The sequence below is a fragment of the Streptomyces sp. NPDC019531 genome, assembly GCF_044903305.1.
GTDB lineage: Bacteria > Actinomycetota > Actinomycetes > Streptomycetales > Streptomycetaceae > Streptomyces.
Genome location: NZ_JBJDQL010000011.1, coordinates 167,196 through 213,127, shown reverse-complemented (window position 1 = coordinate 213,127; position 45,932 = coordinate 167,196). Strand labels below are relative to the sequence as shown.

Here is a 45,932-nt window from a genome sequence, read left to right as displayed (position 1 = left end):
AAACGCCCGGTTACATTCCGAACCCGGAAGCTAAGCCTTACAGCGCCGATGGTACTGCAGGGGGGACCCTGTGGGAGAGTAGGACACCGCCGAACTCCTTTTAGAGCTCTGGCTCTTGGGCAGGCAGCCCAAGAGCCAGAGCTTTTTTGCGTTGAGGTAGGGTCAGGGAGCATCGTTGGCACGTTTCCCACAGGAGGCCCCCGGGTGGAGGTCCAGGAGACCCGCGTCCAGACAGACCGGGTCCTCACCATCCCCAACATCCTCAGCATGGCGCGGCTCGTTGGCGTGCCGGTCTTCCTGTGGCTGATTCTCAGGCCTGAGTTCGGGGGCCCGAAGAGTGACACCTGGGCGTTGCTGGTGTTGGCTCTGAGCGGGATCAGTGACTACCTCGACGGCAAGCTCGCCCGACGGTGGAACCAGATCAGCAGTCTGGGCCGGCTGCTCGACCCCGCGGCCGACCGGCTCTACATTCTCTCGACTTTGGTCGGTCTCACCTGGCGCGAGATTCTGCCAATCTGGTTGACGGCTGCACTGCTCCTGCGAGAACTGGTTCTCCTGGTGATGGTGGGCATCCTCAGGCGACATGGATATCCGCCGCCGCAGGTGAACTTCCTCGGCAAGGCCGCCACGTTCAACCTGATGTACGCTTTCCCGCTGCTCCTGCTCAGTGACGGAACTGGATGGATCGCGTCACTCGCTGCTATTTTCGGATGGGCGTTCGCCGGATGGGGTACAACGCTGTACTGGTGGGCAGGAGTGCTCTACGTGGTACAAGTCCGTCGCCTGATCCGCGCGGACGCCATGGCCGACTGAACTCGCCCTTGGCACGGCCGTAGCGGCTCGTTGGCCCCCGGCGGAAAAGTGCGGGAGAATCTGGACGGGTGAGGTCGGCTAGACCGTCATCTCTAGAGGAGGACGCTTCCGACATGAAGGCCGTCGTGATGGCCGGAGGCGAAGGCACACGCCTTCGTCCAATGACCTCAAGCATGCCCAAGCCGCTCCTGCCGGTGGCAAACCGGCCGATCATGGAGCATGTGCTGAGGCTGCTCAAAAGGCATGGGCTCAACGAGACCGTCGTCACTGTGCAGTTCCTGGCCTCACTGGTCAAGAACTACTTCGGTGACGGTGAAGAGCTTGGAATGGAGCTCTCCTATGCCAACGAGGAGAAGCCACTCGGTACCGCCGGAAGCGTCAAGAACGCCGAAGAGGCGTTGAAGGACGATGCTTTCCTTGTCATCTCCGGTGATGCCCTGACCGACTTCGACCTCACCGAGCTCATCAACTTCCACAAGGAGAAGGGCGCACTGGTCACCGTCTGTCTGACCCGTGTACCCAATCCGCTCGAATTCGGCATCACCATCGTCGACGAGGAAGGCAAGGTCGAGCGCTTCCTGGAGAAGCCGACCTGGGGTCAGGTCTTCTCGGACACCGTGAACACGGGCATCTACGTGATGGAGCCCGAGGTCTTCGACTACGTCGAGCCCGACGTGCCCGTGGACTGGTCCGGCGATGTCTTTCCGCAGCTGATGAAGGAAGGCAAGCCGATCTACGGCTATGTCGCGGAGGGCTACTGGGAAGACGTAGGCACCCACGAGAGCTATGTGAAGGCGCAGGCCGACGTCCTTGAAGGCAAGGTCGACGTCGAGATCGACGGCTTCGAACTTTCCCCGGGCGTGTGGGTGGCAGAGGGGGCCGAAGTACATCCGGATGCTGTTCTCCGCGGTCCGCTGTACATCGGGGACTATGCGAAGGTCGAAGCCGGGGCCGAGATCCGTGAGCACACCGTCGTCGGCTCGAACGTGGTCGTGAAGAGCGGGGCCTTCCTGCACAAGGCCGTCGTGCACGACAACGTGTATGTCGGGCAGCAGAGCAATCTGCGCGGTTGTGTCGTCGGGAAGAACACCGACATCATGCGGGCGGCTCGTATCGAGGACGGTGCGGTCATCGGTGACGAGTGCCTTGTCGGCGAGGAATCGATTATTCAGGGGAATGTGCGGGTCTACCCGTTCAAGACCATCGAGGCCGGCGCCTTCGTCAACACCTCGGTGATCTGGGAGTCCAGGGGCCAGGCGCATCTCTTCGGCGCCCGAGGGGTGTCCGGCATCCTCAACGTCGAGATCACGCCAGAACTCGCGGTGCGGCTGGCCGGCGCCTACGCGACGACCCTCAAGAAGGGCTCGACCGTCACCACCGCTCGCGACCACTCCCGTGGCGCGCGGGCGCTCAAGCGGGCGGTCATCTCCGCTCTCCAGGCCAGTGCCATCGACGTACGCGACCTGGAGAACGTACCGCTGCCCGTGGCCCGTCAGCAGACCGCGCGGGGCAGCGCCGGTGGGATCATGATCCGGACCACGCCCGGGGTGCCGGACTCCGTGGACATCATGTTCTTCGACGGGCGGGGTGCGGACCTTTCCCAGGGCAGCCAGCGGAAGCTGGACCGGGTGTTCGCCCGGCAGGAGTACCGGCGCGCGTTCCCCGGTGAGATCGGGGACCTGTACTTCCCGGCGAGTGTCTTCGACTCGTACACCGGTTCGCTGCTGCGGAACGTCGACACGACAGGGATTTCCGAGTCCGGGCTCAAGGTCGTCGTAGACGCGTCGAACGGTAGTGCGGGGCTTGTCCTGCCCAGCCTGCTCGGAAAGCTCGGCGTGGATTCGCTGACCATCAATCCGGGGCTCGACGAGTCCAGGCCGACCGAGACGGCGGATGCGCGTAGGTCGGGGATGGTGCGGCTGGGAGAGATCGTGGCGTCCGCGCGGGCCGCCTTCGGTGTGCGGTTCGACCCGGTGGGCGAGCGGCTCTCCCTGGTGGACGAGAAGGGGCGGATCATCGAAGACGACCGCGCGCTGCTCGTCATGCTGGACCTGGTGGCCGCGGAGCGGCGCAGCGGACGTGTGGCGTTGCCGGTGACCACTACGCGGATCGCCGAGCAGGTGGCCGCCTACCACGGGACGCAGGTGGAGTGGACGACCACTTCGCCGGACGATCTCACCCGGGTCGGACGTGACGACTCGACGATCTTCGGCGGCGACGGCAAGGGTGCTTTCATCGTCCCGGAGTTCAGCAGTGTCTTCGACGGTGCGGCGGCGTTCGTACGGCTGATCGGGCTGGTGGCGCGGACGCAGCTCACGCTCAGCCAGATCGACGCACGGATTCCGCGGGCGCATGTTCTCAAGCGGGATCTCGCCACGCCGTGGGCCGTGAAGGGCCTGGTCATGCGGCGGGTCGTGGAGGCGGCGGGCGATCGCTTTGTCGACACAACGGATGGTGTCCGGGTCGTGGAGACCGACGGGCGGTGGGTGATGGTGTTGCCGGACCCGGCGGAGGCGGTCACCCACCTGTGGGCCGAGGGGCCTGACGACGCGTCCGCGCAGGCCTTGCTGGACGAGTGGTCGGCGGTCGTGGACAGCGCCGGCCGCTGAGCCGCGCACGCGCGCGTGCCGGACATGTGTCCCCAGGGGGGGCCTGTCCGGCACGCCGATGGGGCCATTCGGAGGTAGGGGCCGCGACGTGCGACGATGTGCGGCATGCCGCAGCAGCCCCCCGTTCGGAGCACCCCCACGCGCCCCTCGCGCCCGGACGCCTCCATGTCGCTGCTCACCAACGTCATGGACCACAGCCTCGACGACGGCTACGCCGAGGCGGCGGCCCGCAAGGAGGCCGCCAGCGGCAGCGGACTGCCCAAGACGCTGCGGGCGAAGCTCGGTCTGGCCGTCGGCCTGGTGCTCGCCGCTCTGGTGGTGACCGTAGGGGCGGCACAGGCGCGGGTGGCGGCCCCGGTCGTGGCCAAGGAGCGCGAAGAGCTCATCGACCGTATCGACCGTGAGAGCGACACGGCGGACAAGCTGGAGGAGAGCGTCGACAAGCTGCGTGACGACGTGAGCACGCGGCAACGTGAGGCGCTCAAACAGAGCGGGGACAGTGGTCAGGCCGATCTCGTGGGCATTTTGTCGGGCGCCGTGGAAGTGCATGGCCCCGGTGTGAAACTCGTCGTGAACGACGCCAAGGAAGCGAGCACGGGCGGCGACGGAAACCCGCGTGAGACGTCGGGGTTCTCCGACACCGGGCGGGTACGCGACCGCGACATGCAGCGGGTCGTCAACGGGTTGTGGGAGTCGGGCGCCGAAGCCGTCTCCGTCAACGGACAGCGGCTGACCGCGCTGTCGGCGATCAGGGCCGCGGGTGACGCCATACTGGTCGACAACAAGCCGCTGGTTCCGCCCTATACGGTGCTTGCGGTGGGGGACGGGCAGCGGCTGAGCACCAGGTTCCAGAACAGTGCCGACGGACTGTATCTGCACGCCCTGCAGGAGAACTACGGCATCAGGACCGCCATCTCCGTGGAGGACGACCTCCGGCTGCCGGCCGCACCGAGTGTGATCGTACGTACAGCAGAGCCGAGAACTGAGAAGGGCACATCGTGATCGCCGTACTGGGCCTCGTCGTGGGAGTCGTGGCCGGCCTGTTGGTCCGGCCTGAGGTTCCGGCCGTCGTCGAGCCTTATCTGCCGATCGCCGTGGTGGCGGCGCTCGACGCCGTCTTCGGTGGTCTGCGCGCCATGCTCGACGGCATCTTCGACGACAAGGTCTTCGTCGTGTCGTTCCTGTCCAATGTGGTCGTGGCCGCGCTGATCGTGTTCCTGGGTGACAAGTTGGGCGTGGGCGCCCAGTTGTCGACCGGTGTCGTCGTCGTGCTCGGGATCCGCATCTTCTCGAACGCCGCGGCGATCCGCCGGCACGTCTTCCGGGCGTGAGGCCGATGAACGAGCAGGAAGAGACACCCGGCAACAGGTTGCGCAAGGAGCTGCCCGAGGAACTCCCGGCAGCCCCTCCCGAGGAGACGGTGGCCCCGGAGCCCCAACCCGGGCTGACCGGCCGTCAGAGGCTGGTGGACGGGCTGTGGCCGCCGCGGATGACCCGGGCCCAACTCATCGTCGCGGTACTGCTGTTCGGCCTCGGATTCGGCCTCGCCGTTCAGGTGGCGTCGAACAGCGACAGTGACAGCGCGCTGCGCGGGGCGAGGCAGGAAGATCTCGTACGCATCCTTGATGAACTGGACGACCGTACTCAGCGTCTTGAAGACGAGAAGCAGGGTCTTGAGAAGCAGCGGGACGAACTGGAGAACAGCTCCGACCAGGCTGAAGAGGCCCGTAAGCAGACGGTGGAGAAGGAGCGGCAACTCGGCATCCTCGCGGGCACGGTGGCCGCGCAGGGCCCGGGCATCACGATGACGATCGAGGACACCAAGGGGACGGTCGAGGCGGACATGCTGCTCGACGCGATCCAGGAGCTGCGTGCCGCTGGTGCGGAGGCGATCCAGGTGAACGGCGTACGGGTCGTCGCCAACACCTATCTGTCGGACTCGGACAAGAGTGTGAGTGTCGACGGGAACAAGATCACCGCCCCGTTTCGTTTCAAGGTCATCGGCAATCCGCAGGACCTCGAACCGGCGCTCAACATTCCTGGAGGCGTGGTGCAGACTCTTGAGAAGGAGCAGGCCACCGTTACCGTCGGGCGGTCGAACAAGATCGTCGTGGACGCCTTGCGAGCGGCGAAGCGGCCTGACTACGCTCGGTCGTCCTCCCAGTGAACCGGGGGTGCATGGCGGGCGTCCGGCCAGGGCATGAGGTTGCGGGGGGTCGGCGCACCGAATGGGTGGTGCGTGGTGGAAACTGTCTGGTGGAAACGGACGTTGTGAGGATGTCCGGGTCGACCGGTGTGTTCAATCAGGGTTCGTCCTGCCCCACGGGCGGGTCTGTTTCGGTCAAGGGGAATCGCCCGTGAAGTTGTTTCAGAAGTTGTTCGGCAGGAGCGCGCGAGAGGGCAGCGAAAATGCCACCGCCCGCCATCGCGCACAGCCCGACGCCGAGGGTCAGCGCCCGCTGTTCCGCGACCAGGTCGGCGGTCCGGAGGGCGACATTTCCGGAGGTCAGGGCGCGCCGTCTGTTGACCCTGCCCAGTCCGGCGGCATAGGTTTCGGGCAGCCGTCAACCTCAAGTACGGGTGGAGGGTTTTCCCCTATGTCGGCCCTGGTGTGTACGAGGTGCGGTAACCGCAACGCGGAGAACAGCCGCTTCTGCTCCAACTGCGGCGCCCCGCTGCGGGCCGGTGCCGTGCCCGAGCGCCCCTCGGAGACGACCTCCACCATCTCCATCTCCGGACTCGAGGCCTACGACGCCGAGGTCACCGGTCAGACGCAGATGCCGGCACTGTCCCCGGAGGCGCAGGCGGCCGTCGACGCGCTCCCGCTGGGTTCCGCGCTCCTGGTCGTGCGCCGTGGGCCGAACTCGGGCAGCCGCTTTCTGCTGGACGGCGAGCTGACCACGGCCGGCCGTCACCCGCAGAGCGACATCTTCCTCGACGACGTCACCGTCTCCCGTCGGCATGTGGAGTTCCGTCGCGGCCAGGACGGCTCGTTCACGGTGTCCGACGTGGGCAGTCTCAATGGCACGTACGTCAACCGCGAGCGGATCGACTCGGTCGCTCTGAGCAACGGCGACGAGGTGCAGATCGGCAAGTACCGACTGGTGTTCTACGCGAGCCAGCGGGGCTACTGACCCTCCCAGGGAAGGTCCATGCTTCAAACACCGAGCGGCGGTGCCGGACACGGCACCGCCGCCACGGACAGTGGGCTGATGAGCATCGGCACGGTACTGAACGTGCTGCGCGACGAGTTCCCCGAAGTGACGATCTCCAAGATCCGTTTCCTGGAGTCCGAGGGGCTCATCGAGCCGCAGCGGACCCCCTCCGGCTATCGCAAGTTCAGTGAGCGGGACGTGGAGCGCCTCGGACATGTCCTGAGGATGCAGCGGGACCACTATCTGCCGCTCAAGGTGATCCGCGAGCATCTGGACGCCATGGAGCGGGGCGAGGCCGCCGCGCTGCCCACCGTGGGCCGCCAGCGGGACGGAGAAACGGTCCTGGAGGTGCCTGAGGGGCCCACCGCGGTGCGGATCGGGCGGGACGAGCTGCTCGCCGCCGCCGAGATCGGCGAGAAAGAGCTGGCGGAATGGGAGTCGTACGGGCTCGTCACCCCGCTCCCGGACGGGGCCTACGACGCCGAGGCCGTCACCGTGGCCGCGCTCGTCGTCGAGCTCGGACGGTTCGGGATCGAGCCTCGGCATCTGCGGGCGATGAAAGCCGCCGCCGACCGTGAGGCAGGGCTCGTGGACCAGGTGGTTGCCCCGCTGAAGCGCCACCGCAACCCGCAGACCCGCGCCCACGCGGAAGCTCGTACGAAGGAACTGGCGGGGCTCACGGTGAAGCTGCACGCGGCCCTTGTGCAGACCGCGCTCGGTGTACGGCTGCCCTGAGGGCGCCAGGTGCAGGAACTGTCACCCGTTTCCGGCCCGACTACCCAAACGTCCCGGGCACGGCCTAGGGTTGCTGTGTGAACGAGCTCGATGTCGTAGGTGTCCGGGTCGAAATGCCCTCCAACCAACCGATCGTGCTCCTGCGTGAAGTGGGAGGCGACCGCTACCTCCCCATCTGGATCGGGCCGGGGGAGGCGACTGCGATCGCCTTCGCGCAGCAGGGCATGGCCCCCGCACGACCTCTGACCCACGACCTGTTCAAGGACGTGCTGGAGGCGGTCGGCCAGGAGCTCACCGAAGTGCGCATCACGGATCTGCGTGAGGGCGTCTTCTACGCGGAGCTGGTGTTCGCCAGCGGGGTCGAGGTGAGCGCGCGGCCGTCCGACGCCATAGCGCTGGCCCTGCGCACCGGGACGCCGATCTACGGCAGCGACGGAGTGCTCGACGACGCCGGTATCGCGATTCCGGACGAGCAGGAGGACGAAGTGGAGAAGTTCCGCGAGTTCCTCGACCAGATCTCCCCCGAGGACTTTGGCACCAGCAGTCAGTGAGAAAGCTGCGGCCGATCCGGCGGATCAGTGGTCCGTGACGGGTCGGCCGTGTCCGGTCGTCACTGAAATGCTGGCATTTGCCACCGGCGACTGAGAGCGTCCTGCGGCCCGCTACGAGGGCATTCGGCTAGCCTTTCCCCGCGGTTGGGTACGGGAAACCACTCCTAGGGTGATTATCACTCGGCGTGCCGAGTGTGGCGATCGTTGACGCACCCCTGGTGACTGCCTACCGTCGAGAAGGCAGGTCAAGGACGGAGGTCGGCGTGAGAAGCAGCGGCGACGGTACGGCTGGGGGTGCCCCCGGACGGAGTCTCGGGGCTGGCGGTCCGTACCCGCTTCACGGCAGCCCGTTTCAGGGCAGCGCGGCCGATCACGCTCCGCAGCGACCGGCGGCCGTGCCGAGCAGCGGAGGGGCGACGTCCATGGCGTCCGAGCAGATCGGCTATCGCGGCCCTACGGCGTGCGCGGCGGCCGGCATCACCTACCGGCAACTCGACTACTGGGCGCGTACCGGCCTCGTCGAGCCGAGCGTGCGGCCCGCCTACGGGTCCGGATCGCAGCGGCTCTACAGCTTCCGGGACGTCGTCGTCCTGAAGATCGTCAAGAGGTTCCTCGACACCGGCGTGTCGCTTCAGAACATCCGCACCACGGTCCAGCACCTGCGGGAGCGGGGCTTCAAGGACCTGGAGCGGATGACGCTCATGAGCGACGGCGCCACGGTCTACGAGTGCACCTCGCCCGACGAGGTCCACGCACTGCTCCAGGGTGGCCAGGGGGTCTTCGGGATCGCTGTGGGTGTCGTGTGGCGGGACGTCGAGAGCGCACTCTCGCAGCTGCACGGGGAGCGCGTCGACACCGGGGAGACGCTCGTCGGGTCCAACCCCGCGGACGAACTGGCGCGGCGGCGCAACCGGGCGGTCTGAGACCTGCCCCGCTCTTCGGGGCGGGGGCATTGTCAGTGGCGTAGGGCAGCATCGGACATGTGAGAAACGCGCCCACGATCCTGCATCTCGACATGGATGCCTTCTTCGCCTCGGCGGAGCAGGCGTCCAAGCCGAGTCTGCGCGGGAAGGCCGTGGTCGTGGGAGGGCTGGGGCCGCGGGGTGTGGTGGCCACCGCGTCGTACGAAGCGCGGGTGTTCGGGGTGAATTCCGCGATGCCCATGGCCCAGGCGCGGCGGCTCGCGCCGAATGCCGCGTATCTCGTGCCGCGCTTCGGGTTCTACCGGTCGATCAGCGAACAGGTGATGGCGCTGCTGCGGGAGCTGTCGCCGCTGGTGGAGCCACTGAGCCTGGACGAGGCGTTCGTGGATCTGGAGGCCGGGGAAGCGGCCTGGGACGAGGTCTCCGCGCGGCTGGCGGGGGAGAAGCTGCGCGCCGACATACGGACCGTGACGGGGCTGACGGGATCCGTGGGGCTCGCCGCCTCCAAAATGCTCGCGAAGATCGCCTCCGAGCAGGCCAAGCCGGACGGGCTGGTGGTGATCGAGCCGGGGACCGAGCGGGCGCTGCTCGGGCCGATGTCGGTGCGGACGCTGCCGGGGGTGGGGCCGGCCACCGGGGACCATCTGCGGCGGGCGGGGATCCATACGGTCGACGAGATCGTCGAGGCGGGGGAGGACGAGCTCGTACGGCTGCTGGGGAAGGCGCACGGGCATGGGCTGTACGCCATGGCGCTGGCGAGGGACGAGCGGGCGGTGGTGGCGGAGCGGGAGACGAAGTCGGTGTCGGTGGAGGACACGTACGACGTGGACATCCATGACCGGGTTCGGGTGGGTCTTGAGGTGCAGCGGCTGGCGGACCGGTGTGTGCGGAGGTTGCGGGGGGCCGGGTTGTCGGGGCGGACCATCGTGCTGAAGGTGCGGCGGTACGACTTCTCGACCTTGACGCGGTCCGAGACCTTGCGGGGGCCCACGGATGATCCCGCGGTGGTGCGGGAGGCCGCGTTGCGGTTGCTGGACGGGGTGGACTCGACGGGGGGTGTGCGGCTGCTGGGGGTGGGGGTGAGCGGGCTTGCCGACTTCACTCAGGAGGACTTGTTCGCCCAGGCCATGGGGGAGGGGCTGGATCATGCCGTGCAGGAGGAGGCCGATGACGCTGGCGTCGACGAGCGGGAAGTGGCTGTCGAGCGGCGGTGGGTCACCGGGCACGATGTGCGGCATGCCGAGTACGGGCACGGGTGGGTGCAGGGGAGTGGGGTGGGGCGGGTGACTGTGCGGTTCGAGACGCCGGATTCCGGGCCGGGGCGGGTGCGGACGTTTCTTGTCGAGGACCCTGCGTTGGAGCCGGCTGAGCCGTTGCCGTTGGTTGAGGTTTTGGATTCCCGCCCGCACCACCCGTGATGGATTCGTTGCCGGGTGCGGGTGGCCCCTGTGAGGGCTGAGCGCTGTCGGCGGCCGACGGGTGACTGGGGGGGGGCCGGTCACCGGTGTCGTATCTGTTCTGTCAGGCCTCCGCTTCCTCCTCCGTGCCTGCCAGGTTGCCGAAGTCTCGGTCCGGGAGGAGTGGGGGTGGTGGGGCCGTGTCGAGGCCGTAGTGGTGGTAGAGCTGGATCTCCTGGTCGGGGGAGAGGTGGCGGCCCACGCCGAAGTCGGGGGCGTCCTTGATGAGGGCGCGGTCGAAGGGGACGTGCAGGGCGCCATCGAGCAGTTCGCTGGGCTCCAGGGGGACGAAGGCGTCCCGGGAGAAGAGTCCGGTACGTATGGCCGCCCACTCCGGCACGCCGGTCGCGTCGTCCAGGTAGATCTCGTCGATGGTGCCGATCTTGGTGCCGTTGCGGTCGAACGCCTTGCGGCCGATCAGGTTGCGCGGATCGAGGTCGGTCTGCACGGGCCCTCCACTTGCTCGCAACTCATCCGAAGCAGTCGTAACCCCTACGAAAGAGCACATTGGGGTGGGCGGCCACTCGAAGACTCGTGCGGCGACCTCGCTGGTAGGCTTGCAGGCGGCTGTTGATCCCGTGCGGGAGAGTCCTCCAGACAGCATCGGAGGCGCCGAAGGAGCAAATCCTCCCCAGAATCTCTCAGGCTCACGTACCGCACGGACGAGGTCACTCTGGAAAGCAGGGCGGGTGTCGACGGCTTCCGCTCTCACCGACGGTGAAAGCCGGCGGCCCTCGGGCTGCCTGGTGAAGCTCTCAGGTTGAGATGACAGAGGGGGAGGCCGTCGGGATACCCGCGCCGGGGTATCCCTCGAAGGTCGTGTCAGACCAGGAGGCCTCCGCAATGACCGCCCATCGCATTCCGCTTTCCGAGCTCGAACAGGGAATCCCCTTCGAGCAGCGTCATATCGGTCCTGACCACGAGGCTCGGGCCAAGATGCTCGCCCAGGTCGGGTACGGCTCGCTGGACGAGCTGACAGCCGCCGCGGTGCCGGATGTGATCAAGAACGCCGATGCGCTGGAGCTGCCCGGTGCGCGCACCGAGGCCGAGGTGCTGGCCGAGCTGCGGTCGCTGGCCGACCGGAACCAGGTGCTCGATTCCATGATCGGGCTCGGTTACCACGGGACTTTCACGCCGCCCGTCATCCTGCGCAATGTGATGGAGAACCCGGCCTGGTACACGGCATACACGCCGTATCAGCCGGAGATCTCACAGGGGCGGCTGGAGGCTCTGCTCAACTTCCAGACCATGGTCGCCGAGCTCACCGGGTTGCCCACCTCCGGTGCTTCGCTGCTCGATGAGGGGACCGCTGCGGCCGAGGCCGTGGCCCTGTCCCGGCGTATGGGGAAGAACAAGAAGGGGATCTTCCTCGTCGACGCGGACGCGCTGCCGCAGACCATCGCCGTGATCGAGACGCGTGCCGAGCCGGCCGGCGTCGAGGTCGTGGTCGCCGACCTCAGCGACGGCATCCCGGCCGAGATCGCCGAGCGGGAGATCAACGGCGTGCTCGTCCAGTATCCCGGCGCCTCCGGGGCCGTACGCGACATCAAGGCCGTCGTCGACCGGGCTCATGAGCTCGGCGCGCTCGTGACCGTCGCCGCCGACCTGCTCGCGCTGGCGCTGCTGAAGTCGCCGGGTGAGCTCGGGGCGGATATCGCGGTCGGGACCACCCAGCGGTTCGGGGTGCCCATGGGGTTCGGTGGGCCGCACGCCGGATACATGGCCGTGCACGAGAAGTTCGCGAGGAGCCTGCCCGGGCGGCTCGTGGGTGTGTCCGTGGACGCCGACGGGAACAGGGCGTACCGGCTCGCGCTGCAGACACGTGAGCAGCACATCCGCCGGGAGAAGGCGACCAGCAACATCTGCACCGCCCAGGTGCTGCTCGCGGTCATGGCCGGGATGTACGCCGTCTACCACGGGCCCGAGGGGCTCAAGGGCATCGCCCGGCGGACGCACCGGTACGCCACCATCCTTGCGGCGGGGCTCCGGGCCGGTGGGGCCGATGTCGTGCACGGTTCGTATTTCGACACGCTCACCGTGCGCGTGCCCGCCAAGGCCGCCGAGGTCGTCTCCGCGGCACGGCAGAACGGCGTGAACCTGCATCTCGTCGACGCCGACCACGTCTCCATCGCCTGTGACGAGACCACCGGGCGGGCCCAGCTCGTCGCCGTGTGGAACGCGTTCGGAGTGGAGGCCGACATCGAGACGCTGGACGCCGCCACCGAGGAGGCGCTGCCGGACGCTCTGCTGCGCGACGACGACTTCCTCGCCCACCCCGTCTTCCACCAGTACCGCTCCGAGACCGCGATGCTGCGTTACCTGCGCAGGCTGGCCGACCGCGACTACGCGCTCGACCGCGGCATGATCCCGCTGGGCTCCTGCACCATGAAGCTCAACGCGACCACGGAGATGGAGCCGGTCACCTGGCCGGAGTTCGGGCAGCTGCATCCCTTCGCGCCCGCCGAGCAGGCGCAGGGCTATCTGACGCTGATCCGGGAGCTGGAGGAGCAGCTCGCCGAGGTCACCGGGTACGACAATGTGTCGCTGCAGCCGAACGCCGGTTCGCAGGGCGAGCTGGCCGGGCTGCTCGCCGTACGCGGATATCACCGGGCCAACGGTGACGAGCAGCGGACCGTGTGTCTGATCCCGTCGTCCGCGCACGGGACGAACGCCGCGAGTGCGGTCATGGCCGGGATGAAGGTCGTCGTCGTGAAGACCGCAGACGACGGGGAGATCGACATCGAGGACCTGCGGGCGAAGATCGAGCAGTACCGTGACGAGCTGTCCGTGCTGATGATCACGTACCCCTCGACACACGGGGTGTTCGAGGAGCACGTCGCCGACATCTGTGCGCAGGTGCACGAGGCCGGCGGGCAGGTGTATGTCGACGGGGCCAACCTCAACGCGCTGGTGGGGCTGGCCAAGCCGGGGCACTTCGGCGGTGACGTCTCGCACCTGAACCTGCACAAGACCTTCTGCATCCCGCACGGCGGCGGTGGGCCGGGCGTCGGTCCGGTGGGGGTGCGGGCGCACCTGGCGCCGTATCTGCCCAACCACCCGATGCAGCCCGCGGCGGGCCCCGAGACGGGCGTCGGGCCGATCTCGGCCGCGCCCTGGGGTTCCGCGGGCATCCTGCCGATCTCGTGGGCATATGTGCGGCTCATGGGTGGTGAGGGGCTGAAGCGGGCCACGCAGGTGGCGGTGCTCTCCGCCAACTACATCGCCAAGCGCCTTGAGCCGCACTACCCCGTGCTCTACACCGGGCCCGGCGGGCTGGTCGCGCACGAGTGCATCATCGATCTTCGGCCGCTGACCAAGGCGACCGGGGTGAGCGTCGACGACGTGGCCAAGCGGCTCATCGACTACGGCTTCCATGCGCCGACCATGTCGTTCCCGGTGGCCGGGACGCTGATGATCGAGCCGACCGAGTCCGAGGACCTGGGCGAGCTGGATCGGTTCTGCGAGGCAATGATCGCCATTCGCGAGGAGATCGAGAAGGTCGGTTCGGGCGAGTGGGCCGCCGACGACAACCCGCTGCGCAACGCGCCGCACACCGCCGGCGCGCTGGGCGGTGCGTGGGAGCACGCGTACACGCGTGAGGAGGCGGTCTTCCCGGCCGGGGTGTCGGTCGCGGACAAGTACTGGCCGCCGGTGCGGCGGATCGACCAGGCCTTCGGTGACCGGAATCTGGTCTGCTCGTGCCCGCCGTTGGACGCGTACGAGGACTGATGTGAGGTGATGAGGGCCCCGTTTCGGCGGGGCCCTCTTCCGTTGGGCTGTGGCAAGGCCCCTTATGCCGTCGCCAGTGAGACCTCGGTCGACTTGATGAGGGCGACGACCGTGGTGCCTGCGGTGAGGCCGAGGTCGGTCGCGGCGTCCTTGGTGATCGCGGAGGTGATTTCGCCTCCGTCGACGGCGATCTTGACGGAGGCCATCGCGGCGCCGGTGGCCAGGGAAGTGACCGTGCCGGGGAGCTGGTTGCGGATGGACACGCCGTGGACCGGGGCGGTGGCGAGGGAGACCTCCGTGGACTTCACGAGGGCACGTACGGGGGAGCCTTGAGTGAGGCCGAGTTCCTCGACGGCTTCGAGGGTGATCGCGGCCGTGAGGTCCTGGCCGCCGTCGAGGCGGATCTTGACCGTTGCCATGGCCTCGCCCGGGGTGACGGTGGTGACGGTGCCGGGGAGCTGGTTGCGGATGCTCAGGGTCATGGTCATCAACCGTAGAGGTTGGACGGGGTTGGGTGGTGTATGTGGTGGTTTGCTTCGCCTTGTGCGCCCCGTCGGCCTGGCTGGCAGGAGCGTGGTCGGGGCAGGAGATGGGGCCCGAATCGAGCAGCGGGGCTGTTCGGCGTCGCGGGGCCCCCTGGGCGATCCACGACGCGGTGAGAGGTGATCGTGCGGTCTCGTCGTCGATGCGGTGGCCGAGTTGTCGTACGGCGTCCGTTCGCCGGCGGAGCGTGCCTTCGGCGGGGCCGCACAGCCCGTCGTGAACCGTGCGCTGCCGCGCCAGCCACGGCCGACGGCCGGGCGCGGGGCAATCGGTCGCACGGGGTGACCGTAGGGCGGGGTGAGTCCGTCGGTGACGCCGTTCTGACGGCCGTACGACGGAATCCTGACGCGGTCCTGGTGCCGGGCTCTCAGCCGGTGTGCACGCGCGGGCGCCTGGTGCGGTCCGGTTCGGCCTCACGCAGGACCTCGCGGGTGACCGGGGCGACCTCGCCCTGGCCGAAGAGGAAGAAGCGCAGGAAGTTGCGGAAGGGGTTGCCCTCGGTCCACTCGAAGTAGATGTGCGGGGTGCAGTGGGTCGTGTCGCGGACGTGGAGCAGCAGGGCCGCCAGGGCGTTCGGGATGGAGGAGGACTCCAGGGTCAGGACGCGGTAGCGGTTGTGAAGGACCTCACCGCGGACGGTGAGGCCGGCTTCGAACTCCGAGGGGTCGGTGACCGTGACCTCCACGAAGACGAAGTCCTCCTGGCCGGGGACGTCGTTGTCCTCGCGGATCTGCTCGATCTTCTCGCGGTACTCGGCCTTGTCGCGGTTGTCGGGTTCGTTGGCGATGAAGCGCATCTTGCGGCTCGCCATGTCCCGGATGAAACGTTCCGCCATGTCGTCAAGGGTCACGCTGGTCACACGGAGCTCGAAGGCACGGGCCAGGCGCGAGAGCAGCGAGACGAGGATGATGCCGGCGATGAAGCAGGCGCCGATCTTGACGCCGTCGGGGCGCTCGATGACGTTGACGACCGTCGTGTAGACGAACACCGCCGAGATCGCCGCGAACGCGATGGTCCAGCCGCGCTGTCCCGCCTTGCGGGCGGCGATGGTCACCGCGATCGCCGCGGAGCTGATCAGCACCAGTACACCGGTGGCGTAGGCGCCGCCCTGGGCGTCGACACTCGCGTCGAAGATCCAGGTGACGAGGAAGGCGATCAGGGTGAAGACGATGACCATGGGGCGCACGGCGCGGGCCCAGTGCGGGGCCATGCCGTAACGGGGCAGGTAGCGGGGCATGAGGTTGAGCAGGCCGGCCATCGCGGAGGCGCCGGCGAACCACAGGATGGCGATCGTCGAGACGTCGTAGACCGTGCCGAAGGCGCCGCCCAGGTATTCGTGCGCGAGGAAGGCCAGGGCGCGGCCGTTGGCCTGGCCGCCCGCCTCGAACTCCTTCTCAGGGATCAGGAGGGTGGTGATGAAGCTCGTGGCGATCAGGAAGCAGCTCATGATCACCGCGGCCGTGGTGAGCAGCTTCTTGGTGTCGCGGATCCGGCCGACCGGGTTGTCCTCGGTCTCGCCCGGGTCGCCCTTGACGTGCGGCATGACCGCGACGCCGGTCTCGAAGCCGGAGAGGCCGAGGGCGAGCTTGGGGAAGACGATCAGGGCCACGCCGATCATCACGAAGACGTTGCCGTGCTCGGCGGTCAGGGCGTTCGACCAGTCGGTGACCACGTGGTCGGCGGTGACGACGTGCCACAGGCCGACGATCACGACGACGACGTTCAGCGCTAGATAGACGCCCACCAGGGCCGTCGCGACGCCGATGGCCTCCAGGAAGCCCTTGAGGAAGACCGCGCCGAGCAGGGCCACCAGGACCAGGGTGATCAGCATCTTCTGGTCGTGCAGGGTGCTGGTCAGGTGCGGGTTCTCGACGAGGTGGGTCGATGCGTCTGCGGCGGACAGGGTGATGGTGATCAGGAAGTCGGTGGCGGCGAAGCCGAGCAGCGTCAGGACGAAGAGCTTGCCCTTCCAGAAGGTCAGCAGGCGCTCCAGCATCGCGATCGAGCCCTGGCCGTGCGGGCTCTCCTCCGCCACGCGGCGGTACACCGGCAGGGCGCCCGCGAGTGTGACGATCACCAGGACGATGGTCGCGACGGGGGAGAGCAGGCCGGCCGCGAGGGCGGCGATGCCGGGCTGGTAGCCGAGGGTGGAGAAGTAGTCGACACCGGTCAGACACATGACCCGGTACCAGGGCTGGCCCTTGTGCTCCAGGCTCGACTCGGTCTTCTGCTCCGGCCGGCCCTGGTCCTGGTCCTGGTCCTGACTCTTGACCATGTCGGACAGGCCCTCCAGCATCCAGGCGCGCAGGCGACTGGGGGGAGGGTGCTCGGTCGTGGCCATCGGTGTGCTCCTGGTGTACGGCTCAGCATGAGGTTCCGGCCATCACACTGACGGCGGGATCAGCGTAAGCGGAGAGTGATGTCAGGGCCCACGGATGCGGACGACCAGGGCGTCAAACTTCCGTTAAGAATCGCCTGGTGGCTCGGGGTCCACGTCAAGAGACCAGGTGTCGTGCCTGCAGGATCACTACGAGCCCGTACGACGGAACCCGGGTCCGGTGGTCGGTGGTGGACACCGAGCGTCATGGCGTACGACGGTTTCCTGGACACAGGGACCAGCGGGCGGCAGTTGTCTTCAGGGAGCCGTGGCCCGTCGGCGCCTGCCGCTCGTGGCCTGATGTGGGAGGGCCTGTGACACTCACGGCCTGAACATCGCGCGCTCTGCGGAAGATCCGCCAGGACTCTCAGGTGGGCGACTCCGCGCTCGACCGGGACCTGTGCCTTCGACAGTGCCCGGTTGACGGTCTGTCGGGTGAGCGTCGGTTCGTCTCCTGGAGGTCGTCCGGCGGGTGTGGTCGCACATGCGCCGGCACCGGGGTGGGCGCGGTCGGCGAGGATCGGCGCTGCTTGGCGTTCGCAGAGGGCCTCGCGCAGAGCGCGCGGCAGTCCGGGCGCGCGGGCGGCCAGGAGATCGATGACCGCGCTGGTGAGGCGTGCGCGGTGCCGATCGAGATGCCGAACCCCGCGGCGATCTGCGCGAGAGGTTCGTGCTTGCGCAGGTACACCGGTCCTTTCTGTTGCCTGCACGTCACGCGCCCCACAGCTCTGTGGGGCGGGTGGCCTGCGGGTTGCAGGGCGGGAATGCCGGCGCGCGGAACAGAAGTCCCACAGCGAGTCGATGCTTCCGGCGTGAGAGGTTGCGTGGCCTGTCGCGCGGAAAGTGCTGAGCTGTGGGGGGTTGTGGACATTGAGCAGGGGGTGGGTGCCGTGTGGAGGCGGATGTCGCCAAGTCGTCGTGCAGGCCTCGCCAGTGGCGTGCTTGTGGTCGCCATTGTGGGATTGACCGTTACCGATTGGCCCTTGGGGGGCCTTCGGGTCTTTTGGAGCCGGCATGCCTTTCTTGCCGGTTCACTGTCCTCAGTGCTCTTTCTGGCTCTCGGTGCGACGCTCATCGAGGAGTGGATTGCGCGGCGTGACGAGGCTCGGCTGCGTCTGGTCATACTCGTGGCTTGTGGGGCTTTGGCTCGGGCACCGCTTGCTCAGCGGCGGGTGATGTGGTTCGCGTTAAACGGTGGCCACCTTATTGAGGATGCAGACTTCCGGCTCAACCCTGATTTGGCCGACCGGATGAAGACGATTCTGGCTCGGCATGCGCTTCCCGAGATCAAGGAGAACGACGTCATTCATGAGGTGGTGCGGCCGCCCGGGACGGCATCCAGGATCAGCGTTCTCGCCGCCGATCCGGAGTGGGCCCGGACGGCATACGACCTTCTGCGAGGGTGTTCGCACGGATTCCGTGTGATCACGGCTAGGTGGGCGCCGCTGCTGACCGGGACGGACAGAAGTGCGGCGATCTTGGAGGAGGTCGCGCTTCAGTCGGAGCAGCTGACTCAGGTTCAGGTGAGGCTGCTCCCTGTTGCTCGGGGGCGTGTGAGGGAGTTCCAGCCCGGAGAAATCGATGAACTGGGTGAACTGTGGCGGCGGGAGTTCGCCAACTCCATTGCGCTCGATGAGGCGTTGACCCAGCTCAGTGGTAAGAGGGGACCCGGCTGGGTCACGGATGGGCGGAATTTGCTCGAGACCCCTGACGTGGACGCGCTTCGGGCCCGGGACTCGGCGAGGGAGCGGCGGTCCATGCGGCTGTACACATGAGCACCCGGCTCGCCATCGCCCAGGACCTGACCGACCAGCACCTCTGGATGGCAGGCTCCCTGGTCGAGGATTTCCTGCATGCCTCCAAGGGCCGGGAAACCTGTGAGAAACGGCGGGGAGCGAGGAATTGTCACACCCTGTGGATTGCTCGACTTTTCAGCTGCGGTGGGACTCGCCGGGGCCCGGCTGCGACATCAGGGCCTCGGCAAGGCGGTCGACGCCGAATCCACTGATCAGTAGGCGTTCTTTGCTGTTGCCGGTGAGCAGTTGGCTCCATTGAACGAAGCCGCCGTCGCCGACTTCCAGCTGGTGGCCTCCGATGCTGGTGTAGATCTTGAAGCAGATTCCCGTGTAGTAGCCGCGTCCGGTGGCCCGGTCCGGGTCCTCGCATACCTGTATTCCTGGCAGCCCGGCGAGGTCATGGCTCATCCGCTCGAGGGTCGGACCAGTCGCTTCCTCCAGAAAGGTCAGTCTGATCTGTGTGTCCAGTGCCCCCACGTCGGCCATGACGCGGGCGGCGAACCGTAGGTGCTCGGCCAAGTGCCGGTGCTCAAAGAGTCGGTTGCCCATGTCTCGGCCGGCGGTCACCAGACCGAAGAGCTGGAAGTGGGAGAGGTTCCTCGGACCGTTGAAGCTCTGGGCGCGAGCGACTCGCTGGCTGGCCGCCAGCCGGACCGGCGCGTTCGAACGCGGATCGGCGGCCAGGGCCAGGGAGCGTCGGTGCGATGCCTCCAGCGCCAGTGCGTTCGTCGGATCGGCGGCCACCTCGCTGCCCCGGACCGTCGCGATCACCTTGCGCGGATCGACGGTCGCCACGGCAGAGTGCGCGGCGAGCGGTACGACCGGGGCGAGCACGAGGACCTCGAAGCCGTCGGGCAGCGCCGACAGTAACGCGTCCTCCGTGCGGCGCAGTGCGGCGAAGTCGACCGGCGCTGGGGCCACGAACCGGTCGCTGCGATAGCGCCGCATCACCTCGGCCGGCGAGAGCCGGTCAGCCCGGCGCCGGAACACCTCCAGCAGGAGTGTGGTGAGATCCGCGCCCGACATCCCGCTGGCCAGCAGTTCCAACAGTTCCGGGTCGCCGGCTCGTGTCAGAATCCGACGTAACGCCGGGTTGACCGGGATGTCTTCGGTGGGGCCCTCGCGCGTCACAACATCGAGTATCACGGTTCAGAAATCAGCTGGGCCAGTGAGTTTCTGACGTGCCCATCGGCCTTCAGCAGAACGGGGAGCCCCGGGTGAACGTCCACGAACTCAACATCGCGCTCAAGGCACTTGCAGGCAGCAGCTGACGGCGTGACCCGGTGGGCCGGGCGGGACCGGCAGCGACCCGAACAGGAGCCGACGGCGAAGGACCGTCGGCTCCCGATGCCACGAAGCCGACGAGGGCGAGCGCCGTGAGGCCCTCGGCTGGAGGTCCTGATCACCAAACAGGGGTGGCTCGGCTGACCTCGTAACGTTCGCCAGGTCGCCCGAAAGTTTCGTCACAGGGTGGACGCCGCGACCGTACCGTGCCGGGAGCGTGGTGGCGCGTGCCGACTGCGGGGGGTGTCGCTCATGTTGGCCGTGTCCGGCGGTGGAAGGTGCCGGGTGGATGTTGCTGGGCACGCGGCCGTGTGGCTCCTTCGCGGGATTCCGGATCACCTGGAGCCTCGTACCGGAAGACGTAACGCTTGGTCCCCTGCGCCACGACGAGGGGCGTGACCGCCTTCCCGGTTCCCGCGGAGTGGGTCGACGGCCGGGTCGAGGGTCGGCCCGGTGCGCATGGCATCCGGCGCCGGATGCCCGGCGTGCGGGCGAACTCCCGTCGGATCGGGGCGACTTCGGTGCTGGTGTCCTGAAGTCGTACTGGATCTCCCCGCGCGGCTGCCCGGGGGTTTCCGGATCGCTCATCGAGGGCCCTGGACACCTGGCCACGCATGCCACCGGTGACAGGCGGTGGCGGCCCCTTGCTCGCGGGCCGTGGTCAGCGGCGACCTCAGTGCGGTTCGCCGCGCGGGCGGACGCAGGTTCCAGGGGTCGCGTCAGCCCGGCCGACCGGGCGAAAGGCGGCCCGCCACCCTGAGCGGTGAGATTCGCGCTGAAGGCCCGGGTCGTGCCAACCCGCCTGAAGGAAGCCGGCCTTGGAGCTCGGGACCGGCGTCGAGCCACTCGCCGGACTCGGCGAGCGCCGTCTCTTCATCCAGGTGGTCGAGCGCTTCACTCGCCGGATCATCGGCATGTACCTCACCGGCTGCACCGAGGGACTTCGACTGGTTCGGCTGCTCAACATTCCCCCTGCACAAGGGGTTGCCAGCGTTTAGTAGCTGTCTCTAGGGTGCGGCAGCAGCGAAGCTTTCTGGATCTACTCCGAAACATTCGGACCGCAGGACGGACAAGGACGGCTCCGTCCCGTACCCAAGGAGCGCATCATGGGCGACCCGGCACTGTCCCGCCGTGGTTTTCTGGCGGCGTCCGCCGCGGCCGGTCTGGGCATGGCGGCACTGACCGGCTGTGGCGGTGACTCGGACGGAGGGTCGTCCGACGGAACGACCACGGTGGAGTGGTGGAACATCTCCACCACCGAGCCGGCGAAGGGTGTCTGGGCAGGACTCGCCAAGAAGTTCGAGGCACAGAACCCCAAGGTGAAGATAAAGATCGTCCAGTTGGAGAACGACGCCTACAAGTCGAAGATGACAGCGCTGACCGCCTCCGGGAAGCTCCCCGACATCTTCCACACGTGGGGCGGGGGCGTGCTCAAGCAGCAGGTCGACGCCGGGCTTGTCGAGGACCTCACCGACAAGACCAAGCCGTGGGCCGACGGTCTGCTGAAGGTCACCAAGGAGCCGTACCTCCTGGACGACAAGGTCTACGGCATTCCGTTCGACATGGGCATGATCGGATTCTGGTACAACAAGGCGCTCTTCGAACAGGCCGGTGTCAGTGAACCGCCCACCACCTGGGGCGGCTTCCTGGAGGCCGTGAGCAAGCTGAAGTCCAAGAAGATCACGCCGATCGCCCTCGCGGGCATGGAGAAGTGGCCCGGCATGTACTACTGGGCCTACCTCGCGATGCGCACCGCCGGCATCGACGCCCTCCAGAAGGCCGACGAGGACCATGACTTCACCGGCGCCGGGTTTGTCGAAGCGGGCCGGCATCTCAAGGAGCTCGTGGACCTCCAGCCCTTCCAGAAGGGCTTCCTCAACGCCGCCTACTCCACCCCCACCGGCCAGGCGGCCGCCGTCGGCAACGGCAAGGCGGCCATGGAACTCATGGGCCAGTGGGCCCCGGCGGTGGAGGCCGACAGCGGCAAGGGCCTCGGGGACGAACTAGGCTTCTTCCCCTTCCCCGCGGTCGAGGGCGGCAAGGGCGCCATCACCGAGGTGTTCGGCGGAGGCGGCGGACACGCCCTGCGCAGAGGGGCCCCGCAGGCGGCCGTCGACTTCCTGAAGTTCTTCGCCTCCGAGGCCACCGAACTCGAACTGGTCAAGAAGACCAGCGTTCTGCCCGTGCTCCCGAACGCCGAGAGCGCCATGACCGACCCCAACCTCAAGCTCGTACAGGCCCAGTTGAAGGCCGCCACCGGCTTCCAGCTCTATCTCGACCAGGCGTACGCGCCCGCCGTCGGCCAGGAGGTCAACGACAGCGTGGCCGCGCTCATCGCCGGCTCCAAGTCCCCCGAACAGGTCGCCCAGTCGATCACCAAGACCGCGAAGGAAGAGCAGTAGCCCGCGATGACCTCCACGTTCCTCGCAGACAAGCGGAGCGGTCCGGGCACCGATCTCCCGCCCCCGGAATCAGTCAGGGCCCGGGGGCGGGGCCGACGGCGCGCACTGCACTGGCTCACCGCGGTCGGCTTCCAACTGCCCGCCCTGGTGCTGTTCATCGGCATGGTCATGCTGCCGATGCTGTTCGCGCTGTACGCCGCCTTCTTCCGCTGGGGCGGCTTCGGCATGCCCTCCGACTACGTCGGCGTCGACAACTTCACCCAGCTCTTCGACAACCCGGTCTTCCTGGGCGACCTGTGGCGCTGCCTCGTCCTGGTCGTGCTGTCCCTCGCGTTCCAACTGCCGTTCGCGCTCGCCATGGCGGTCCTGCTCAACCAGAAGCTGCGCGGCAGGGCCGTCTACCGGATGCTGTTCTTCGCGCCCTACGTCCTGTCCGAGGCGATCACGGGTGTGCTGTTCAGCATGGTCTTCGCCCCGGACGACGGACTCGCCGACCACATCCTCGGCGCGGTCGGCCTCGACGGCGTGGGCGGACTGTGGTTCGCCGACCCCTCCTACGTCATGGCCACGCTGTTCCTGGTCATGACCTGGAAGTACTTCGGCTTCCACATGATGCTCTACCTGGCCGGACTCCAGTCCATCCCGAGGGAGTTGACCGAGGCGGCCCTCATCGACGGCGCGTCCGCCTGGCAGCGGTTCCGCAACGTCACCCTGCCCCTGCTCGCGCCCACCCTGCGGATCAGTGTCTTCCTGTCCGTCATCGGCTCGGTCCAGCTCTTCGACCTGGTGTGGGTGGTCACCCAGGGCGGCCCGGACCACCACTCCGAGACCATGGCCGTGACCATGTTCCAGTACGGCTTCAAGCGCTACCAGGTTGGATACGCCAGCGCGATCAGCGTCGTCATGTTCGGCATCTGCCTCGTCTTCGCCCTCGCCTACCAGCGGTTCGTGCTCCGCCGCGACCTCGAAGGGGCCACCACGACGATGAGGGGGGACGGCAAGTGACCGCCCGCAAGACCACCGCACGGACCCTGCCCCTGCACGCGATCCTCGTCGCCGTCGGCGCGGTGATGGTCGTACCCCTGGTGTACGCAGCCCTCTCCGGCTTCAAGTCCACCGACGAACTCTCCAGCAACCCTTTCGGGTTGCCCAAGCACTGGCTGATCAGCAACTACACCGACATCCTCGGCGCCGGCGACTTCTGGCGGCTGCTCGGCAGCAGCACATTGATGGCGGTGGGTACGACGGTGCTGGTGGTCGCCGCGTCCGCGCTGGCCGCGTTCTCCTTCGCGCGGTTCGCCTTCCGCGGCCGGGAGGCGCTGTTCACGCTGTTCACGATGGGGCTGATGTTCCCCTTCGCGGTGGCGGTGCTGCCGCTGTTCCTGTTGCTGCGCTCGCTCGGCCTGCTGGACAACCCGCTGGGCGTGATCCTGCCCCAGGCCGCCTTCGGGCTGCCGATGACGATCATCATCCTGCGTGCCTTCTTCCGGGAGATCCCCGGCGAGCTGGAGGAGGCGGCCACGCTCGACGGGTGCACCTCCTTCGGGTTCTTCTGGCGGGTGCTGCTGCCCATGGCGCGGCCCGCGCTCGGCACGGTCTCGGTGCTCGCCGTCGTCACCAGCTGGAACAACTTCATGCTGCCGCTGCTGGTGTTCACCGACAACACCTGGTGGACGCTGCCCGTCGGCGTGCAGCAGTTCCAGGGCCAGTACTCCGCGGAGTACGCCCGTGTCTTCGCGTATCTCGTCCTGGCGATGGTCCCCGCCCTCGCCTTCTACTCGGTCGCCGAGCGGCAACTCGTCGGCGGACTCACCGCCGGTGCCACGAAGGGCTGACACCGGCGCCTTCACCAGTACGGCTCACCCACCCCCGCACGTGAGGAGTCGCACCATGCGCAAGAACCGTCTGAGACTCGTCGGAGTCCTGGCCGCGGCCCTGGTCGTCGCCGGGCTCGGCGCACCCGCCCAGGCTCACGACAGACCAGCCACTCTCGCCGATCTCGCCCAGCGCCACGGCCGCTACTTCGGCAGTGCCACCGACAACCCCGAGCTCGTCGACGGGCCGTACAAGAAGATCCTCGGCAGCGAGTTCGACCAGATCACGCCGGGCAACGGCATGAAGTGGTATGCCACCGAACCCCAGCAGGGGGTCTTCGACTGGACCAACGGCGACGAGATCGTGAACCTCGCCCGCGCGAACCACCAGAAGGTGCGCGGCCACACCCTCGTCTGGCACAGCCAGTTGCCCGGCTGGCTCACCTCGCGCGAGTGGACGGCGGCCGAGCTCAGGGCCGTACTGAAGAAGCACATCCAGACCGAGGTGCGGCACTACCGGGGCAAGGTCTTCGCCTGGGACGTCGTCAACGAGGCCTTCAACGAGGACGGGACCTACCGCGACACCGTCTTCTACAAGACCCTTGGCCCCGGCTACATCGCCGACGCGCTGCGCTGGGCCCGTCAGGCCGACCCGAAGGTCAAGCTCTATCTCAACGATTACAACATCGAGGGGATCGGGCCGAAGAGCGACGCCTACTACAACCTTGCCAAGGAGCTGAAGGCACAGGGCGTCCCGCTCGACGGCATCGGTCTCCAGGCCCACCTGGCGCTCCAGTACGGCTATCCGACCACCCTGGAGGACAACCTCCGCCGCTTCGGCAAGCTGGGCCTCGACACCGCGCTCACCGAGGTCGACATCCGCATGATCTTGCCGGGGACCGAGGAGAAACTGGCCCAACAGGCTGATTGGTACGCGGACTTGACGGATGCCTGCCTCGCTGTGCGCCGGTGCGTCGGCATCACGATCTGGGACTACACCGACAAATACAGCTGGATACCCGCCTTCTTCGAGGGCCAGGGCGCCGCGCTGCCGTGGGACGAGCAGTTCCAGCCGAAGCCGGCGTATTTCGCGATCCGGGATGCGCTCTTGGACTGACCGGTACGGGAGTCCTGGCTGCGCCTGCCCGGTCGGCCGGGATTCGGTGGACGCGGGGGAAGGCCTCTGGCTGCAGCACGAACCGTGAGGGCGATATGGCCCTCACGGCCATGTGGCCCGGCCAGGCCACGCCCGAGCGGAAACCGCCCGGCCGCACCACCTGATGGGACTCGACAGTCGTCGAATCGGCCTCGTCTCGTGGGCGGCTTGGCGGGGCCAAGGGCGGGTGGCGGGCTTCGCCGACGGGACCGCTTCGCGAGGGTGCGGCGGTCCCGGGCGGCAGTGCGGTGGCTGGTCGGGTGCCAGCTGGTGGCACGAGGACCACGAGGACCACGAGGACGGCATGGCGGCAGGGCCGTGGTTCGTCAGGGGTCGGCCGGTGGTGCGGTGCTTGATCGGGTCACCGGTTCTGTGGCCTGTTCCAGGCGTGGCGCGTCCGGGTGTTCCTCGTGGGCCGGTTTGAGGATGGTGGGGGCCCGGGCGGCAGTGCGCTGGTGCCGTCAGGTGGTGGCCGGTGGTGCGGTGCTCGACCGCACCACCAGTTCCGTGCCCAGCTCCACGCGCGGCGCGTCCGGGCGTTCGTCGCGGGCCAGTTTGAGGACCGTGCGGACGGCCAGTTTGCCCATGTCGGCGAGGGGCTGGCGGATCGTGGTCAACGGCGGTGCCGACCAGCGGACTTCCGGAAGGTCGTCGAAACCCACCAGGCTCAGGTCCTCCGGGACCCGCAGACCGCGCCGCCTGAGCGCCTCGATCGCGCCGAGGGCCATCTGGTCGCTGGCCGCGAACACAGCGGTCGGCGGCTCGGGCAGGTCGAGGAGCTTCTCGCAGCCGGCGAAGCCGGACTCCGGGTGAAAGTCGCCGGGTACGACCAGGGATTCGTCGTGGGTGAGTCCGGCGCCTTCCAGAGCGGCTCGGTAGCCGTCGAAGCGGGCCCGTGAGCACAGCAGCCGGGGCGGTCCTGCGATCAGGCCGATTCTGCGGTGGCCCAGCGACAGCAAGTGCTCGGTGGCCGCGAGCCCTCCCGACCAGTTGGCGGCGCCGATGGTGGGGGCGTCCAGCGCGGGGGAGCCGGCCGGGTCGACGACCACCAGCGGGACGCCGAGAGCGCGCAGCTCGTCGTGGAGGACCGTGTCCAGCGCCGAGGTGACCAGGATGACGCCGTCGGAGGCGCGGGCGCGCAGGTTGCGCATCCACTCGCGGGCGTCGCCCGAGCGGCCGTGGATCGCGGAGACCACGGTGCCGACGCCCTCGGCGTGGGCGATCTCCTCGACCCCACGGATGATCTCCACGGCCCAGGGGCTGTCGAGGTCGTTGAAGACCAGGTCGAGCAGGGCGGCGCGGCTGCCGGGGGCCGCGGGGCGCTTGCGGTAGCCGTACTGCTGGAGCAGTTCCTCGACACGGGCGCGGGTCCGCGGGGAGACGTCCGAGCGGCCGTTGACCACCCGGGACACCGTCGGCACGGAGACCCCGGCCTGCCGGGCGATCTCCGTGATGGTGACCCTGCCCCGGGGCTCGGCGTCGGCCTCGCCTGCTGTCACTTGCCCACCTCCGCGTCAGAGCTTCGAAAAGTCACGGCCTCTGCAGTCACGGCTTCGAAACTTCCAGAAGTCTTCCGGAAAAGTGGGCCCATATACAAGGCATTACAGGGAGTGATCGCCATCGGACATGCGTCGGGGCCGGTGCGCAGACAGGCGCTGCGAGCCGGCCCCTCAAGGTCTCCGGGCGGTACGGCCGCCGCCCGGTCGTGCTCAGGCGGCCGTGGCCCCCGCGAGCGGGCGGTGCGGGGCGATGACCCGGCCGTCGGGCAGGAGCTCACCGGTGTCCTCGAAGAGCAGAACGCCGTTGCACAGCAGGCTCCAGCCCTGCTCCGGGTGGTGTGCCATGAGGCGGGCACATTCCCGGTCGGTGGAGTCTGCGGTGGGACACGGTGGCTGGTGCTGGCACATTGGTGGGATCTTTCGCTGTGTTGTGGTCATGACGTCCCCCGTCGTGATTGCTCAGTCCGAACCCAGTGTTGCCCCACGGGCGTCAATCCGCAGGTATTTCGCATCACCACTTCTTCACAGGTTGATGACGCTTCACCCGGCCGGATGGTTCATCCCAACTGCACTGTCCCTTCGGGTGGTTAACAGTGGTCGGATGGGGCTAGTCCACCTGGAGTCAGGCTCCCGATCGGCTCGTCCGAGCAATTGTGCGCTCGTACGAGCAAAAGGCTTTCTGTGCGGTCCCTGGGGATTTTGTACGACCCTAATGGCGCCGGAAACGGAGTCGTACCCCGCTACCCGGAATTCGGGGCGGGGTACGAGGGTGTCGGGCGGGATCTCAGGCGGGCGAGCCGAGCAGTGGAGCCGGAGTCACCCGATGCGTCAGCACCGGGAGGAGTTCGGCGGCCCGGTGTGGGCGGTGGGCGGCGATGCCGGGCGGGGCCGGCGCCAGCGGGACCAGCAGATCGGTGGCGGCGAGACGGCCCGTGGCGGCGTCCGCCGTGCTGTCGCCGTGCAGCCAGAGCGCGAGCATGTACAGGCCCGGGATGGACAGCAGGCGCGGCTGGTACGGCTGCTGCATCACCTCCGCCTGTCGCAGTGCCCGCTCGGTGGACGCGATGTAGGGGCCCTCGAAGAAGTGCGAGAACGCCCAGCCGTCGGGGGTCAGCATGGTCTCGGCGGCGGCCACCGAGCGCTCACCGCAGCGGATCAGGAAACGCCACCCGGTCAGCCGGGTGGCGGTGCCGTCCAGGACGTGTACGGGCAGTGGAAGTTCGGGTGTGACGGGTCCCTGGGCGCGCAGCAGGGAAGGGGTCCGGGCCTCGCGGACCGCGGTGGGCGAAGCGAGTGCGGTGAGGACGGAGCGAAGTGCGGGTGCGGGTGCCGGGGGGACATGCAGCGGCATGGTGGGTCGCCTCTCATTCGACAGGCACGGTGGCGCGAGGGCGGGGGCGGACGGCGCTGTCAGCTCACGGGGGTCAGAGAGGCGGGGGCCGGGGTCCGGTGACGCGGGTGCGGATGGGATTGCCGTACGTCACCTGACGGCAGGATCCAGGACCGCGGGTGCCAACCCTCTGCCTTGTTCGCGGAGTTTATACGACATGTGTTCAGACGGTGTTTCGTCTAGCCGTTTTCGTCGACTGGAGCAAGGGACCATTCGGTCGGAGATACGCGGGAATCATCCCGATTCCGTATCGGCTCCGCTGCGGTGACCTCGGAAAATGCCCGGGGAGCGGTCGGCCCGTTCTCGTCGGCGTTTTTCACGAGTTCTTCAGGGCACTCGAAACTGCTGAGAGCTCCATGCCGAAGGAATGTGCCACCGGTCACATTCAACAGGGTAGCGGGCCGAGGGCCGTCGTGGGACGTTACCGATCGTTCGGGCTGGGCATCATCCCACCTGACTCATGACGCATCGAGGAGGGACCCTTCGATGGGGGAGAAGGTCGCGGCAGGTCAGTTCGGTCTGTCCGATCGCCAGCACTACCGCGACAAGCTCCGCAGGTGCCTGACGGGGCTGGAGCGGCTCCTGGCGGAGCAGCGGTTCGACCGGCCCAAGAACCTCATGGGGCTGGAGATCGAGCTGAATCTGGTCGGCGGTGACGGTATGCCGAAAATGTTGAACGGAGAGGTCCTCGAACGTATCGCAAGCCGAGATTTCCAAACAGAACTCGCCATGTTCAATCTGGAAGTCAACATAGCCCCACACCGATTGGGCGGCCGGGTATTCGACCGGCTCGCCGAGGAACTCCGTACGTCTCTGGCATATGCGGACCGTAAAGCGGGCGAGGTCGACGCGGGAATCGTGATGATCGGCATTCTGCCGACGCTCGACCGGGACGACCTGGTCTCCTCCAACCTTTCCGACGTGGACCGCTACACCCTGCTCAACGACCAGATCGTGGCGGCGCGCGGTGAGGACTTCGTCCTCGACATCGACGGGGTGGAGCGGCTCACCTGCACCTCGAAGTCCATCGCCCCTGAGGCCGCCTGCACCTCTGTGCAGCTGCACCTCCAGGTCACCCCGGGCCGGTTCGCCGACGTGTGGAACGCGGCGCAGGCGGTGGCAGGCGTGCAGATCGCCGTCGGCGCCAACTCGCCCTTCCTGTTCGGCCGTGAGCTGTGGCGGGAGTCCCGGCCGCCGCTCTTCCAGCAGTCCACGGACACGCGTCCGCCGGAGCTCCAGGCCCAGGGAGTGCGGCCGCGGACCTGGTTCGGCGAGCGGTGGATCTCCTCGGCGTACGACCTGTTCGAGGAGAACCTGCGCTACTACCCGGCCCTGCTGCCGATCTGCGACGAGGAGGATCCGCTGGAGGTCCTCGACGAGGGCGGGGTGCCCTCGCTCGCCGAGCTCGTCCTGCACAACGGCACGGTGTACCGCTGGAACCGGCCCGTCTACGGCATCGCCGACGGTGTCCCGCATCTGCGCGTCGAGAACCGGGTGCTGCCCGCCGGGCCCACCATCACGGACGTCATCGCCAACGCGGCCTTCTACTACGGTCTCGTCCGCGCCCTCGCCGAGGAGTCGCGGCCGGTGTGGACCCGGATGCCCTTCGAGACGGCCGCGGCCAACTTCGACGCCGCGTGCCGGTACGGCATCGACGCCCGCCTCACCTGGCCCCGGCGGGGGCGGTACGGCGGCACGGTGGAGGTCGACGCGGTGAGCCTCGTACGCGACGAACTGCTGCCGCTCGCCGAAGCCGGGCTCGCGGGGTGGGGCGTCGAGTCCGGCGACCGGGACCTGTATCTCGGGGTGATCGAGGAGCGGTGCCGGCGCCGGGCCAACGGGGCGTCCTGGCAGGCGGCGACGTTCCACCGGGCACGGGAGGCGGGGTTGTCGCGGGACGCGGCGCTGGCGGCCACGACCCGGCGGTACGGCGAGCTGATGCACCTGGGAGAGCCGGTGCACACATGGCCGGTGGGGTTGCCGGAGCCGGTGCCGTTGGGATGAGAGGCCACACAGGGCGCGGACAGGGCGCGGAGTCAGCCGCCGCTGCCGCTGCCCAGCGCGCCGGCCGCCACGATCGCCTTCAGGATCACCGTGTGGATCTGGGCGGGGTTGTTGACCTGTTGGCCGGAGCCGCCTGTCGCCTCGGCGAGTTGGTCGGCCTCCGCGCGGTCCGCGTCGGGGCCCACCGCGATCACGATCAGGGGGACCGGGCGTCGAGGATCGGCGAGTTTCTCCAGCTCGGACACCAACGCTCCGCGCGAGATGCTGCCCGGGTCCTGGTTGACGCCGTCGGTCAGGACCACCAGCGCGTTGAACTTGCCCTCGGCGTACGAGGAGGTCGCGGACTTGTAGGCGGCGAGCGTGGTGTCGTACAGCCCCGTCGCCCCTCCCGGCACCGGCTCAAGACCGCCGAACGCCGCCGACAGCCGCTCTCGTTGGGTGCCGCCCCCGTCCGCGCTGCCTCCGAGGCGTTCCGTCGGCACCAGGACCTTGTAGTCCTTGTCGCCGTCGAGCTTGGTGGAGAACTCCCACAGCCCGATCTCGTCCTCCTGCGTGAAGGTGGCGAGGGCCTGCAGGAGGGACTCCCTGGTGACGTCCATCCGGGAGCGGCCGGTGCCGGGCACGGTCTCCGACATGGAGGAGGACGCGTCCACGACCGTCGTGATCCGCGCGCTCTGCACGGTGATCGTCCAGGTGCCGAGGGCCTCCTGGAGCGCCGTCGCCGAGGCGGGCTCACCGGCCGCCGCCGTGTACGGCTGCGGTACCTTGCCCCCGGCCTTCGCGACCAGTGAGGCCGACACCTGGTCGTCGGACGTCCGGAACCCCCGGTCCGTCAGCAGCTGTTCCTGCTCGGGCTTGCGCAGATAGGTCATGAAGCGGATCGCCGCCCGGCTCTCGTCCGTGGTCAGCCGTGTCTCGTCGACGAGCGCGTAGGGGTAGTCGAGCCGCGGTGAACCGTCCTTGGGATAGAAGAAGTCCAGACCGCTCCCCGCGTCGGCCGAGGCGTTGTACGCGAAGGCCGCCTGCTCCGACAGGACAAGCGCCTGGTTGCGCTTCGGGTTGCCCTGCTCGGTGCCCGAGGTGTCCCGCGGCAGTGTCTCCACGAGCTGTCCGTCACTGTCGGAGATGCGCTGCGAGAGCGACTTCATCATCGACGCGGCCTGCGTGTCCCCGCCCTCGACCTTCCCGGCCGCGCTGCTGAGCTGGGTGAGGGCGAGCAGCCCGGTCGCGCTGCGCGCGGGGTCGGCGGCGCCGAGCTTGAGGGAGTCGTCCTGGAGCGTGGCACCGGCCAGCTCCAGCCAGCCGTACGTCTTCTTCGGCCAGCCCAGCGACTTCGCGGCGGTCGGCACCATCGCCATTCCGACCGGGCTGGAGGCGACGTTGCCGACGCGGGCCACCTCCGTCGCGTCGCCGTCCGCGGAGATCTGCTCCATCCACACGTCCGAGTCCGGCACCCACACCTGCGCACCGGGGTCCCTGCCGGCCACGAGGGTGTCTCTGACCTTGTACGACTCGCGGGCGGTGATCGTGATGTCGACGCAGCGCCCGTCCGAGGTGAGGTTCTCGTCGCGGGCCCGCTCAGCCGCGGCGCGCAGTGCGGGGGCCACGTCGGGGGAGGCGGCCACCTTGAGCCGTACCGCATCGTCCCGGCAGGAGGAGTCGAAGGAGAGCAGACCGCCCTGGACGGCGGCGGCCGTACCGCCGGCGACGGTCAGGACGAGCACCGTCGCGATGGCCACGGTGCGGCGGCGGGCGCGTGGGCGGGGGTCGCTGCCGCCCGCCCCATACTGATCGGGCAAGCTGTGACGTCCCATGACGGTGGTGCCCTCCCCTGTCGATTTCGGTGCGGGCACGGCCGTATATGGCAGGAAAGGGGGAGGTACGCCCGTACGGCGTCCGTCCCCCCAACGGCCATGCGCACGATCTTCGTAACTTCTTTCGAAGGACCCTAGCGGGGCGGCGATGGGGATGAGGCTGGATTACTCAACTGGAGGCAGGTGTGCAGGCGGAGGAAGGGGCAGTGGCCGATTCTTTTCCGCAGAAGGCGCTCTCGCGGCGGTTCTTCCGTGACGAGACGCTGCTCGTTCTGGGGCTTTCGCTCGGTGCGAGTGGTGTGTCCGCACTGATCAGTTTTGTGGGATCGGTCACGAAACCAGGGGGTCTCAAGGACCAGGCGGCAACACTCAACGCCTCGGCCGCGCCCGGCCGCCCCTGGCTGGATCTCGCCTGGCAGCTCTTCGGGATCACGTCGTCCCTGGTGCCCGTGCTGCTTGTCGCGCACTTCCTGCTGCGGGAGGGGCAGAGCCTGCGGACTCTTGGCTTCGACCGCACCCGGCCGGGTCCCGACCTCGCGCGCGGGGCCGGGATCGCGGCCGTCATCGGCGGCACCGGAATCGCCTTCTACCTGGCCGCACGCGGCCTGGGCTTCAACCTCACCGTGGTGCCCGAGGCGCTGCCCGACGTGTGGTGGAAGTACCCGGTGCTGATCCTCTCGGCGATGCAGAACGCGATCCTCGAAGAAGTGATCGTCGTCGGCTATCTGCTGCGCCGGCTCCACCAGTTGGGCTGGACCCCGGGCACCGCGCTCGTGGCCAGTTCCGTACTGCGCGGCAGCTACCACCTCTACCAGGGGATCGGCGGCTTCATCGGCAACATGGTGATGGGTGTGGTGTTCGTCTACCTGTACCGGCGCTGGGGCCGCGTGGGTCCCCTGGTGGTGGCGCATTCTCTGCTCGACATCGGGGCGTTCGTGGGGTACGCGCTGCTCGCCGGGAAGGTGGGCTGGCTGCCCACCGCATGAGGGACTTTGCCTATGCCAGCAGCTCGCCCTCGATCACGGTGACCGCGCGGCCGCTCAGCATCGTGCGCTCACCGCGCAGCTCCGTGCGGACCCGGCCGGAGCGGGGCGAGGCCTGCAGGCCGGTGAGTTCGGCACGGCCGAGGCGCTCGGACCAGTAGGGGGCCAGGGCGGTGTGCGCGCTGCCGGTGACCGGGTCCTCGTCGATGCCGACGTTCGGGAAGAAGCAGCGGGAGACGAAGTCGTAGCCCAGATCCGGGTTCTCGGCGCGGGCGGTGGCGATGACACCGCGCTCCGAGTAGGCGGCCAGGGCCTTGAGGTCGGGGCGCAGGGCGTGGACGGTCTTCTCGTCGGCGAGTTCGAGCAGCAGGTCGCCGATGTCCGGCCCGGTGTCGCGGGCGGCGACGGGTTCGGCGCCCAGTGCCTCGACGACCCCCTCGGGAAGCTCGACCGGGGTCAGCGGGGCCGTCGGGAAGTCCAGGGTGATCGAGCCGTCCTCGCCCGGCGTCGCGATGAGGACCCCGCTGCGGGTGGCGAACCGCACCGGGCCCTCGTGGGCGCCGGTGGTGTGCAGCACGTGGGCCGTGGCAAGCGTCGCGTGGCCGCACATGTTCACCTCGGTGGCGGGGGTGAACCAACGCAGCGCCCAGTCGGCGTCGCCGCCCCCGGGGAGCCGGTGGGCGAAGGCCGTCTCGGCGTGGTTTACCTCCAGGGCGATGTTCTGGAGCCGGTTGTCGTCCGGGAAGGCGTCGTCCAGGAGCAGGACTCCGGCCGGGTTGCCCGCGAAGGGACGGTCGGTGAAGGCGTCGACGATTCGGATGCGCATGAGCCGACGGTACGGCGTGATCTTGAGGCCGGAACAAGGCCAATCCGGGGTAGCTGGACCCATTTCCCGCCTTTGAAGTGATCTGGATCACAAACTGTCACAGGGGTCGGTCGCCCGGTGTCTTGAGGCCGAACCCCTTGAGACGGAGGAGACACCATGAACACCGAAATCCTCGTGATCGGTGGCGGCTACGCCGGCGTCATGGCGGCCAACCGGCTGACCCGGCGTGACGACGTGACGGTGACCCTGATCAACCCGCGCCCGACCTTCGTCGAGCGGATCCGCCTGCACCAGCTGGTGGGCGGGTCGCACCCGGCGGTCGTCGAGTACCGGAAGGTCCTGGCCGAGGGGGTCCGGCTGGTCGTCGACACCGTCACCCGGATCGACGCAGGCGGGCGCGAGGTGGCGCTGGCCGGCGGCGGCACGCTCGGCTACGACTACCTCGTCTACGCGGTGGGCAGTGGCAGCGCCGACCCGAGCGTGCCGGGAGCGGCCGAGTTCGCGCACCCGATCGCCACCCTGGAGGACGCCCAGCGGCTGCGGCCGCTTGTCGAGGCCGCCTCCGCCGCGGCCCCGGTGACGATCGTCGGAGCCGGTCCCACCGGCATCGAGACCGCCGCCGAACTGGCGGAGCAGGGCCGCGCGGTGACCATGGTCTGCGGCGGGGTGCTCGGCCCGTACCTGCACCGGATGGGCCGGCGCTCGGTCGCCGGTCGGCTGGCCGGGCTCGGTGTGACCGTGCTCGAAGGCGTGCGGGTGACGGCCGTGACCGGCGATGCCGTACGGCTCTCCGACGGCCGCACGCTGCCCAGCGCGCTGACCGTCTGGACCGTCGGCTTCGGCGTGCCCGACCTGGCCGCCCGCAGTGGGCTGACCACCGACGCCCTGGGCCGACTGCTCACGGACGAGACTCTGACCAGCGTCGACGACGAGCGCATCGTCGCGGCCGGCGACTCGGCGGCGCCCTCGGACCTGCCGCTGCGGATGAGCTGCCAGGCCGCGATCCCGCTGGGTGCGCGGGCCGCCGACACCGTGCTCAGCCGGATCACGGGGGAACTGCCGGCGCCCCTCAACCAGTCGTTCGCCGGCCAGTGCATCAGCCTGGGCCGGGGCGCCGGGATCTTCCAGTTCGCGCACCGGTACGACGTCGCGGTGGGGTTCCACGTCGCTGGTCGCCCCGGCGCGCGGCTCAAGGAATTCGTGTGCCAGGGCATCGTCAAGCACCTGGCCGGGGAGGCGGACAAGCCCGGTTCGTACCGGCTGCACAAGGTCTCGGGAGGCCCCAGGCGCCAGGAGCTGCTGGAGGCCCTGGGCGACCAGGACCCCCGGAGTGCGGAGACCCCGGCCACCGTCGAAAAGGTGGCCTAGTCCGCATGCGGACAGGGGAGAGAGCGGGACATGACTGATCACGCCACCGACACGTTCGTCGCCCACCGCAACCTGCTCTTCACCGTCGCCTACGAGATGCTCGGATCGGCGGCCGACGCGGAGGACGTCCTTCAGGAGACCTGGATGCGGTGGGTCGAGGTGGACCTGGAGCGGGTGCAGGACCGGCGCGCCTACCTGGTGCGCATCACCACCCGGCAGGCGCTCAACCGGCTGCGCACCATGACGCGCCGCAAGGAGGCGTACGTCGGTCAGTGGCTGCCCGAGCCGCTGCTCACCGCGCCGGACGTGGCCGAGGACGTGGAGCTGTCCGAGAGTCTCTCGATGGCGTTGATGTGCGTCCTGGAGACGCTGTCGCCGACGGAGCGCGCGGTGTTCGTGCTGCGCGAGGTGTTCGACGTCGACTACGACGAGATCGCGGCCGCCGTGGAGAAGAGCCCCGACGCGGTGCGCCAGATCGCGCACCGCGCCCGCCGGCACGTCGATGCCCGGCGCCCGCGCAGAACGGCCTCCGCGAGCGAGACCCGGGCGGCGGTGGAGTCGTTCCGGCTGGCGCTCGAGACGGGTGATCTGCAGGGGTTGCTCGACGTGCTCGCCCCCGATGTCGTCCTGGTCAGCGACGGCGGCGGCATCAAGCAGGCGGCGATGCGACCGGTCGTCACCGCCGACAAGGTCGCCCGCTTCATCCTCGGCGGCATCGCCAAGTTCACCGTCACCCTCACCGGCGAGTCCACCGTGGTCAACGGCAGCCCGGCGCTCGTGCTCCACGTGGACGGCGAGATGGACGGCGTCCTGGCGGTACGGGTCGAGGACGGCCTGATCAGCGGCATGTACTACGTCCGTAACCCGGAGAAGCTGACCCGCGTGGGGGCAGAGACTCCGCTGACCCTGCGGACGGCGCCGACGACGGAGTGACCCATTGCCCATTGCGCGATCGGCGGTCAGGCATCCATCATCAGGATTCCTGTTACTTTAACCTTGTAGCGATGGGTGCCAAGCCATGCCGTTCAGCCTTCCTCGAATCCAGGCCAGAGGGATCCAGCTCCTGCTCGGCGGGGTGATGGCTCGTGTCCACAAAGACCTGCGCTTCACCGATATCCCGGCGCGCACGGAGAGCCTTCGGGTGGAGACCGGCGCCGGTCCGGTGACGTGCACCGTGTACCGCCCGTCGGCCGCCGCCGGGGACACCCCCGCCCCCGTGTACATCAACTTCCACGGGGGCGGGTTCGTGATCGCCCGCCCCGAGCAGGACGACCACATCTGCCGCTACATCGCCGCCACGGCCGGGTGCGTGGTGATCAACGTCGACTACGCCGTCGCCCCGCAGCGGCCGTTCCCGGTCCCTGTCACCCAGGCCTACGACGTCGCCGAGTGGGTCGCCGGGAACGGCGCTGCGGGCGGCTGGGACGGAGCGCGCCTCGCCGTGGGCGGACACAGTGCCGGGGCCAACCTGACCGCCGCGGTGTGCCGTCTGGCCAGGGAACGCGGCACCTTCTCGCCCCGGCTCCAGATCCTCGACTCGGCCCCGCTCGACCAAGTGGCCGACCCGGCCACCAAGCAGTCCCTCATCGCCAAGCCGCTGCTCGGTGCCGGGCTCATGCGGATCTTCACCGCCGCCTACGTCCCGGACCCAGCCGACCGCGCCCAGCCCCTGGTCTCGCCCGCCCTCGCCGACGACCTCGCCGGACTCCCGCCCGCCCTGGTCATCACCGCGGAGAACGACCGCCTGCGCAACGAGGGGGACGCCTACGCCAAGGCCCTGGAGGCCGCCGGTGTCCCGGTCACCCACCGGGTCTTCGAGGGCGTCGACCACTACTTCACCCACACGGGCCCGGTACCCGCCGGGAAGGAGGCCATCGACCTGATGGCCACCACCCTGCGCACCGCCCTGAACGGCTGACACCGTCCCAGAGCTACGCTCGCGTGAACCCGTGGCTGCGCTCCACCTTCGCCACATGCAGTGTGTAGCTCTGGTACCACTCGGCCCGCCCGCGCTTCTGTGCCGCGCGGTGCTCGATGTCGCTCCGCCACGCCGTGAGGGCTTCGGCGTCGCGGAAGTAGCCGACGGTGATGGCCAGCCCGCCGGGAGTCTGCGCGTGGTCCATCCCCAGGTACCCGGGAACGTCCTTCACCAGTTCTTCCATGCGCGCGTTGGTCTCGCTGTAGCCGCTCTGGTCCTGGGTCCGTACCGTGGTGAAGACGGCCACGTAGTACGGGGGTTCGTAGGCCTCGACGGGCCTGACAGGCGCTTCGGGGTGGTTGCTCATGGCGCCACCGTAGGGCGGGACGCGCTCGGCGGTCAGAACCACACCGTGTTCGCCGATGCCAGTCCAACTTGAAACCGTCCGGCTGAGGTTGTGGCTGTGGACCAAGCCGGACGTCGCCGCTCAACACACGCTCATCACCAAGCGGGGCGAGGGCATGCTAGGGACTGGGAGTTGGGCCGCGACGCTGGAAGGGGGCGCTCGTGAGCGTCGGGTGCGTGCAGCGATCTGGACGTGTTGCTGTCATCGGAGTGGGCATTCTCGGAGCCAGCGTGGGCTGGAACCTGTCGCGGCACGGGGTCGAGGTGGTCTTCATCGACGCCGGCCAGCCAGGCGAAGGGGTCACCAACTGGTCTTTCTCGTGGGTCAACGCCAGCAACAAGACCGGGCGCAGGTCCTACTTCGACCTGAACGTTGCGGGCATGGCGGCGTACCGGGAGCTTGCAGAGACCATCGGGCCGGACTCATGGTGGCATCCCAGCGGCCACCTGCGTTGGGCTGGGGACCCCGCAGCGGAGGCGAAGCTCCTGGAATCAGCCGAGCTGCTGGCTAGCTGGGACTACAAGGTCGAGGTGTGCACGGGGGCCGAGGTGCGCCGCCGCCTCGAACCTGCTCTCACGGTGCCCGGCAAGACTCCGGTCCTGTTCTATCCCGACGAGGCGTGGGTGCACGGACGGCAACTCGTCGGCCGCCTGGTCGAGCGAGCCGTCGAGTCCGGCGCCGAACGCAGGTCCGGCACCGCGGTCTGCGACATCGGCGTCAGCGCCGACGGGAGCATCCGGACCGTGACTCTGTCGGATGGGGCTTGTCTCGACGTCGATGCCGTCGTGAACGCGGCAGGGCCCAGCGCTTCCCGGGTCGCCAGGCTCATCGCTCGGCACTTGCCGATGCGCCGGGAACCCGGCGTCGTCACCCGGATCGACTGTGCTCGGGTCCCAGTTCGCCGAGCCATGCACGCGCCCCACATCGAGATCCGTCCTGACGGAGACGCGTCGGTGGTCCTTCACAGCCGCGAGATCGACGCACTCATCGACACCGGTGAAGAGCCAGCGGAACTCGCACGGCTGCTCCACGAATCGGCGGAGCGTGTCGTTCCAGAACTCGGCAACTCCCTCATCGCGCAGACACAGGTAGCCCACCGGCCCATCCCGGCCGACGGATTCCCCTCAGTGGGTGCGGTGCCTTCTCTGCCGGGCTACTACGAGGCGGTCTCCCACAGTGGCATCACACTCGGGCCTGTGATCGGCCGGCTACTTGCTTCGGAGATCTTCAGTGGGAAGAGGGACGAGATGCTTGCGGACTTCCGCCCGGAACGGTTCCCTCAGTGACAACGTGCGGAGACGCCAGATCCGAACAGGCAGATGCGTCTCCGTGCGCCCGAATCAGGATCGTGACCGGTGCCTCCCCTGATCCCTTCCGGTCACGGTATTAACTTCGGGGCGACCGGGGCTTCACCAGCGGTAATAGGGGTGGAACGGGCGTGGCGGGATCGTTTCGCGGGGGAAGAACGCGTCGTAGACCCTCGGACTTAGGTGGAAGGCGACGAACTTGTGGGTGGCGGAATGCTGCTCAACCCACTGGATCAGAGGGTCCTCGCGCTCCCTGGGGACGTAGCCGAGAAGGACGTTGCGGACTGTGATCTGCTCGACGAGCCAGGCGACGTGGCCGGAGACGATCGCACGGTGTTCCCACTCCCGGCCTGCGAGAAGTCCGGCGAGCGTCACGACTTGAGGGTGGAAGACCATCGGCGGCACCCGCCTCTTCCCCGTCACCGGTCAGCTCCACTCGGAAACTCCACGAACGTGCGCGGTCCCAGCAACTCGGCAGGCATGGCCTCGGCGGTCAGCTCCTGGAGCCAGAGGAGGTGGAACAACACTGGCAGCGTCGACAGCCGGTCCCCGGCTGCGTCCGCTCCGGCCATGAGCGGCCCCGGTGTTGTGAAGACTTCCCGGAGCCTGGCGGCCGCCGGTTCGCGCAGACACCGCGGGTGCCGGTAGCGCGACAGCCACCGGACATTCGCGAGCAGCACCGCGTCCGGTGTCCCCAGCCGGTCGAACCTCCACCCGGCCTGGGCGCAGAGCAGGCGCGTCACCTCGAACGCTTCGGCGTCCTTCGGCTCGATCCGCTCGTCCGCACGCACATCGACGACGGTCGTCGCCGACCAGTACCAGCCCGGGAAGTGACGCTCACCGCGCAACCAGCGGAACGTACGTACCGGATCCACATCCTCGAACCGGCTCGTCACACAGTCCCGCAGCGGACGCCGTCGACGCCCGTGTACGGCGTCGACGTACGACAACTCGATGCACGGAACAGTCGCGCGACTAGGTTCGCTGAGACAGAGGCCCGAACGGCTCGGTGCGTTGAGAAGACGACTCGATTGAGTGAGACGGGACAGAACCTTCCCTGAACACGGGCCTTGCCATGCGAACAGTTCCGATATATCGTTGACGCATCGCGACAGATCAACGATGGAATGGAGTGATTGCGATGCGTTCCCATGGATTCGAGCGTGGACACGGTGGAGCCGGTCGTAGTGGCCGGGGTGGTCCCGAGAACCTGCGAGGTGCCTTCGGGCCTTTCGGTCCGGGCGGCCCCGGTGGTCCCGGTTTCGGAGGGCCGGGCTTCGGTCCCGGGCCCTGGGGGCCGAGGGGTCGGGGCGGACCCAGGGGGAGGGCGCGGCGCGGCGACGTGCGTGCCTCGATCCTGGCCCTGCTCAAGGACCGGCCGATGCACGGTTACGAGATGATCCAGGAGATCGCCGAGCGCAGCGGCGGGGCGTGGAAGCCCAGCCCCGGCTCGGTGTACCCCACCCTCCAACTGCTGGAGGACGAGGGGCTGATCGCCAGTGAGACCGAGGGTGGCAAGAAGCTGTTCTCGCTCACCGAGTCCGGCCGTACCGCGGCCGACGAGGGCCCCGACGCGCCCTGGGAGGAAGCCTCCCGTGGCGTCGACTTCGAGGCGCTCGGTGAGATCCGACAGGCCGGCTTCGGTCTGATGGAGGCCTTCGGGCAGGTCTGGAAGACCGGCAGCAAGGAACAGCGCGAGAAGGCGGTGGCCGTCATCAACGAGGCCCGCAAGAAGCTGTACCTCATCCTCGCCGACGAGGGCTGACAGAGGACGGACAGCCGTACGGCGATCAAAGGGCGCCCCGTGGAGAGATCCGCGGGGCGCCCTCGCGTGTGCCGCGGTCACTCCACGAGTCCGGCCAGCTTCCGCAGTGACTCGTTCAGCGCGGCCGTCCCCGAGTCCTTCAGCTTGCCCGCCATCAGGGAGACGGCGGCGCCCGTGAACTCGCCGTCGATACGGACCAAGGTGGCGTCGCCGTCGGGGGTCAGGGTGTAGCGCGTGGCGACGCTCACCGCCATCGGGCCCTTGCCCCGGATGGCGAACAGCCGGGCCGGCTCCACCTGGTCGATGGTCCACTCGACCTCGGCGGGGAAGCCCATCAGCTTCATGTTCTCCTGGAAGGTCCCGCCCACTTCGACAACCGTCGGGCCGCCCTTGGGGAAGCTGGTGTGGGTGGCGTTCCACTCCCCGTACGCGGACCAGTCCGTGAGCTGTGCCCAGACCTTCTCCGCGGGCGCCTGTATGCGTGCTTCCGCGCTGATTTCGGCCATGCGACCACCTCTTCGTAGCGGGCTGTGGTGTCGCGGAAAGTAGCCGTAGCGGGGGCAACATTCAATACTGATGAACCGTCAGGAACTGTGGAGGCCCACTCAGTCGACCCGGCTTGTGTGGGACGAGCCGAGTTCGCACCGCGGTTGCGTGAGAGCGCACGGCAATGCGGCGCGCGCCCGCCACCGCAGATAGGCGTGATCTCATCCGTAAGGAGGAGACGCCGGCCCCGGGGTCCGCTCTGCGTGGGACGCGAAGATGCTTCCCTTCGGGGATGACTCGACCACCTGAGACTGATGGGGTTGGGGATGTGCACCCCCGTATCCCCCGGCAGTCCGCCCGTCAACAGGGCGGTCGGCCGCAGGTCGACCCGGACGACGATGCCAGGCTCAGCGCGGAACTGGCAGCGGTGGTGTCCGGTGCCCGCAGACGGGCGCTCAGGGACGGGGACCGGCAGATCGACACGGCCCATCTGCTGCACTCGCTGCTGGACGCCGACGCCGAGGCGTACGCCGTCTTCGACACGGAACCCCAGCTGCCCCGGCTGCTCGGCTATCTCGTGCAGCGCAGCATCGGTTACGGACTGCGCTGGCAGGGCACGGTCGAGGACTCCGGTGCCGTCCCCGTCGTGACGACGGCAGAGGGCTTCCGCCGCTCGCCGCGGGCGCCATGGAGTACGCCTGCGCCCGCGCCGACCGGCGCGACGGCGGCCCCGCCCGTGGGACCGACCTGCTCGCGGCGATCCTGGTGGACCCCGACTCCCGGGCCGTCGAGGTGCTGACCCGCGCGGGAATCGACGCCCCGGCCGTGTTCGAGCGGCTCGGCGACCGCCTACCGGGAGGCCTCCGGAACGGCCCGTCGCACCCCAGCCCCTGAGCAGGCTTCCAGGGGCCTGGGCGGTCCAGCCGCTGAGACAGGAGTCAACAGGGGTGACGCTCATGTCGTCCCCTGTCATCATGGGCCGGTGCATACGTCTGAGAGCAGCAGGGCCGGTGGCGGCGAGGGCGCCGGACTCGGTCTCGCGCTGGTGTCCGCGCTCGCCTTCGGCGGATCCGGGGTCGCGGCCAAGCCGTTGATCGAGGCGGGGCTCGACCCGCTCCACGTGGTGTGGCTGCGGGTGGCGGGCGCCGCCCTCGTGATGCTGCCGCTCGCCGTGCGCCACCGGGCGCTGCTGCGCCATCGTCCCGCCCTGCTCGCCGGGTTCGGCCTGCTCGGCGTGGCCGGTGTGCAGGCCTTCTACTTCGCCTCGATCTCCCGCATCCCCGTCGGTGTCGCCCTGCTCGTCGAGTACCTCGCCCCCGCCCTGGTGCTCGGCTGGGTGCGGTTCGTGCAGCACCGACCGGTCACCCGCGCCGCCGCGCTCGGCGTGGTCCTCGCGGTCGGCGGACTCGCCTGTGTCGTCGAGGTCTGGTCGGGCCTGAGCTTCGACGCCCTCGGCCTGCTTCTCGCGCTCGGTGCGGCCTGCTGCCAGGTCGGTTACTTCGTCCTGTCCGACCAGGGCAGCGACTCCGGCGAGGAGGCCCCCGACCCGCTCGGCGTGATCGCGTACGGGCTGCTCGTCGGCACCGCCGTCCTGACCGTCGTCGCCCGCCCCTGGAGCATGGACTTCTCCGTCCTCACGCACCGGGCCGACATGAACGGCACCCCGGTCGCGGCCGGACTGCTGCTCGGCTGGATCGTGCTCGTCGCCACCGTGCTCGCCTACGTCACCGGCGTGGTCTCGGTACGCAGGCTCTCCCCGGCGATAGCCGGAGTCGTGGCCTGTCTCGAAGCGGTCGTCGCCACCGTCCTGGCCTGGGTGCTGCTCGGCGAACACCTCTCGGCACCGCAGATCGTGGGTGGCGCTGTGGTCCTCCTGGGCGCGTTCATCGCGCAGTCCTCGACCCCGGCCAAGGGCTCAACGGAGCCGGTCGCGACCGGCGGCACCGAAAGTCGGTTGTCCGCCCGGGAGACCGCCGCCTAGGCTCCCGGATCATGCACACGCGCACCCACATCGTCTCTCCGCCGGCCGCCTGAGGCGGGCCCTCCGGAGACCACGCCCGGCCTGTCGCCGGGCGGAACGGTGCTGCCCGCAGACGAAGTCCGCGGACCCCGCCGACGAGCGGGCGTCCTCTTCCGAACTTCCGCGCCTCGGCGCATCTGCGGAGAGAACACGTGTCGCATGCTTCCTCAGGCCTGCCCGTCGGGCGAGGCCTCATCTACCTGATCGTCGCCGGTACCACCTGGGGCACCGCGGGAGCGGTCGCCTCCCTGATCTACCGGACCAGTGACCTGGGCCCGGTGGCCCTGTCCTTCTGGCGCTGCGCAGCCGGCCTCGTGGTCCTGCTGGCCGTCCGTCTCCTACGGCCACGAGCGCGTACGGTCGTCTCGGAGCCGCTCGGACGCAGGGCGCTGCGGGTCGGAGCGTCGGGCGTCGGGCTCGCGGTGTTCCAGACCGCCTACTTCGCCGCCGTACGGTCCACCGGCCTCGCCGTGGCCACCGTCGTCACCCTCGGCGCGGGCCCCGTCCTCATCGCGCTCGGGGCACGCCTGGCTCTGGGGGAGCGGCTCGGGCGGAGCGGGGTCGCCGCCGTCGCCGGTGCGCTCGCCGGGCTCGGCGTGCTGATGCTCGGCGGTGCGGAGGCGTCCGTACGGCCGTTGGGCGTGCTCCTCGGACTGCTCTCGGCGGCCGGATGCTGTGTGATGACCCTGGTCACACGCGCCGCCGGTGCGGAGTCCTCCGGCACCTCCGTCGGCGTGTTCGCGGTCACCAGCCTCTTCCTGCTGCCCTTCGCACTGGCCGACGGCCTGGTCGCGCACACCGGTCAACCTGCCCTGCTCGTGGGCCTGTTGGCCTACCTCGCGACCGTCCCCACGGCCCTCGCCTATGCCCTCTACTTTGAGGCCGCCGCGGTCGTCCGGTCCACGACCGTCTCCGTGATCATGCTGCTCGAACCGGTGAGCGCGGCGGTGTTGGCCGTCGTGCTGTTCGGTGAGCGACTCACGCCGACCACTGCGGTCGGCACCCTACTGATGCTGGGCGCGGTCGCGGGCCTCGCGGTGACGGAGGCGCGCGTGACTGCATGACGGGGCCGAGGGGCCCCTTCTGCCCGAAGGGCCCCCTCGCTCAGGCGCGCTGCCGGCGCAGCAGATGCTCACGGGCCGCCATGTCCCCCGGACCGCGCCGGACCGCCAGTTCGCCCGCGATCCGGTCCCGCACCTCCTCCGTTCGCTTGTCGGCGTACTTGAACTTCGCTCGTGCCGCGGTCACTTCGAGCCGCAGTCCCCGAATTCCCGACAGCATCCGTCCGTACGGCACCTCGCCCACAGCGACCCGGGCAGAGCCCCCCTCCGGCTGGAAGTGTCCGATCTGTCGGTTGAGCAGCGCGGCCTTCTCGGCCGGGTCGTCCACCAGGTGGGCCCGGCAGCGGAGTTGGACGGCCGCGTAGAAGCTCGTGGGCACGCCGTGCTCGGTCGGGGCACCAGGTTCGGCCTGCCAGGGCCCGGGGATGTAGGCGTAGTCGTCGACCACGCTCAGCACGACGTCCGGGTCCGCCTCCAGCGCGCCCCAGATCGGGTTGGGCCGCGCCAGGTGGGTGACGACCTCGCCGCGCTCGCCGTCGTAGGCGAAGTGCAGGGTCTGGACGAACGGCGGTTCGCCCGAAAGGCCGTTGACGGCGAGCTGTCCGAAGTCGTGGACGGCGAGCCACTGTTGCCACTCGGCGTCCTCGCGGGCCTCGTCCCAGGGGTGGATCAGCATCACAGGCCCGCGAGATAGCCGGGGAGCTGGGTGCCGGGGTCCAGGTCGCCGTCGGCCACGGGGGTGCCGTAGCCCTTGCGCAGCGGGACCACGCCGGCCCAGTGGGGGAGGGTGAGGTCCTCGGGCTCGTCGTTGACACCGCCGGTGCGGAGCTTGGCGGAGACCTCGTCGAGGTCGAGGCGGATGACGGCGGTGGCGGCGAATTCCTTCTTGTTGGCCGGCCGGGAGTCGGCGGCACGGCCGGGGACGACGTGGTCGACCAGCGCGTCCAGGGCGAGGCGCTTCTCCTCGGGGTCCGTGACGTTGTACGCGAGACCGTGCACCACCACGGACCGGTAGTTGATCGAGTGGTGGAAGGCCGAGCGGGCCAGGATCAGTGCGTCGACATGCGTGACGGTCAGGCACACCGGCAGCCCGGGGTCCGCCTTACCGGTCATCCGCAGCGGACGCGAACCCGTCGAGCCGTGGACGTAGAGCCGCTCGCCCACCCGGCCGTACAGCGTGGGCAGCACCACCGGGGCGCCGTCCCGGACGAAGCCGAGATGGCAGACGTACCCCTCGTCGAGTATCGAGTGCACCAGTTCCCTGTCGTACGAGGCCCGGTCGGGGGCGCGCGTCGGGACGGTGCGGTCGGTCGGCGCGTAGGCGTTCGGCTCCGGCGTGGTCGCGGTGGTCCCCTGCATTGCCATCTCCATTGCACTAGTGCATAATCTTCTTTGTGCTAGGAGGATATCGGATCGAAGGCCGACGCGCAGCGGAGATTGCGGCCAGCGTCGAGCGTGCGGTGGGTGCGGGAGACCTGGAACCCGGTCAACCGCTCCCGCCTATGCGGGAGTTGGCGGCCGAGCTGAGTGTGAATCCCAACACGGTCGCGGCCGCCTACCGCACCCTGCGGGAGCGCGGGGTCATCGAGACCGCCGGGCGACGGGGGAGCCGGGTGCGCTCCAAGCCGGCCACCACGGGACGCAAGTACGTCCGCGTGGAGGTCCCGGAGGGCGTGCGGAACGTGGCGAACGGCAACCCGGATCCGGCGCTGCTGCCGCCCCTGGGACCCGCCTTCGCGGC

42 protein-coding genes, 1 rRNA gene, 2 pseudogenes and 1 riboswitch (1 of these 46 only partly in view) are annotated in these 45,932 nt (G+C 68.8%); of the genes and pseudogenes, 29 read left to right on the top strand and 16 right to left on the bottom strand.

Annotated elements, in window-relative coordinates; translation table 11 throughout:
* The 11 genes from rrf to ACI2L1_RS16695 form a co-directional block, all read left to right on the top strand.
* Positions 1-95: ribosomal RNA gene (rrf, locus tag ACI2L1_RS16745) — 5S ribosomal RNA — on the top strand; the annotation flags it as partial.
* 109 nt (positions 96-204) lie between these two features.
* On the top strand, positions 205-813 hold the full coding sequence (locus tag ACI2L1_RS16740; protein ID WP_404740054.1) for a CDP-alcohol phosphatidyltransferase family protein: 609 nt from the start codon (positions 205-207) through the stop codon (positions 811-813).
* 113 nt (positions 814-926) lie between these two features.
* Entirely contained in the window at positions 927-3,422 is a 2,496-nt protein-coding gene (locus ACI2L1_RS16735) for a sugar phosphate nucleotidyltransferase (RefSeq protein WP_404740053.1), read from the top strand.
* 105 nt (positions 3,423-3,527) lie between these two features.
* A complete protein-coding gene (locus tag ACI2L1_RS16730; RefSeq protein ID WP_404740052.1) occupies positions 3,528-4,424 on the top strand; it encodes a DUF881 domain-containing protein in 897 nt (298 codons plus the stop codon).
* A complete protein-coding gene (locus tag ACI2L1_RS16725; protein WP_003988855.1) occupies positions 4,421-4,753 on the top strand; it encodes a small basic family protein in 333 nt (110 codons plus the stop codon). The genes ACI2L1_RS16730 and ACI2L1_RS16725 overlap by 4 nt, the downstream gene beginning before the upstream one ends.
* Positions 4,754-4,758: 5 nt before the next feature.
* Positions 4,759-5,589 (top strand): DUF881 domain-containing protein, encoded by an 831-nt coding sequence (locus tag ACI2L1_RS16720; protein ID WP_404740051.1) that lies wholly within the window; start codon positions 4,759-4,761, stop codon positions 5,587-5,589.
* A 61-nt stretch (positions 5,590-5,650) separates the two neighbouring features.
* Positions 5,651-6,556, top strand: coding sequence for an FHA domain-containing protein (locus ACI2L1_RS16715; protein WP_404740050.1), 906 nt, complete (start codon positions 5,651-5,653; stop codon positions 6,554-6,556).
* A gap of 18 nt (positions 6,557-6,574) precedes the next feature.
* Positions 6,575-7,312: a MerR family transcriptional regulator gene (locus tag ACI2L1_RS16710; protein ID WP_404740049.1), complete on the top strand. Its 738-nt coding sequence runs from the start codon at positions 6,575-6,577 to the stop codon at positions 7,310-7,312.
* 77 nt (positions 7,313-7,389) lie between these two features.
* Positions 7,390-7,863 (top strand): bifunctional nuclease family protein, encoded by a 474-nt coding sequence (locus ACI2L1_RS16705; RefSeq protein ID WP_004002801.1) that lies wholly within the window; start codon positions 7,390-7,392, stop codon positions 7,861-7,863.
* A 263-nt stretch (positions 7,864-8,126) separates the two neighbouring features.
* Complete coding sequence (locus ACI2L1_RS16700) at positions 8,127-8,786, top strand: MerR family transcriptional regulator (protein ID WP_404740048.1); 660 nt, start codon at positions 8,127-8,129, stop codon at positions 8,784-8,786.
* 59 nt (positions 8,787-8,845) lie between these two features.
* Positions 8,846-10,204 (top strand): DNA polymerase IV, encoded by a 1,359-nt coding sequence (locus ACI2L1_RS16695; protein ID WP_404740047.1) that lies wholly within the window; start codon positions 8,846-8,848, stop codon positions 10,202-10,204.
* Between the two features lie 103 nt (positions 10,205-10,307).
* On the opposite strand, the gene ACI2L1_RS16690 is transcribed toward ACI2L1_RS16695, so the two are convergent.
* Positions 10,308-10,691, bottom strand: coding sequence for a PRC-barrel domain-containing protein (locus tag ACI2L1_RS16690; protein ID WP_404740046.1), 384 nt, complete (start codon positions 10,689-10,691; stop codon positions 10,308-10,310).
* Between the two features lie 123 nt (positions 10,692-10,814).
* Positions 10,815-10,910, top strand: a riboswitch (glycine riboswitch).
* Between the two features lie 176 nt (positions 10,911-11,086).
* Here ACI2L1_RS16690 and gcvP point away from each other — a divergent pair.
* Positions 11,087-13,972, top strand: coding sequence for an aminomethyl-transferring glycine dehydrogenase (gene gcvP / locus ACI2L1_RS16685; RefSeq protein WP_404740045.1), 2,886 nt, complete (start codon positions 11,087-11,089; stop codon positions 13,970-13,972).
* Between the two features lie 62 nt (positions 13,973-14,034).
* Here the strand turns inward: gcvP and ACI2L1_RS16680 are convergent, their stop codons facing one another.
* The 3 genes and pseudogenes from ACI2L1_RS16680 to ACI2L1_RS16670 form a co-directional block, all read right to left on the bottom strand.
* Positions 14,035-14,454, bottom strand: a complete 420-nt coding sequence (locus ACI2L1_RS16680; protein ID WP_404740044.1) for a molybdopterin-binding protein — start codon at positions 14,452-14,454, stop codon at positions 14,035-14,037.
* A gap of 428 nt (positions 14,455-14,882) precedes the next feature.
* The gene (locus ACI2L1_RS16675; protein ID WP_404740043.1) at positions 14,883-16,856 is read right to left on the bottom strand and encodes an APC family permease; all 1,974 of its coding nucleotides are present in this window, start codon (positions 16,854-16,856) and stop codon (positions 14,883-14,885) included.
* A 373-nt stretch (positions 16,857-17,229) separates the two neighbouring features.
* A pseudogene (locus ACI2L1_RS16670) lies at positions 17,230-17,580 on the bottom strand (transposase family protein); the annotation flags it as partial.
* Between the two features lie 355 nt (positions 17,581-17,935).
* Between ACI2L1_RS16670 and ACI2L1_RS16665 the strand changes: the two are divergent.
* Positions 17,936-18,667 carry a hypothetical protein gene (locus ACI2L1_RS16665; RefSeq protein ID WP_404740042.1) on the top strand — a complete coding sequence of 244 codons (732 nt, stop codon included), beginning with the start codon at positions 17,936-17,938 and terminating at the stop codon, positions 18,665-18,667.
* 156 nt (positions 18,668-18,823) lie between these two features.
* On the opposite strand, the gene ACI2L1_RS16660 is transcribed toward ACI2L1_RS16665, so the two are convergent.
* Complete coding sequence (locus ACI2L1_RS16660) at positions 18,824-19,819, bottom strand: hypothetical protein (RefSeq protein WP_404740041.1); 996 nt, start codon at positions 19,817-19,819, stop codon at positions 18,824-18,826.
* A 971-nt stretch (positions 19,820-20,790) separates the two neighbouring features.
* Between ACI2L1_RS16660 and ACI2L1_RS16655 the strand changes: the two genes are divergently transcribed.
* The 5 genes from ACI2L1_RS16655 (at position 20,791) to ACI2L1_RS16635 (ending at position 25,305) form a co-directional block, all read left to right on the top strand.
* Positions 20,791-20,970, top strand: a complete 180-nt coding sequence (locus ACI2L1_RS16655; RefSeq protein ID WP_404740040.1) for a hypothetical protein — start codon at positions 20,791-20,793, stop codon at positions 20,968-20,970.
* A gap of 108 nt (positions 20,971-21,078) precedes the next feature.
* Entirely contained in the window at positions 21,079-22,374 is a 1,296-nt protein-coding gene (locus ACI2L1_RS16650) for an extracellular solute-binding protein (protein ID WP_404740039.1), read from the top strand.
* A gap of 6 nt (positions 22,375-22,380) precedes the next feature.
* Positions 22,381-23,379: a carbohydrate ABC transporter permease gene (locus ACI2L1_RS16645; RefSeq protein ID WP_404740038.1), complete on the top strand. Its 999-nt coding sequence runs from the start codon at positions 22,381-22,383 to the stop codon at positions 23,377-23,379.
* 65 nt (positions 23,380-23,444) lie between these two features.
* Positions 23,445-24,209 carry a carbohydrate ABC transporter permease gene (locus tag ACI2L1_RS16640; RefSeq protein WP_404740067.1) on the top strand — a complete coding sequence of 255 codons (765 nt, stop codon included), beginning with the start codon at positions 23,445-23,447 and terminating at the stop codon, positions 24,207-24,209.
* 55 nt (positions 24,210-24,264) lie between these two features.
* On the top strand, positions 24,265-25,305 hold the full coding sequence (locus tag ACI2L1_RS16635) for an endo-1,4-beta-xylanase (RefSeq protein ID WP_404740037.1): 1,041 nt from the start codon (positions 24,265-24,267) through the stop codon (positions 25,303-25,305).
* Positions 25,306-25,805: 500 nt separating this feature from the next.
* On the opposite strand, the gene ACI2L1_RS16630 is transcribed toward ACI2L1_RS16635, so the two are convergent.
* From ACI2L1_RS16630 to ACI2L1_RS16620, 3 genes are all read right to left on the bottom strand, one after another.
* On the bottom strand, positions 25,806-26,843 hold the full coding sequence (locus ACI2L1_RS16630) for a LacI family DNA-binding transcriptional regulator (RefSeq protein ID WP_404740036.1): 1,038 nt from the start codon (positions 26,841-26,843) through the stop codon (positions 25,806-25,808).
* A 210-nt stretch (positions 26,844-27,053) separates the two neighbouring features.
* A complete protein-coding gene (locus ACI2L1_RS16625; protein WP_123987810.1) occupies positions 27,054-27,251 on the bottom strand; it encodes a DUF5999 family protein in 198 nt (65 codons plus the stop codon).
* Positions 27,252-27,627: 376 nt separating this feature from the next.
* Positions 27,628-28,194: a hypothetical protein gene (locus ACI2L1_RS16620; protein ID WP_404740035.1), complete on the bottom strand. Its 567-nt coding sequence runs from the start codon at positions 28,192-28,194 to the stop codon at positions 27,628-27,630.
* 525 nt (positions 28,195-28,719) lie between these two features.
* Between ACI2L1_RS16620 and ACI2L1_RS16615 the strand changes: the two genes are divergently transcribed.
* A complete protein-coding gene (locus ACI2L1_RS16615) occupies positions 28,720-30,237 on the top strand; it encodes a glutamate-cysteine ligase family protein (RefSeq protein WP_404740034.1) in 1,518 nt (505 codons plus the stop codon).
* Between the two features lie 32 nt (positions 30,238-30,269).
* Here ACI2L1_RS16615 and ACI2L1_RS16610 read toward each other — a convergent pair whose 3' ends face one another.
* Positions 30,270-32,051, bottom strand: coding sequence for a substrate-binding domain-containing protein (locus tag ACI2L1_RS16610; protein WP_404740033.1), 1,782 nt, complete (start codon positions 32,049-32,051; stop codon positions 30,270-30,272).
* Positions 32,052-32,236: 185 nt separating this feature from the next.
* Here ACI2L1_RS16610 and ACI2L1_RS16605 point away from each other — a divergent pair, with 185 nt between their 5' ends.
* Positions 32,237-33,037 (top strand): CPBP family intramembrane glutamic endopeptidase, encoded by an 801-nt coding sequence (locus tag ACI2L1_RS16605; protein WP_404740032.1) that lies wholly within the window; start codon positions 32,237-32,239, stop codon positions 33,035-33,037.
* A 10-nt stretch (positions 33,038-33,047) separates the two neighbouring features.
* Here the strand turns inward: ACI2L1_RS16605 and ACI2L1_RS16600 are convergent, their stop codons facing one another.
* Complete coding sequence (locus ACI2L1_RS16600; RefSeq protein ID WP_404740031.1) at positions 33,048-33,860, bottom strand: PhzF family phenazine biosynthesis protein; 813 nt, start codon at positions 33,858-33,860, stop codon at positions 33,048-33,050.
* Between the two features lie 156 nt (positions 33,861-34,016).
* On the opposite strand from ACI2L1_RS16600, the gene ACI2L1_RS16595 reads away from it, so the two are divergent.
* From ACI2L1_RS16595 to ACI2L1_RS16585, 3 genes are all read left to right on the top strand, one after another.
* Positions 34,017-35,228, top strand: a complete 1,212-nt coding sequence (locus tag ACI2L1_RS16595) for an NAD(P)/FAD-dependent oxidoreductase (protein WP_404740030.1) — start codon at positions 34,017-34,019, stop codon at positions 35,226-35,228.
* A 30-nt stretch (positions 35,229-35,258) separates the two neighbouring features.
* The gene (locus tag ACI2L1_RS16590) at positions 35,259-36,161 is read left to right on the top strand and encodes an RNA polymerase sigma-70 factor (protein WP_404740029.1); all 903 of its coding nucleotides are present in this window, start codon (positions 35,259-35,261) and stop codon (positions 36,159-36,161) included.
* Positions 36,162-36,246: 85 nt separating this feature from the next.
* A complete protein-coding gene (locus ACI2L1_RS16585) occupies positions 36,247-37,146 on the top strand; it encodes an alpha/beta hydrolase (RefSeq protein WP_404740028.1) in 900 nt (299 codons plus the stop codon).
* 13 nt (positions 37,147-37,159) lie between these two features.
* On the opposite strand, the gene ACI2L1_RS16580 is transcribed toward ACI2L1_RS16585, so the two are convergent.
* Positions 37,160-37,513, bottom strand: coding sequence for an antibiotic biosynthesis monooxygenase family protein (locus ACI2L1_RS16580; protein WP_404740027.1), 354 nt, complete (start codon positions 37,511-37,513; stop codon positions 37,160-37,162).
* Positions 37,514-37,713: 200 nt separating this feature from the next.
* On the opposite strand from ACI2L1_RS16580, the gene ACI2L1_RS16575 reads away from it, so the two are divergent.
* Positions 37,714-38,838 (top strand): NAD(P)/FAD-dependent oxidoreductase, encoded by a 1,125-nt coding sequence (locus tag ACI2L1_RS16575; RefSeq protein WP_404740026.1) that lies wholly within the window; start codon positions 37,714-37,716, stop codon positions 38,836-38,838.
* Positions 38,839-38,961: 123 nt separating this feature from the next.
* On the opposite strand, the gene ACI2L1_RS16570 is transcribed toward ACI2L1_RS16575, so the two are convergent.
* Together ACI2L1_RS16570 and ACI2L1_RS16565 are read right to left on the bottom strand one after the other, a co-directional pair.
* Positions 38,962-39,282 (bottom strand): hypothetical protein, encoded by a 321-nt coding sequence (locus ACI2L1_RS16570; RefSeq protein WP_404740025.1) that lies wholly within the window; start codon positions 39,280-39,282, stop codon positions 38,962-38,964.
* A complete protein-coding gene (locus ACI2L1_RS16565; protein ID WP_404740024.1) occupies positions 39,279-39,707 on the bottom strand; it encodes a TnsA-like heteromeric transposase endonuclease subunit in 429 nt (142 codons plus the stop codon). Before ACI2L1_RS16565 ends, ACI2L1_RS16570 begins: the two co-directional genes overlap by 4 nt.
* Positions 39,708-40,000: 293 nt before the next feature.
* Between ACI2L1_RS16565 and ACI2L1_RS16560 the strand changes: the two genes are divergently transcribed.
* Positions 40,001-40,624, top strand: a complete 624-nt coding sequence (locus ACI2L1_RS16560; protein ID WP_404740023.1) for a PadR family transcriptional regulator — start codon at positions 40,001-40,003, stop codon at positions 40,622-40,624.
* 77 nt (positions 40,625-40,701) lie between these two features.
* On the opposite strand, the gene ACI2L1_RS16555 is transcribed toward ACI2L1_RS16560, so the two are convergent.
* On the bottom strand, positions 40,702-41,130 hold the full coding sequence (locus ACI2L1_RS16555; protein ID WP_404740022.1) for an SRPBCC family protein: 429 nt from the start codon (positions 41,128-41,130) through the stop codon (positions 40,702-40,704).
* Between the two features lie 308 nt (positions 41,131-41,438).
* On the opposite strand from ACI2L1_RS16555, the pseudogene ACI2L1_RS16550 reads away from it, so the two are divergent.
* The 3 genes and pseudogenes from ACI2L1_RS16550 to ACI2L1_RS16540 all read left to right on the top strand — a co-directional run bounded on the left by ACI2L1_RS16550 (position 41,439) and on the right by ACI2L1_RS16540 (position 44,194).
* A pseudogene (locus ACI2L1_RS16550) lies at positions 41,439-42,004 on the top strand (Clp protease N-terminal domain-containing protein).
* An 88-nt stretch (positions 42,005-42,092) separates the two neighbouring features.
* Entirely contained in the window at positions 42,093-43,091 is a 999-nt protein-coding gene (locus ACI2L1_RS16545) for an EamA family transporter (RefSeq protein WP_404740021.1), read from the top strand.
* Positions 43,092-43,282: 191 nt separating this feature from the next.
* A complete protein-coding gene (locus ACI2L1_RS16540) occupies positions 43,283-44,194 on the top strand; it encodes a DMT family transporter (protein WP_404740020.1) in 912 nt (303 codons plus the stop codon).
* A gap of 40 nt (positions 44,195-44,234) precedes the next feature.
* On the opposite strand, the gene ACI2L1_RS16535 is transcribed toward ACI2L1_RS16540, so the two are convergent.
* Positions 44,235-44,867: an FMN-binding negative transcriptional regulator gene (locus ACI2L1_RS16535; protein WP_404740019.1), complete on the bottom strand. Its 633-nt coding sequence runs from the start codon at positions 44,865-44,867 to the stop codon at positions 44,235-44,237.
* Positions 44,867-45,550: a pyridoxamine 5'-phosphate oxidase family protein gene (locus ACI2L1_RS16530; protein ID WP_404740018.1), complete on the bottom strand. Its 684-nt coding sequence runs from the start codon at positions 45,548-45,550 to the stop codon at positions 44,867-44,869. The genes ACI2L1_RS16535 and ACI2L1_RS16530 overlap by 1 nt, the downstream gene beginning before the upstream one ends.
* Before the next feature lie 35 nt (positions 45,551-45,585).
* Here ACI2L1_RS16530 and ACI2L1_RS16525 point away from each other — a divergent pair, with 35 nt between their 5' ends.
* A protein-coding gene (locus ACI2L1_RS16525; protein WP_404740017.1) for an aminotransferase class I/II-fold pyridoxal phosphate-dependent enzyme crosses the window boundary here: on the top strand, positions 45,586-45,932 show its start. It continues 985 nt past the right edge of the window; only the first 347 of its 1,332 coding nucleotides appear in the window; its start codon is at positions 45,586-45,588; its stop codon lies off the right edge, out of view.

What these genes read in the sequence shown, in the direction of transcription:
- ACI2L1_RS16735 (WP_404740053.1), top strand. Translation starts at nt 927, where the DNA reads ATGAAGGCCGTCGTGATGGCCGGAGGCGAAGGCACACGCCTTCGTCCA.
- ACI2L1_RS16730 (WP_404740052.1), top strand. Translation starts at nt 3,528, where the DNA reads ATGCCGCAGCAGCCCCCCGTTCGGAGCACCCCCACGCGCCCCTCGCGC.
- ACI2L1_RS16720 (WP_404740051.1), top strand. Translation starts at nt 4,759, where the DNA reads ATGAACGAGCAGGAAGAGACACCCGGCAACAGGTTGCGCAAGGAGCTG.
- ACI2L1_RS16715 (WP_404740050.1), top strand. Translation starts at nt 5,651, where the DNA reads ATGGGTGGTGCGTGGTGGAAACTGTCTGGTGGAAACGGACGTTGTGAG.
- ACI2L1_RS16710 (WP_404740049.1), top strand. Translation starts at nt 6,575, where the DNA reads ATGCTTCAAACACCGAGCGGCGGTGCCGGACACGGCACCGCCGCCACG.
- gcvP (WP_404740045.1), top strand. Translation starts at nt 11,087, where the DNA reads ATGACCGCCCATCGCATTCCGCTTTCCGAGCTCGAACAGGGAATCCCC.
- ACI2L1_RS16680 (WP_404740044.1), bottom strand. Translation starts at nt 14,454, where the DNA reads ATGACCCTGAGCATCCGCAACCAGCTCCCCGGCACCGTCACCACCGTC.
- ACI2L1_RS16675 (WP_404740043.1), bottom strand. Translation starts at nt 16,856, where the DNA reads ATGGCCACGACCGAGCACCCTCCCCCCAGTCGCCTGCGCGCCTGGATG.
- ACI2L1_RS16650 (WP_404740039.1), top strand. Translation starts at nt 21,079, where the DNA reads ATGGGCGACCCGGCACTGTCCCGCCGTGGTTTTCTGGCGGCGTCCGCC.
- ACI2L1_RS16645 (WP_404740038.1), top strand. Translation starts at nt 22,381, where the DNA reads ATGACCTCCACGTTCCTCGCAGACAAGCGGAGCGGTCCGGGCACCGAT.
- ACI2L1_RS16640 (WP_404740067.1), top strand. Translation starts at nt 23,445, where the DNA reads ATGGTCGTACCCCTGGTGTACGCAGCCCTCTCCGGCTTCAAGTCCACC.
- ACI2L1_RS16635 (WP_404740037.1), top strand. Translation starts at nt 24,265, where the DNA reads ATGCGCAAGAACCGTCTGAGACTCGTCGGAGTCCTGGCCGCGGCCCTG.
- ACI2L1_RS16625 (WP_123987810.1), bottom strand. Translation starts at nt 27,251, where the DNA reads ATGTGCCAGCACCAGCCACCGTGTCCCACCGCAGACTCCACCGACCGG.
- ACI2L1_RS16620 (WP_404740035.1), bottom strand. Translation starts at nt 28,194, where the DNA reads ATGCCGCTGCATGTCCCCCCGGCACCCGCACCCGCACTTCGCTCCGTC.
- ACI2L1_RS16615 (WP_404740034.1), top strand. Translation starts at nt 28,720, where the DNA reads ATGGGGGAGAAGGTCGCGGCAGGTCAGTTCGGTCTGTCCGATCGCCAG.
- ACI2L1_RS16610 (WP_404740033.1), bottom strand. Translation starts at nt 32,051, where the DNA reads ATGGGACGTCACAGCTTGCCCGATCAGTATGGGGCGGGCGGCAGCGAC.
- ACI2L1_RS16600 (WP_404740031.1), bottom strand. Translation starts at nt 33,860, where the DNA reads ATGCGCATCCGAATCGTCGACGCCTTCACCGACCGTCCCTTCGCGGGC.
- ACI2L1_RS16595 (WP_404740030.1), top strand. Translation starts at nt 34,017, where the DNA reads ATGAACACCGAAATCCTCGTGATCGGTGGCGGCTACGCCGGCGTCATG.
- ACI2L1_RS16590 (WP_404740029.1), top strand. Translation starts at nt 35,259, where the DNA reads ATGACTGATCACGCCACCGACACGTTCGTCGCCCACCGCAACCTGCTC.
- ACI2L1_RS16585 (WP_404740028.1), top strand. Translation starts at nt 36,247, where the DNA reads ATGCCGTTCAGCCTTCCTCGAATCCAGGCCAGAGGGATCCAGCTCCTG.
- ACI2L1_RS16580 (WP_404740027.1), bottom strand. Translation starts at nt 37,513, where the DNA reads ATGAGCAACCACCCCGAAGCGCCTGTCAGGCCCGTCGAGGCCTACGAA.
- ACI2L1_RS16560 (WP_404740023.1), top strand. Translation starts at nt 40,001, where the DNA reads ATGCGTTCCCATGGATTCGAGCGTGGACACGGTGGAGCCGGTCGTAGT.
- ACI2L1_RS16555 (WP_404740022.1), bottom strand. Translation starts at nt 41,130, where the DNA reads ATGGCCGAAATCAGCGCGGAAGCACGCATACAGGCGCCCGCGGAGAAG.
- ACI2L1_RS16535 (WP_404740019.1), bottom strand. Translation starts at nt 44,867, where the DNA reads ATGCTGATCCACCCCTGGGACGAGGCCCGCGAGGACGCCGAGTGGCAA.
- ACI2L1_RS16530 (WP_404740018.1), bottom strand. Translation starts at nt 45,550, where the DNA reads ATGCAGGGGACCACCGCGACCACGCCGGAGCCGAACGCCTACGCGCCG.